Annotated in this window: 53 protein-coding genes and 4 pseudogenes (1 of these 57 running past the window's edge); 31 read left to right on the top strand and 26 right to left on the bottom strand. The window is 37.0% G+C overall.

Annotated features, from left to right (window positions below; all coding sequences use genetic code 11):
* Positions 1-205: the beginning of a TldD/PmbA family protein gene (locus Q0V26_RS03155; protein ID WP_297476785.1), read on the bottom strand. The gene continues 1,181 nt to the left of window position 1, outside the view; only the first 205 of its 1,386 coding nucleotides appear in the window; the start codon lies at positions 203-205; the stop codon falls past the left edge of the window.
* A 116-nt stretch (positions 206-321) separates the two neighbouring features.
* Positions 322-1,311 (bottom strand): GTP-binding protein, encoded by a 990-nt coding sequence (locus Q0V26_RS03150; RefSeq protein WP_297476783.1) that lies wholly within the window; start codon positions 1,309-1,311, stop codon positions 322-324.
* 202 nt (positions 1,312-1,513) lie between these two features.
* Here Q0V26_RS03150 and Q0V26_RS17860 point away from each other — a divergent pair, with 202 nt between their 5' ends.
* The 3 genes from Q0V26_RS17860 to Q0V26_RS03140 all read left to right on the top strand — a co-directional run bounded on the left by Q0V26_RS17860 (position 1,514) and on the right by Q0V26_RS03140 (position 3,409).
* Positions 1,514-1,726: a KTSC domain-containing protein gene (locus tag Q0V26_RS17860; protein ID WP_363316455.1), complete on the top strand. Its 213-nt coding sequence runs from the start codon at positions 1,514-1,516 to the stop codon at positions 1,724-1,726.
* Positions 1,727-1,888: 162 nt separating this feature from the next.
* Positions 1,889-2,872, top strand: a complete 984-nt coding sequence (locus Q0V26_RS03145; RefSeq protein ID WP_297476782.1) for a hypothetical protein — start codon at positions 1,889-1,891, stop codon at positions 2,870-2,872.
* A gap of 114 nt (positions 2,873-2,986) precedes the next feature.
* Positions 2,987-3,409: a PACE efflux transporter gene (locus Q0V26_RS03140; RefSeq protein WP_297476780.1), complete on the top strand. Its 423-nt coding sequence runs from the start codon at positions 2,987-2,989 to the stop codon at positions 3,407-3,409.
* A gap of 64 nt (positions 3,410-3,473) precedes the next feature.
* Here Q0V26_RS03140 and Q0V26_RS03135 read toward each other — a convergent pair whose 3' ends face one another.
* Positions 3,474-4,769, bottom strand: a complete 1,296-nt coding sequence (locus Q0V26_RS03135; RefSeq protein ID WP_297476777.1) for a diguanylate cyclase — start codon at positions 4,767-4,769, stop codon at positions 3,474-3,476.
* Positions 4,770-5,666: 897 nt separating this feature from the next.
* Between Q0V26_RS03135 and Q0V26_RS03130 the strand changes: the two genes are divergently transcribed.
* The 3 genes from Q0V26_RS03130 to Q0V26_RS03120 are packed head-to-tail and all read left to right on the top strand — an operon-like array spanning position 5,667 to position 9,213.
* A complete protein-coding gene (locus tag Q0V26_RS03130; protein WP_297476879.1) occupies positions 5,667-6,989 on the top strand; it encodes a paraquat-inducible protein A in 1,323 nt (440 codons plus the stop codon).
* 11 nt (positions 6,990-7,000) lie between these two features.
* Positions 7,001-8,641: an intermembrane transport protein PqiB gene (gene pqiB / locus Q0V26_RS03125; protein WP_297476775.1), complete on the top strand. Its 1,641-nt coding sequence runs from the start codon at positions 7,001-7,003 to the stop codon at positions 8,639-8,641.
* Positions 8,642-8,643: 2 nt separating this feature from the next.
* Complete coding sequence (locus Q0V26_RS03120; protein WP_297476773.1) at positions 8,644-9,213, top strand: ABC-type transport auxiliary lipoprotein family protein; 570 nt, start codon at positions 8,644-8,646, stop codon at positions 9,211-9,213.
* 113 nt (positions 9,214-9,326) lie between these two features.
* Here Q0V26_RS03120 and Q0V26_RS03115 read toward each other — a convergent pair whose 3' ends face one another.
* Entirely contained in the window at positions 9,327-9,980 is a 654-nt protein-coding gene (locus Q0V26_RS03115; RefSeq protein WP_297476771.1) for an HAD family phosphatase, read from the bottom strand.
* Positions 9,981-10,183: 203 nt separating this feature from the next.
* Between Q0V26_RS03115 and cqsA the strand changes: the two are divergent.
* Positions 10,184-11,351 (top strand): annotated as a pseudogene (cqsA, locus tag Q0V26_RS03110) (alpha-hydroxyketone-type quorum-sensing autoinducer synthase).
* A gap of 151 nt (positions 11,352-11,502) precedes the next feature.
* Here the strand turns inward: cqsA and Q0V26_RS03105 are convergent.
* The gene (locus tag Q0V26_RS03105) at positions 11,503-13,557 is read right to left on the bottom strand and encodes a hybrid sensor histidine kinase/response regulator (protein ID WP_297476769.1); all 2,055 of its coding nucleotides are present in this window, start codon (positions 13,555-13,557) and stop codon (positions 11,503-11,505) included.
* 175 nt (positions 13,558-13,732) lie between these two features.
* Between Q0V26_RS03105 and Q0V26_RS03100 the strand changes: the two genes are divergently transcribed.
* On the top strand, positions 13,733-14,362 hold the full coding sequence (locus Q0V26_RS03100) for a class I SAM-dependent methyltransferase (RefSeq protein WP_297476767.1): 630 nt from the start codon (positions 13,733-13,735) through the stop codon (positions 14,360-14,362).
* Between the two features lie 89 nt (positions 14,363-14,451).
* On the opposite strand, the gene Q0V26_RS03095 is transcribed toward Q0V26_RS03100, so the two are convergent.
* Entirely contained in the window at positions 14,452-15,858 is a 1,407-nt protein-coding gene (locus Q0V26_RS03095) for an amidohydrolase (RefSeq protein WP_297476765.1), read from the bottom strand.
* 448 nt (positions 15,859-16,306) lie between these two features.
* On the opposite strand from Q0V26_RS03095, the gene modA reads away from it, so the two are divergent.
* From modA to Q0V26_RS03050, 9 genes and pseudogenes are all read left to right on the top strand, one after another.
* Positions 16,307-17,080 (top strand): molybdate ABC transporter substrate-binding protein, encoded by a 774-nt coding sequence (modA, locus tag Q0V26_RS03090; protein WP_297476763.1) that lies wholly within the window; start codon positions 16,307-16,309, stop codon positions 17,078-17,080.
* A 198-nt stretch (positions 17,081-17,278) separates the two neighbouring features.
* Complete coding sequence (modB, locus tag Q0V26_RS03085) at positions 17,279-17,968, top strand: molybdate ABC transporter permease subunit (protein WP_080156182.1); 690 nt, start codon at positions 17,279-17,281, stop codon at positions 17,966-17,968.
* The gene (gene modC, locus Q0V26_RS03080) at positions 17,968-19,068 is read left to right on the top strand and encodes a molybdenum ABC transporter ATP-binding protein ModC (protein WP_297476737.1); all 1,101 of its coding nucleotides are present in this window, start codon (positions 17,968-17,970) and stop codon (positions 19,066-19,068) included. The genes modB and modC overlap by 1 nt, the downstream gene beginning before the upstream one ends.
* A 55-nt stretch (positions 19,069-19,123) precedes the next feature.
* Positions 19,124-19,318: pseudogene (locus tag Q0V26_RS03075) on the top strand (Bor family protein); the annotation flags it as partial.
* A 153-nt stretch (positions 19,319-19,471) separates the two neighbouring features.
* On the top strand, positions 19,472-19,828 hold the full coding sequence (locus tag Q0V26_RS03070) for a type II toxin-antitoxin system HigB family toxin (RefSeq protein WP_297476735.1): 357 nt from the start codon (positions 19,472-19,474) through the stop codon (positions 19,826-19,828).
* Between the two features lie 26 nt (positions 19,829-19,854).
* Positions 19,855-20,322, top strand: a complete 468-nt coding sequence (locus Q0V26_RS03065; protein ID WP_107180346.1) for an XRE family transcriptional regulator — start codon at positions 19,855-19,857, stop codon at positions 20,320-20,322.
* Between the two features lie 501 nt (positions 20,323-20,823).
* Positions 20,824-21,309 (top strand): TIR domain-containing protein, encoded by a 486-nt coding sequence (locus Q0V26_RS03060; RefSeq protein WP_297476729.1) that lies wholly within the window; start codon positions 20,824-20,826, stop codon positions 21,307-21,309.
* A gap of 114 nt (positions 21,310-21,423) precedes the next feature.
* Positions 21,424-22,866, top strand: coding sequence for an SIR2 family protein (locus Q0V26_RS03055; RefSeq protein WP_297476726.1), 1,443 nt, complete (start codon positions 21,424-21,426; stop codon positions 22,864-22,866).
* Positions 22,867-22,891: 25 nt separating this feature from the next.
* Positions 22,892-24,142, top strand: a complete 1,251-nt coding sequence (locus Q0V26_RS03050) for a toll/interleukin-1 receptor domain-containing protein (protein WP_297476724.1) — start codon at positions 22,892-22,894, stop codon at positions 24,140-24,142.
* 452 nt (positions 24,143-24,594) lie between these two features.
* Here Q0V26_RS03050 and Q0V26_RS03045 read toward each other — a convergent pair whose 3' ends face one another.
* Together Q0V26_RS03045 and Q0V26_RS03040 are read right to left on the bottom strand one after the other, a co-directional pair.
* On the bottom strand, positions 24,595-25,623 hold the full coding sequence (locus Q0V26_RS03045) for a DUF2955 domain-containing protein (protein ID WP_297476722.1): 1,029 nt from the start codon (positions 25,621-25,623) through the stop codon (positions 24,595-24,597).
* A gap of 52 nt (positions 25,624-25,675) precedes the next feature.
* Positions 25,676-26,743 (bottom strand): HlyD family secretion protein, encoded by a 1,068-nt coding sequence (locus Q0V26_RS03040; RefSeq protein WP_297476719.1) that lies wholly within the window; start codon positions 26,741-26,743, stop codon positions 25,676-25,678.
* Positions 26,744-26,858: 115 nt separating this feature from the next.
* Here Q0V26_RS03040 and Q0V26_RS03035 point away from each other — a divergent pair, with 115 nt between their 5' ends.
* Positions 26,859-27,725 (top strand): LysR family transcriptional regulator, encoded by an 867-nt coding sequence (locus Q0V26_RS03035; RefSeq protein ID WP_297476718.1) that lies wholly within the window; start codon positions 26,859-26,861, stop codon positions 27,723-27,725.
* Positions 27,726-27,764: 39 nt separating this feature from the next.
* On the opposite strand, the gene Q0V26_RS03030 is transcribed toward Q0V26_RS03035, so the two are convergent.
* From Q0V26_RS03030 to Q0V26_RS03015, 4 genes are all read right to left on the bottom strand, one after another.
* A complete protein-coding gene (locus tag Q0V26_RS03030) occupies positions 27,765-28,031 on the bottom strand; it encodes a hypothetical protein (RefSeq protein WP_297476716.1) in 267 nt (88 codons plus the stop codon).
* Positions 28,032-28,197: 166 nt separating this feature from the next.
* Positions 28,198-28,923: a DUF4336 domain-containing protein gene (locus Q0V26_RS03025; RefSeq protein ID WP_297476714.1), complete on the bottom strand. Its 726-nt coding sequence runs from the start codon at positions 28,921-28,923 to the stop codon at positions 28,198-28,200.
* Positions 28,924-29,094: 171 nt separating this feature from the next.
* Positions 29,095-30,423 carry a sodium:proton antiporter gene (locus Q0V26_RS03020; protein WP_297476712.1) on the bottom strand — a complete coding sequence of 443 codons (1,329 nt, stop codon included), beginning with the start codon at positions 30,421-30,423 and terminating at the stop codon, positions 29,095-29,097.
* A gap of 326 nt (positions 30,424-30,749) precedes the next feature.
* On the bottom strand, positions 30,750-31,472 hold the full coding sequence (locus Q0V26_RS03015) for a glycerophosphodiester phosphodiesterase family protein (RefSeq protein WP_297476877.1): 723 nt from the start codon (positions 31,470-31,472) through the stop codon (positions 30,750-30,752).
* A gap of 305 nt (positions 31,473-31,777) precedes the next feature.
* Between Q0V26_RS03015 and Q0V26_RS03010 the strand changes: the two genes are divergently transcribed.
* The 3 genes from Q0V26_RS03010 to Q0V26_RS03000 all read left to right on the top strand — a co-directional run bounded on the left by Q0V26_RS03010 (position 31,778) and on the right by Q0V26_RS03000 (position 34,742).
* Positions 31,778-32,356, top strand: a complete 579-nt coding sequence (locus Q0V26_RS03010) for a nucleoside triphosphate pyrophosphohydrolase family protein (protein ID WP_297476710.1) — start codon at positions 31,778-31,780, stop codon at positions 32,354-32,356.
* 126 nt (positions 32,357-32,482) lie between these two features.
* Positions 32,483-33,820, top strand: coding sequence for an MATE family efflux transporter (locus tag Q0V26_RS03005; RefSeq protein ID WP_297476876.1), 1,338 nt, complete (start codon positions 32,483-32,485; stop codon positions 33,818-33,820).
* Between the two features lie 103 nt (positions 33,821-33,923).
* Positions 33,924-34,742: an alpha/beta fold hydrolase gene (locus Q0V26_RS03000; RefSeq protein WP_297476709.1), complete on the top strand. Its 819-nt coding sequence runs from the start codon at positions 33,924-33,926 to the stop codon at positions 34,740-34,742.
* Between the two features lie 118 nt (positions 34,743-34,860).
* Here the strand turns inward: Q0V26_RS03000 and Q0V26_RS02995 are convergent, their stop codons facing one another.
* Both Q0V26_RS02995 and Q0V26_RS02990 read right to left on the bottom strand, forming a co-directional pair.
* Positions 34,861-35,955 (bottom strand): nucleotidyltransferase family protein, encoded by a 1,095-nt coding sequence (locus Q0V26_RS02995; protein ID WP_297476707.1) that lies wholly within the window; start codon positions 35,953-35,955, stop codon positions 34,861-34,863.
* Between the two features lie 90 nt (positions 35,956-36,045).
* Entirely contained in the window at positions 36,046-36,897 is an 852-nt protein-coding gene (locus Q0V26_RS02990; RefSeq protein ID WP_297476706.1) for a CPBP family intramembrane glutamic endopeptidase, read from the bottom strand.
* 176 nt (positions 36,898-37,073) lie between these two features.
* Between Q0V26_RS02990 and Q0V26_RS02985 the strand changes: the two genes are divergently transcribed.
* The gene (locus Q0V26_RS02985; RefSeq protein ID WP_297476704.1) at positions 37,074-38,564 is read left to right on the top strand and encodes a cobyric acid synthase; all 1,491 of its coding nucleotides are present in this window, start codon (positions 37,074-37,076) and stop codon (positions 38,562-38,564) included.
* Positions 38,565-38,665: 101 nt separating this feature from the next.
* Here the strand turns inward: Q0V26_RS02985 and Q0V26_RS02980 are convergent, their stop codons facing one another.
* The 3 genes from Q0V26_RS02980 to Q0V26_RS02970 form a co-directional block, all read right to left on the bottom strand.
* Positions 38,666-39,202, bottom strand: coding sequence for a protein disulfide oxidoreductase (locus Q0V26_RS02980; RefSeq protein ID WP_297476703.1), 537 nt, complete (start codon positions 39,200-39,202; stop codon positions 38,666-38,668).
* A gap of 2 nt (positions 39,203-39,204) precedes the next feature.
* Complete coding sequence (locus tag Q0V26_RS02975; protein WP_297476701.1) at positions 39,205-39,408, bottom strand: hypothetical protein; 204 nt, start codon at positions 39,406-39,408, stop codon at positions 39,205-39,207.
* 104 nt (positions 39,409-39,512) lie between these two features.
* On the bottom strand, positions 39,513-39,893 hold the full coding sequence (locus Q0V26_RS02970; protein WP_297476699.1) for a hypothetical protein: 381 nt from the start codon (positions 39,891-39,893) through the stop codon (positions 39,513-39,515).
* 225 nt (positions 39,894-40,118) lie between these two features.
* Between Q0V26_RS02970 and Q0V26_RS02965 the strand changes: the two genes are divergently transcribed.
* Positions 40,119-40,805 (top strand): pseudouridine synthase, encoded by a 687-nt coding sequence (locus tag Q0V26_RS02965; protein WP_297476697.1) that lies wholly within the window; start codon positions 40,119-40,121, stop codon positions 40,803-40,805.
* A gap of 72 nt (positions 40,806-40,877) precedes the next feature.
* On the opposite strand, the gene Q0V26_RS02960 is transcribed toward Q0V26_RS02965, so the two are convergent.
* From Q0V26_RS02960 to Q0V26_RS02950, 3 genes are all read right to left on the bottom strand, one after another.
* Complete coding sequence (locus Q0V26_RS02960; protein ID WP_297476695.1) at positions 40,878-41,570, bottom strand: DUF305 domain-containing protein; 693 nt, start codon at positions 41,568-41,570, stop codon at positions 40,878-40,880.
* Between the two features lie 87 nt (positions 41,571-41,657).
* Positions 41,658-42,695, bottom strand: coding sequence for a ribosome small subunit-dependent GTPase A (gene rsgA, locus Q0V26_RS02955; RefSeq protein ID WP_297476693.1), 1,038 nt, complete (start codon positions 42,693-42,695; stop codon positions 41,658-41,660).
* 5 nt (positions 42,696-42,700) lie between these two features.
* The gene (locus Q0V26_RS02950) at positions 42,701-43,879 is read right to left on the bottom strand and encodes a MerR family transcriptional regulator (RefSeq protein WP_297476691.1); all 1,179 of its coding nucleotides are present in this window, start codon (positions 43,877-43,879) and stop codon (positions 42,701-42,703) included.
* Between the two features lie 233 nt (positions 43,880-44,112).
* Between Q0V26_RS02950 and Q0V26_RS02945 the strand changes: the two genes are divergently transcribed.
* Positions 44,113-45,144 carry a cytosolic protein gene (locus tag Q0V26_RS02945; RefSeq protein WP_297476689.1) on the top strand — a complete coding sequence of 344 codons (1,032 nt, stop codon included), beginning with the start codon at positions 44,113-44,115 and terminating at the stop codon, positions 45,142-45,144.
* A gap of 91 nt (positions 45,145-45,235) precedes the next feature.
* Here the strand turns inward: Q0V26_RS02945 and Q0V26_RS02940 are convergent, their stop codons facing one another.
* A complete protein-coding gene (locus Q0V26_RS02940) occupies positions 45,236-45,850 on the bottom strand; it encodes a hypothetical protein (RefSeq protein ID WP_297476687.1) in 615 nt (204 codons plus the stop codon).
* Positions 45,851-46,685: 835 nt separating this feature from the next.
* Between Q0V26_RS02940 and Q0V26_RS02935 the strand changes: the two genes are divergently transcribed.
* The 5 genes from Q0V26_RS02935 (at position 46,686) to Q0V26_RS02915 (ending at position 50,695) form a co-directional block, all read left to right on the top strand.
* The gene (locus Q0V26_RS02935) at positions 46,686-47,567 is read left to right on the top strand and encodes a hypothetical protein (RefSeq protein WP_297476685.1); all 882 of its coding nucleotides are present in this window, start codon (positions 46,686-46,688) and stop codon (positions 47,565-47,567) included.
* A gap of 659 nt (positions 47,568-48,226) precedes the next feature.
* Entirely contained in the window at positions 48,227-48,721 is a 495-nt protein-coding gene (msrA, locus tag Q0V26_RS02930) for a peptide-methionine (S)-S-oxide reductase MsrA (protein WP_297476683.1), read from the top strand.
* A 508-nt stretch (positions 48,722-49,229) separates the two neighbouring features.
* Complete coding sequence (locus Q0V26_RS02925) at positions 49,230-49,478, top strand: DUF3297 family protein (protein WP_080156150.1); 249 nt, start codon at positions 49,230-49,232, stop codon at positions 49,476-49,478.
* Positions 49,479-49,855: 377 nt separating this feature from the next.
* Positions 49,856-50,326 carry a pyrimidine dimer DNA glycosylase/endonuclease V gene (locus tag Q0V26_RS02920; protein ID WP_297476680.1) on the top strand — a complete coding sequence of 157 codons (471 nt, stop codon included), beginning with the start codon at positions 49,856-49,858 and terminating at the stop codon, positions 50,324-50,326.
* 87 nt (positions 50,327-50,413) lie between these two features.
* The gene (locus Q0V26_RS02915; RefSeq protein ID WP_297476678.1) at positions 50,414-50,695 is read left to right on the top strand and encodes a hypothetical protein; all 282 of its coding nucleotides are present in this window, start codon (positions 50,414-50,416) and stop codon (positions 50,693-50,695) included.
* Positions 50,696-50,941: 246 nt separating this feature from the next.
* Here the strand turns inward: Q0V26_RS02915 and Q0V26_RS02910 are convergent, their stop codons facing one another.
* Together Q0V26_RS02910 and Q0V26_RS02905 are read right to left on the bottom strand one after the other, a co-directional pair.
* Complete coding sequence (locus Q0V26_RS02910; protein WP_297476677.1) at positions 50,942-51,295, bottom strand: hypothetical protein; 354 nt, start codon at positions 51,293-51,295, stop codon at positions 50,942-50,944.
* 122 nt (positions 51,296-51,417) lie between these two features.
* A pseudogene (locus Q0V26_RS02905) lies at positions 51,418-51,543 on the bottom strand (type VI secretion system tube protein Hcp); the annotation flags it as partial.
* Between the two features lie 363 nt (positions 51,544-51,906).
* Between Q0V26_RS02905 and Q0V26_RS02900 the strand changes: the two are divergent.
* Together Q0V26_RS02900 and Q0V26_RS02895 are read left to right on the top strand one after the other, a co-directional pair.
* On the top strand, positions 51,907-53,058 hold the full coding sequence (locus Q0V26_RS02900) for a type VI secretion system ImpA family N-terminal domain-containing protein (RefSeq protein WP_297476675.1): 1,152 nt from the start codon (positions 51,907-51,909) through the stop codon (positions 53,056-53,058).
* A 55-nt stretch (positions 53,059-53,113) separates the two neighbouring features.
* Positions 53,114-54,106, top strand: a complete 993-nt coding sequence (locus Q0V26_RS02895) for an SUMF1/EgtB/PvdO family nonheme iron enzyme (RefSeq protein WP_297476673.1) — start codon at positions 53,114-53,116, stop codon at positions 54,104-54,106.
* Between the two features lie 68 nt (positions 54,107-54,174).
* On the opposite strand, the gene Q0V26_RS02890 is transcribed toward Q0V26_RS02895, so the two are convergent.
* From Q0V26_RS02890 to Q0V26_RS02880, 3 genes and pseudogenes are all read right to left on the bottom strand, one after another.
* Positions 54,175-56,649: a LysM domain-containing protein gene (locus Q0V26_RS02890; protein ID WP_297476671.1), complete on the bottom strand. Its 2,475-nt coding sequence runs from the start codon at positions 56,647-56,649 to the stop codon at positions 54,175-54,177.
* 16 nt (positions 56,650-56,665) lie between these two features.
* A complete protein-coding gene (locus Q0V26_RS02885; RefSeq protein WP_297476669.1) occupies positions 56,666-57,250 on the bottom strand; it encodes a DUF4123 domain-containing protein in 585 nt (194 codons plus the stop codon).
* Positions 57,226-57,671, bottom strand: a pseudogene (locus tag Q0V26_RS02880) (type VI secretion system tip protein VgrG); the annotation flags it as partial. The pseudogene Q0V26_RS02880 and the gene Q0V26_RS02885, both read right to left, overlap by 25 nt.

Here is a 57,671-nt window from a genome sequence, read left to right as displayed (position 1 = left end):
TATTGGTATAACCATAGAGGACTTTATGGCCAAAGAATAGGCGGATGCCAATGCCAAAATCAATACCTGAGTTAACTTTATCAATTTCAGCCGAGATAAGTTGGACTGAACTTGATTGATGATGTTCAACAAATAATTCAGCAAAATCGGCACCAAGAAATAGCGCGTGATCAATGACTATTTTAGCAGTATTAGGGTTTAGCATTTGTGCTCCCTTCTTTTTATGAGCTCTATTTTATAACCTAGCAGTAAAGTGATAAAAATTCTCACTATTACTGCAATTGGTATGAGCTATGAATCGATAAGTACGGATCAATAGGGCTATTTAGCTACCGTATTTTCAGTGATTGAACATAAAATATTCTCTAGTTCATCCCACGGTAGAATCTCACTATCAATCACTTCAATACGTGATTCAAAGCCTTCTAGTGAGAGTTCATTAACCGATACCACTTGATTAACTACATTAAAGGAAAAGCAGCCATTTTCAGTATTCACTACTGCTTTAACACGATTAGCATTAAGGTTAGAAAATAAGCTAAATAGCTTTGAGAATTCAAATAGTTGATCTGCGGCAAAAAACCAACCGCAGCTGTGATAACCCTGACCATGGTTTTCTTTACGAATAAATTGCTGACCAGGAGCCAGTTCTAATTCTGGCAATGGTTCCATTTGATTATCGTGATGATGGTGGTGACTATGTTGCGCTTGACGTTCTATACGTTCAATGTCTAGCCACTCAAGCTCAAGACGACCATGTTCCACTTCTGCGATCAGGGCTTTTTTAGGATCTGCTTTTTCCATTGCAGTTTGGAACGTGTATAAATCAAAGTCGTCACACTGATCGATTTTGTTGGCAACAACAACATCAGCTAATGCAAGTTGATCTTGGAAATTGGTGTTATCAGTATAAATACTGTCAGCAAAATGGCGAGGATCAACCACAGTGATGGTTGCTCGAAGATCAACATAATTACGGTAGCTTTCAGAGGTTAACTTATTGATGACTTCTTTGGGATGACCGAGGCCTGTTGGTTCTAACAATAAGCGGTCAGGTTTTTGTGCGAGTAATGCGTTAATACCGACAGACATTGGTAAGCCTGCGACACAACACATACAGCCGCCAGGGACTTCTTTAATTATCGCCCCTTGCTGTTCTAAAATAGCGCCATCGACGCCAACATTACCAAATTCATTAATTAAAATGGCCCACTTTTCATGTTCAGGTTTGCGAGCGAGCAAAGAAAGAATAGAGGTCGTTTTCCCAGCACCTAAGAAGCCAGTAATTATATTTGTTGGAATACGTTTCATGTTTTATTCAATTCCTAAACGATTAAGTACCAAAATAATGAGGTCAGTTTACGTGAGCGGCATGAAAGTGACCAGTATAAGTGAGTGAAGCGTTAGTTAAGTGCGGGTTTTGGCTGCAAAAACAATGAAAAGCAAAAAAATGTAGGTATGTTATAACGTTTTTGGCATGATTAATTATTCTAAGAATAACAGGGGAATATGAATGATTAACTGGTTTATTGTAAGTTCTGATTTAATAAAAAAAATAGGGCATGATGCAAGTAATAATTGCTTGTATATCGATTTTTTCCTGCGTGGGGAGTATGAAGTTTATACTAATGTATCTTTATATGCTTTTTATCATTTTTCGTTAGCCACATCGATTGATGAGTATTACCAACAGGTCATTCGGCCAAGTTATTCACTGCAGTCTTAATATTATTAGTGGTAACTTTGTTATCATTTTAGGATTCGTATTAAGTTGAAAAATATATGTAAAAAGCATAATTTAACTCATTTATTAAAATAACAAACACAACAATAAGTAATTGTTCGTTCGTTTTTATCTGTAATGTTATTTATCAATAAGTGAGTCAACATGAGTATTGCTTCTTTGACAGAAGATGAGTTTCTGCACCAGAATCGAATTAGTCAGCAGCAGTGGCAAGCAAGCCAAATTTCATGGTTGACATTAAAAGCAATTGGTTTGTGTCATGAACAACGAACCGAGGTATTGAATGTTACCGCAGAATCATATGCACGCATTATTCAGCAATGTTCTCATGTTCATTCTGTTCGTTGGCGAGTGAAAAAACCACAGCATTTGATGGAGAAAATTGTTCGAAAAACACAGCCTCATAACGCAAAATATCTTGGTATTAATCAATATAATTATGATGCCATTGTCACTGATCTTATTGGTGTACGTGCGTTACACTTGTTTAAAGATGATGGGTTAGCTATTCACGATTATTTAATGACGAAGTGGCAGTATGAAGAGCCACCAGTTTATTATGTTAGAAATGGTGATGATGAAGTGTCGGCTGAATTACCCGCAGATATTACAGTAAAAATACATCCAGCAGGTTATCGATCATTACATTATGTGTTTGGTAGTGAACTACAACACCGACGTATTTTTACTGAAGTACAAGTGAGAACTATTTTTGAAGAAGCATGGACAGAAATAGATCATAAAATACGTTATCCCAATTTTTCTACTGATGCAGAAATTTGTTCTTTTTTATTAATATTTAATCGTCTTGTTGGATCTGCTGATGAAATGGGATCGTTTGTAAAACAGCTTGCTATTGAGGCTGAGCAACGACAACAAGCATTAAGCGTATCAAAAAATAGAATCGAAACAAGTGTACTTGACGTTGAAGACTTATTTCAGCAATTAGAAGGGAAAGCTGAAAAACAGCATAATTCTCAATTGGTTATTAATCAACTTCGCCAGCAAGTCATGCAATTACAGGCGGATAAAAAAGCGTTACAACAATCCATGAATTTAAATATGCTATCGTCGTCAACTGTGGTAACTCAGCGCAGCTATAAGGCTTCGGAATTGTTAGACAAATAGTTAATCTATCTCTTTTACGGATAGGTTCTAGCTTGTTAATAGCAAAAAAACATTTATAGTCCGTATACAGAAAAGCTATTGATTATAAAAATAAATGTACTGAGGGAATTTTTGATGAGAACGCGGTTGGATCGAATTCGCCATGCGATTTGTTTTGAAGTTATTGGTTTAATTTTAATGGTGGGTGTATTAAGCCAATTCGGGTTTGATGGTAGTCATGTTGGCGTAGTCGGGATTGCTTTTTCAATTTTAGCGACAGGTTGGAACTATATTTATAATATATGGTTTGATCGTATGCTTTATCGTCGTTATAAAATAACGGCAAAAACCACGATTATTCGTATTATTCATAGTATTGGATTTGAAGCTGGACTTCTTTTTGTTACGATTCCTATCTTAGCTTGGGCGCTAAAAGTGACGTTATGGGAAGCTTTTGTGCTTGATATTGGAATGGTACTCTTCTATCTCATTTATGCATATGTTTATAACATTGCTTATGACCGCTTATTTCCAGTGCCAGTAGTGCAACAAGATTAAAACCGAATAATGTAAAAAAGCCCCTAATATTAATAGTATTAGGGGCTTTTTGTTGGTTAAAACATTAATGGTTAACATAAAAACTGTAACAGTTTTTGCCCTTTTTCTTACTGTCATAAACCGCTTGATCTGCATTGTTGATCAATTGTTCGATATCACGTGTTTGGTTATCTGTCACTGCGACACCTATAGATGCGGAAAACGGAATTGCTATATCACCATTACTAACGGAACCACTAAGCTGATTAATAAGGGTTTCTAAGGTATTGATTAAATCTTTTTCATTAGTGAAATCACTGGTTAATACAATAAATTCATCACCACCAAAACGGCCAATTAAATCGATTGGATGATTAAAAAAGGACTTCACATGTTGGGCAAAGATGCTAATAACATCATCACCATAATAGTGACCTAAGGTGTCATTGATAGCTTTTAGATTATCAAGATCAATAAAAAGTAGTGCTAAATTTTGATTACGCTTTTGAATTGTAATATTTGCATGTTGAATGAAATACTTGCGGTTTAGTAAATTTGTTCGAGAGCAATAAACACCGTCTTTAGTTGTATTGATTATGTTTTTAAAATGATGATTTATATCGATATTATTGTTTTTTTGCTGTGATTGAATTGGAATGATAGAGGTACTTTCTTTAATAAATGCATCTATCGGAGATGTAATGATAGATACTTTTTTCATTAGGTAATAGCCAATAGCGATTGATGCAATGACAGAGATACAAATATTAATAATCATAAAAAGAACTCTATCTTTTAAATATTGATTATAGTTAAGTGTTGTAACTAAATACCATGGAGTATTTTTTAATGGGTGTAATGATAATATCTCAAGTTGACTCTTATTATTAATGATATGATAATCAAATGTTTTTTTATTCCTAATGTTATGTAATATTTGTTTGTTATTTAATGAAGAGTAAATATTAACATTCTCAAGTTCAGTTGTGTTTTTACAATGATTATTTCTATTCTCACAATTATTGAGAATGTTATTTTTAATGCTAGTGTTTTCTTGATAGGATAAGGCCTGATTAATATCAGCGTAAGAGACAGAAGCAAAGATAGTTCCTTCATTACTGGTGTTATTAAAAGGCTTACATATTATATAAACATAACTATCTGAAATGGGTGAGTAGATTAAGTTACTAATCGTTAATTTTTTTTCCTGTATTGCTTGTTGAAAATAACGACGGTAGTTTATATTTTCAGCATTATTTCGATAAGTTGTAGCTGCCTTGCCTTCAATATCACTAATACCTAATGTTTCTATATTAAATGCTCGTTGATAGGGACGAATAATCTCAATTCGTTGCGATAATTCTAATGTGGGATCTTGCATGATGTTATCATTAGATACTGCAGTCAATAAGTCAGTATGTTTACTAATGATAGTTAATATATTGTTCTCTGTGATGGTTCGATTTCGTATAAGCGATTTTTGAATATTAGTATATTGGTTATAGGACCAATACCCGATATTAAATATAACTAATAAGCTTAGGCATAGTAAAATGTAGTGGGTGATCTTCTTTCTAATACTATGGCTAATATTCATGCAGTGATATCTTTTATCAGGTAATGTATTGATACTTAATGAAATACCATATTACTGTTTTTAAAATACAGATGAATAGTCTTTATTTGTAACAATTTATCATGTTTAAAAGCAGGGATAAAAATGGAAAATTTTGTGATAAGCAGTGTTTTTAGGTGAAAAAGTAGCGTTATATTGGATAGTTATTCTTTATTGATCGGCGTGACATAATTGTGTTACCAAAAAAAGAGCATTAATAAAACTAATGGCAGATAAATGTAATGCCGCATAACGTTAGAATACTGTTATAATGTATACCGTTCAAAATAAAATTTTGCAGACAGATAATGATAAGTACTCACAAATAATCAAACAATATACAACAATTGATTGTATTAATTATCTGGTTCTTTTTTGTTAAGTTTTTGATGTTTAATACATTACTTGTAATTATTGGATTGCGTTTTAGAATGATGGGATAATTGGCATATTCGAGAGTAGTCATATGTAGCGATATGGATTTTCGGTGTGAAAATAATGTAGTTTGGGGTGATCAGCGAAAGACGGCTGACCATTTGTCTATTTTTTAAAATGATTTTTAGCATGTTAGTAAACTATACTATCAGATTTATTTGTCATAGGTGATGTACGTTGAGTAAACAAAGTAAACTCGCACGAAAGGCGGTTGACGTGCAACAATCGATGATGATTGCGTGTGAAGAGTGTGGGTTAGTCGTTGATATCCCTACTTTAAATGAAGGCGAAAAAGCGACATGTCCTCGTTGTGGTCATACATTAATCAAAGCCGTTAGTTTACCTTTTCAACGTCCAGTTGCTTACGGTATCGCGTGTTTGATCATGTTAGTATTAAGTCTCTCATTTCCATTTTTATCTTTTACTGTTAATGGTATGGGACATCAAATTACACTACTAAATGCAGCAGAGACATTACAGCATTTTGAAAATAGTGTCTTAGCTGTTTTATTAATGACAACGATTATTATTTTTCCAGCAGCCTATATAATGTTAGTTCTTTATCTTTATTATTGTGCTCACAAAGTACAGCATATAGGGCATGTGATTCATGCGGTTAGCTGGCTCAAATTTTTATGCCGAGTATTGTTTAAAATCCAGCCATGGTTAATGGTTGATGTGTTTTTAATTGGCGTATTAGTGAGTCTTGTTAAAATATCAGCATTAGCACACATTGGCTTAGGATATTCGTTTTGGGCATTTTGTCTTTATAGTGTATTGGTTATTAAATGTGTTTCATTGGTTGATAGAACGTGGTTGTGGGATCAGTTTTTTGCCATGGTACCCGTCGTAGGGGTTCATGATGGTGATACGCATATGGATCATAATCACATTGGGTGTCATGCCTGTAATCAAATAAACCCAATACCAGCAACTCATCATGCGCGTTGTTTACGCTGCGATAGCCGATTACATGTCTTTGATGCAAATCATTCATTGCAATATGCTTGGGCATATTTAATTGCATCCATTGTTTTTTATATTCCCGCCAACTTATATCCTATGATGTACACCGTGAGCTTAGGTCAAACTGAAGGATCTACTATTTTAGGCGGTGTTGTATTACTTTGGAAAATGGGGTCGTGGCCGATTGCATTAGTTATCTTCATTGCCAGTATTTTTATTCCTATGGCAAAAATGTTTGCCTTAGCATGGTTATATTTTAGTGCGGGTAAGCAAGCAGATAATTCTGCTCATGTCGCAATTAAACGCTTAAAATTATACCGTTTAACTGAGTTTATTGGCCGTTGGTCTATGGTTGATATTTTCGTTGTTGCTATTTTGGTGGCTTTAGTACAGTTACAAAATGTTATGGCAATTTCTCCTGGTCCTGCAGCGTTATGTTTCGCAACAGTGGTGATATTTACAATGTTATCAGCCATGAGATTTGATCCTCGAGTATTTTGGATGTCAAAAGGTAAGTCATATAAACAAGGTTCAGAGTTAGATGCTACTGAATCCCATTCGGTAGTGCCTAGTGTACATAAATGAGAAAGCAGATTATGAGTGATAACCAGCCAGTTGAGGCTAAAGTACAGCGTTTGAAACAAGTATCACCAATATGGATTGTTCCATTGGTTGCATTAGGTATTGGTATTTGGATGTTTATTCAATTTCTAAATAGCCAAGGACCTGTTATTACTATTCGGCTACCAAATGCATCAGGCATTGAAGTGGGTAAAACAGCTATTAAGTCGTTGAATGTTAAAGTTGGTGTTGTAACAAAAGTCCAATTGAGTGAAGACTATAGCTATATTACCATTACAGCTCAAATGGATAACGACACTAGCCGTATGCTTAAAAATGATACGTTATTTTGGGTGGTTAAACCGCGTATAGGTAAAGGTGGTGTGTCAGGTTTAGATACACTACTTTCTGGCTCATATATTGAAATGCAGCCAGGTGAAGGTAAAGAGGATAAACATCATTTTGTTGCGTTAGATGTTCCGCCTGTTGCACCTGCTGATGCAACAGGATTACGCGTTATTTTAACCAGTCGTCAGGCGGGTAAATTAGACGTTGGTGATCCCGTGCTTTATGATGGCTTTACTGTTGGTCGTGTTGAACAGGTCGGCTTTGACATCAATAGTAAACGTGCCAATTATCAATTGTTTATTTTTGAACCTTATGATCGTTTAGTGCGTACTAGCAGTAATTTCATCTTAGCTTCTGGTGTACAAGTGAAAGTTGGCGCTGAAGGTTTTGATGTTAAAATTGGTTCATTAGAATCATTAATTACAGGCGGGGTAACATTCTCTACGCCGATTGATGATCAAGGCACGCAACAGGTGAAGCAAAAATCATACTATCGTTTATACGATAATACGACTGAAGTTCGTGAAAAAATGTTTGAGCAGCACCTTGATTTTGTAATGTTCTTTAGTGAGTCTGTTCGTGGTTTAAAAGCGGGTGCTCCAATTGAATATCGAGGTATTCAAATCGGTACAGTACAAAAAGTACCATTACGTTTACCAACAAGCCAAGAAGGCTTCACCAGTAAGCAGATTCCAGTATTAGTGCGAATCGATCTTGGTCGAGTTTATAATCATAGCGATGAAGGTACACTAGTGTCGTTACGTACTAACTTTGAAAAAGAGTTTAAGTTAGGTTTACGAGCAACATTAAAAACCGGTAATTTGCTAACAGGTGCGTTATATATTGGCACTGATGTTTATAAAGGTGAAAAACCGATAAAAACATTGAAATATGATGGTTATGATATCTTCCCAACTAAAGCGGGTGATTTAGCTGAAGTTCAAAAGAAGCTAACCAATTTGTTGAATAAATTTAATAACTTACCTGTTGAAGATGTATTGTATTCAATGACAGCTACGCTAAAAGTATCTGAAAACACGATGGCAACGATGCAAGCGACGATCAATGATTTGGATCGGTTATTAAAGCAAAAAGATACACAAGCATTACCAGGTGATGTACGTACGAGTCTAAAACAGATTCAAAAAACACTTAATGGTTTTGGCCCTGATGCCGCACCATATCAGAATCTTGACGGTGCATTAACACGTTTTGAAGCTGTGATGACGGAATTACAACCTGTGTTACGACAAATAAATGAAAAGCCAAATTCACTTGTGTTTGGTGATGAGCAAACAAAAGATCCAGTACCTGTTGGAGGTCGTTAATAATGAAAAAGTGGTTAATCATCGCAATGGCGACTTTAGCTGTAACGGGTTGTAGTAGTACACCTGAAGCTGTGAATACCTTCTTGTTGCCTGCGGGTAAGACATCGATCGTATCACACGCCAATAATCAGCCATTATTGATTGTGCGCCCAGTTGAAGTTGCCGCACATTTATCAGGTACTGGTTTAGTTTATCAAACGTCAGCAACAGAAATAGTGGAAGCACAGCAAAACTTATGGGGTGAGGCATTAGCTAAACAGCTAACACGTCGTATTACTCATGATTTGCGCCAAAAACAACATCGTTTATGGGCAACCCAGTTAACACCAACCTTATCAACAGCGGGTGCACCGCGTTTACAGGTACGTATTAACCAATTTAATGGGGTGTATACAGGTGTGGCTAATGTTGCTGGTGAGTGGATGATCATTGGTGCCAATGGTGATTTGCAAACCGTGCATCCATTTGAGTTTAGTGTACCATTAGTAAAAGATGGTTATAGTGCTCAAGTCGAAGCGCTATCAATTGCTGTTAGTGAATTAACAACTCAAATAGCAAATGCAGTGAAGTAAGTCTATTCACTTAAAAGAAGCCCACAGGTTAATCGTCTGTGGGCTTTTTTGTTTTTAATGCGGTAATACCAAGTTATTGTAATTTCAGTTTTGATCTAAATTGTTATATTTTATTAATGTGACTGTAAAAACGTTAATGCATCATCCATGCTGTTAAAAATATGATGTCCTAAAGCGCGAGTGTCAGTGTCAGGTTTTACAAGGTCGATGATTTGTAATGTAGCCATATTGGCAGCAACTGCAGCTTTAACACCGTTATTTGAATCTTCAAAAGCAATACATTGATTGGGCTCGATATGCAGACGTTGTGCCGCAAGACGGTATATTTCAGGATGAGGCTTCCCCTGAGTCACTTCATCACCACAAGTTATGTGTGAGAAGTATGTTGATAACCCTGCGAGATGAAGTTTTTTCTGTGCGAGTGCTTTGTGAGTAGAGGTGGCGACAACCATAGGTATTTTTTTTGTTTGTAACCAATCTAATAATGCGATGACACCGTGTTTAATTGGAATGGCTTGATGTTCAACCACTGCATGGTAGTGCTGCATCCAGTGAGGATGAAAAATACTATAATCTAACATGTCACCGTAGCCTTGTTCGATGATAGGTTTAATACCTGCTTGGTTTCGTCCAATGATAGAAAGATAAACGTCTTGCTTAAAAGGAAGGTTCATCTCATTGCATGTTTGCTTAAAAGCGGTCATACATACTTGTTCAGTATCAAGCAATAATCCATCCATATCAAAAATTGCTGCATTATATTTCATCATGTTCTCTGTGTGGTTATTTTGTCAGATAGTCTCTCATAATATTAAAATTCAGAATAGGTTATCTATAGCAAATAAGAATAATTATATTATTAAATTAATTTTATAAGATGAGAAAATAATAGATTGTGTATTTTTTATTTGAGAATAATATACCTCTGTTATTTATAAATAATATTATTTTAATTAAAAAGGAATATGCTATGACAATCCATAATCTATCTAAGCCGTTACCCGACTTTATAAAAAAAAATAGAATTACATTTAGAAGAACTTATTTACCCTCGGAAAAATCAACAGCATTTAGTTTTGGGTAAAAAACCAACAAAAAATGGGGTGTTATTGCAGAGTAATGACTATCTTGCTATTTCTAATCATAACTATATTCGAAAAGCATATATAGATGCGTTAAGTAATAATAAAAAAGATGTTGTTATGTCTGCTATATTTTTACATAAAGAAGATAATCATTCATTTGAGCACCATCTGGCTAATTATACTGGCTTTGAGCATTGTATTTTATCGCAATCTGGCTGGGCGGCTAATGTAGGCTTAATTCAAACGATTCTGCCAATTAATACGCCAGTTTATATTGATTTCTTTGCTCATATGTCATTATGGGAAGGTGCACGAGTTGCAGAAGCTCAGATTCATAGTTTTTTGCACAATAATATTCATCATCTAGAAAAGTTAATAAAGCGTAATGGCCCTGGGCTTATTTTAGTTGATTCTGTTTATAGTACCTTAGGCACGATTGCGCCATTGATTGAAATTGTTGCTTTAGCTAAAGGTTATGGTTGTGCTATTTTAGTTGATGAATCACACTCATTAGGAACCCATGGCCCAAAAGGCGCCGGATTAGTGGCTCAATTAGGTTTAACGGATGATGTCGATTTTATAACAGTTAGTCTAGCGAAAGCATTTGCTTATCGCGCAGGGGCGATATTGTGTAGTAACAAGATCGGACAAGCATTACCGTTTGTTGCTCGTCCTGCTATCTTTAGTTCTGCGTTATTACCCCATGAAATTGTGGTATTAGAGGCAACATTGAATGTTATTAAGAATAGTGATGCTCGGCGTTCACGGTTGGTAGAGCAATCTGAAAAATTACGTCATGGCTTAATTAAACTTGGATTTAATATTCAAAGCCAATCACAAATTATTGCCCTTGAAACAGGTAATGAAGAAAATACTGAAATAATACGTGATCATTTAGAAAGCATGAATGTTTTTGGTTCTGTTTTTTGCTCACCCGCAACCCCAAAAAATAAAAATCTGATTCGTTTTTCTGTTAATAGTGAATTAACAGATCAAGAAATAGAGGTTATTTTACAAGCGTGTTTTTTGATGAAAATTGAATTAGCATCATAATGATTAATAACTGAATATATAGTATTAAGTCTACTAATAGTATTTAGTAGGCTTATTTATTAATTATACGGCATAGTGGCCGTATACTCATGTGATTTAGTGGTTGGCTAAAATGTAAGTATGAAATTATCCCTACTTTTTATTGGTTAATTTATGCATCTAGCCATTTGTGAACGATATCTAATAGCGTGGTTTTTGATGATGGTTTTAGCAAGAAGTCAGTGATCCCAATACTGATTAAATGTTCTCTATGTTCTTCATCTAAAGAGCCTGAATAAGAGATAATAGGAATGTCTTGATGTGCGGCATATTGAGTATTAGTTCTGATTTCTTTGGTCGCCTCTATACCTGACATTATTGGCATCTGTGAATCCATCAAAATAAGATCAACTGTAGACTCTTGTAAATAAGAGAGGGCAGTACGTCCATTATCTGCTTCGACAACCTCATAACCCGCATTTTTTAATAAAATACCAGAATACAAACGTAATGAAACATTATCATCAACAAGCATGATTTTCGCTTTGGCCATATTGACTCTTTTGAATGCGTCATTTACTGGTGTTTTATGTGTGAAAATTTGAGTGATTAATTTCTTTTGTAATTCATCAATATGATCATATTTAAATAAATAGGGCTGATAAATTTTTGATAACTCTATTTCTTTAGTCGCATTTGAATGATGAATTAGTATCATCTTTATTTCCATGTTCGTTATGTGACTATATAGTTTAGTCAATAATTCATTTTTAATTGAATGTATATCAACAACGATGCAATCATAATCATTCGTATTAATATCTGCAATATCGTAAGTCGCTGCTTGTTTATAAGACAACGTAAAGTTATAAAAAAATGCCAGATGACTAATATCCGTGAATAACTGATTATGATAACCTAAGAATAGTATTCTTTTATTACTCATTAGATCATATTTTATTTTTTCAACAATCGATGAAGTTATACTTGGTAATCGAATAATAAAGGTTGTTGATACATCTTCAGTTGAATAACATTCAATGTTCCCCGCAAAAGCTGTAATGACTTTTTTACAGAAAGATAATCCTAAACCTGAATTGTTCTTTTTTCCTGAAGTATAATATTCAGTAAAAATGTTTTTAATCGTAGTTGACGCTATACCTTTACCGTAATCTTTGACACTGATAATTGTTTCATTTTTTTTACTATAAACAGAAATGACAATTTTAAAGTTTGGTTTGTCTTTATAATAAAAAGAGTTTTTTAATAAATTAAATATGACGTAGCGTAATAAAATATCATTGCCAAAAAATAGACTATCTTTGTTAATTTGAAAACTGACTAACTGGCGATCATTTTTTTGTTGATAGCCATAGACATTAAGTGCGTCGGTAATCACATCATAAATTGAAAGGTATTGAAAAGAATGAGGAGATATTTTTTGACTATCAATAGAGTTAAGTAAAAGGTTGATAGTGTTATGACCATTATTTATTATTGAAATATTGTCTTGAATAATATTACGTAATTTATGTATTTCAGCATTAGAGATCAGACGGTGTTGTTGAGGATCATCTGTTAATGTTTCTGGAAGTAATTCTAATAATACTTCTTGAGATGCATGTAAGGCACCTAGGGGGTTGCGCATTTCATGGGCAATACCGTTACTAAATGATCGTGAGAATAATTGCTTACTCTCAATTTCAATACGATTACGATAATTAAAACAGATACCTGTTACATAAGAAAAGCTAAACACAACAAGGAATGATGAGTGGAAACCAATGCTAATATTACCCATCGACAGATAGCCCAATAAGGCAGCACTGCATGCCGCTATTGTGGTGCATATTAGAATGATCAGCCAGTCATAGATAATAATAATTGAGAGAAAAATGGCTGCTATAAAAGACATGATCCATTCAACGGACCATTCATTACGTATCATCATATAGCAAAAGAAAAAAGGTAAACAAAAACAGATAGTAAAAACAAAATGCTTTTCTTTATAACGAGAAAATAAGCCTGGCATGTAGCTTTTAATCGCAAATGGCAAAAATAACGCAGCACACACTAACCGTAATGGCAAATTTTCATAAGGCTGAGGAAAGATATAAGTCCAAATAAAATAATAAGCAGGGAAGCCGACACAACCAAATAGTCCTATGAAAAATAGATTTGGCTCGATATAGCGGTAAGCGCTGGTTATTCTTTGCTTAATACTCATTTTGTTTCACATGACTACGAATGGCTATTGTTAATGTTATCTGTGTGGTGAATCATTGGCAAGTTTTAACTCTTTTGTGGTTATATTTTATTGTTAACAATAAAGATTAGTTAAAAACGCTGTTTGTCACTTTTTAAAGTGCTAAGGTAGCTGCTTATTATTTTGGAGCGTTGTAATGTCTTTCTTTACTGCTTTATTTTACGACAATGTAATGAAATATACCGAAGAAGCTTGTTTGGTGGAATGGCGTCGAACGTTACTTAAAGATGTAGATGGTAATGTATTGGAAATAGGGGCAGGCACGGGAGCTAGTCTTGGTCTTTATCCTCAAAAATCGTCGTTAGCGCTTTATTTATCTGAACCCGATCCGCATATGCGAATGCAATTAGAACAAAAATTGTCTTCACAGTCGAATATTAAGGCGACAGTTTTATCTTGCTCGACTGAGAATATTGATAGCGATGATGACTTTTTCGATTATGTTTTTGTGTCATTAGTGTGTTGTTCGGTTAAAGATGTGGCTGCGTCATTACAAGAAATTAAACGGGTACTCAAACCGACAGGGCGATTTATTTTTTTAGAACATGTTGCGGCAGAGCCAAATTCTCGTTGTTATCATTGGCAGCAACGGTTGAATTTTATTTGGCGTCGAGTTGCAGATAATTGCCATCTTAACCGAAATACAGAGCAGTCAATCATTGATGCAGGCTTTGTGATTGAAGATATTCAATATGAAAAAATGCGCAAAATGATTGCCGTCGTGCAGCCAACCATTAGAGGTGTTGCACGTATAGCTTCTGAGTAATTAGCGCTATATTTCTTACATGCTAAGCCTTAAGAATAAAACAGAGAAAAGAGTGTTGTGCACTCTTCTCTCTACTAATGATTGCCGTATTATTGTACTATTTCGCCGCTCTCAACCACGGTTTTGCGTACAATATCAGCAAATTTCAATGCTTCATCATGCACTGTTTTTTCATTCACTGTCAGAATGTTACGATCTTCCATAAGTAACTTACCGTCAACCACCGAGTGCTTAACATTGGTAGCATACGCTGAATACACCAAGGCAGAATATGGGTTATAAACCGGGATCATGTTGGGTGCTTTGGTATCAATCACGATAATATCTGCCAGTTTTCCCACTTCTAAAGAACCAATTTTATCTTCCATGTGTAATGCACGTGCCGCGCCAATGGTTGCCATTTCAATCACATTGATTGGAGGCATTGCCGCGCGATCTTTATTGACTAATTTGTGTACTTTCGCCACTTGGTTAAATTCATCAATCGTACTTAATGTATTGCCGGACATTGGACCGTCTGTGCCTAAACCAATACGTAACCCATCGTTAAACATTTTCAATGCAGGTGCAACGCCTTTGGCTGACTTGATATTGGCACTCATGTTGTGTGCGACACCAACATCATGCTTTTTCAAAATAGCGATATCTTCATCATTAGCATCAATGACATGTGCGGCTAAGAAGTTTGAATTAAGTGCGCCAATCGATTCCATGTATTTAATCGGCGATAGGCCACCAGAGCGCTTAGCAATCACTTCTCGCTCACGATCAGATTCAGCAAGGTGCATCATTACGGGCACATCATGTTTTAACGATAGCTTGGCAATGGTTTGCAGAGTTTCAGTCGAGTTTGTATAAGGGCCATGTGGCGCAAATGCTGGTGTAATACGCGGGTGATCTTTATATTGTTCAATAAAGTTAAGCGTGTATTTAATACCATCTTCCGGAGTTTTAGCACTCGCCACCGGGAATTGAATAATGGTTTCACCCAAGATGGCACGCATACCTATCTGATCAACGGTTTTAGCCACTTCATCTTCAAAGTAATACATGTCAGCGTAAGTGGTCACGCCGCCTTTTAGCATTTCGATGTTACCCAGTTGGGCGCCAATACGCACCATATCTCGTGAAACTAATTTTTTCTCTAATGGGAAAATATAGCGGTGTAAACGATCGGGCACATCATCAGCCATTGAACGGAAAACGGTCATTGAGGCGTGAGTATGGGAGTTAATGAGGCCAGGCATAACAATGTCACCATCAGCATCAATAGTTTTAGTTGCTTGGTATTCTTTGATGTTTGTACCATCAGTAACAGCATAAATCTTATTGCCTTTTACTGCGACCAAACCATTATCAAAGACGGTTTTATCTTGATCCATGGTGAGGACTGTCGCATTTGTTATTAACAAGTCGACATTTTCGATGGCATAAGCAGATGGGCTAATAAGCGAAGTTGCAGCTAAAGAAACAGCAAGTAAAGTCTTCTTAAACATTATGTATTACCGTAACGATGGATTTTTGCTGATAATACAGAGCAATAAATGAATGAAAATAACTATTTTATGCATTACTTTTATTTGTGACAAAGATCGTATTGGGGCGATAAATTTAATCAATAAAAGGCATGAAAATGCTCAATTTTACAAATGGGAATCGATTGCTTTTAGCTATTATTGATCTAATCGAATTTAACATTACCTGTTTTATAGTGTGCTGTTAGATGCTAAGGCTTAAGATAACCAACTCCTTGCTGTTGGCGTAGTGCAATTTCGTAAGCACTAGCTGCAATAATTTGAAGTGCTTATGTTGTGAATTTTTAGACTGCTGTTTGTAGTAACACACTATCGTGGTAATGGTTACTATTTGTTTTAGGTCTTAAAGTTATGCTTGGTAAATATCGATGTGTAGCTTACTATATATCGAAATATTATGGAGGTTGTTATGTCACTTAAATCTGCGGTTATTACTGTTGCTGCCTTATCTCTTTTTGTACAACCCGTTTTAGCTGCTGATAATGTTACTGTCTTTGCTGCATCATCATTGACCAATGCATTAAATGCCATTGCAGTAAAATACCAACAGCAGACCGGAGTTGAAACCACATTATCCTTTGCATCATCATCGGCTTTAGCGCGTCAAGTTAGCCAAGGTGCGCCAGCCAATATTTATTTATCAGCGAATGAAAAATGGATGGATTATGCTGAGCAGCAGGGGGCTATAGCGGCTAATACCCGTAAAGATATCGTTAAAAATAGCTTAGTGATGGTTGCTCCTTTGGCATACCCACAAAATAAAGTGAATGTTAGCGCGAGCTGGAATTTAGCCAAGGCATTAGATGGCACCCGTTTAGCGGTTGGTGATCCTAACTATGTACCTGCTGGTATTTATGCAAAACAAGCATTAGAGTTTTTAGGTTTATGGAAACAAGCACAACCACTGTTAGCCAGTGCCAATAATGTGCGTTCAGCGCTTGTGTTAGTTGAACGTGGGGAAGCTCAATTGGGCATTGTCTATAAAACAGATGCTGAAATTTCTAAAAAAGTAAAAACAGTTTATCAATTCCCCGCCGAATCACATAAACCGATTGTATATCCAATGGCGCTAGTGAAAGGCAATGTGACACCAGCAGCAAAAGGTTTTTACCAGTATTTACAACAGCCTCAAGCCGCAGCAATTTTCAAATCTTATGGCTTTGATCAGGTTATAAAAAAATAGCGGGATTGATTAAACGCATACAGTAATAGGTTAACGATAAGGTACTGAGTGAAAGCTTCGTACCTTTTATGTTTTACCCTTGATTGTGTTTAAAAATACAGCGAATAAAGCACAGAAATCAAATCATTGCTGACTGACGGTAAATGATTACCTATGCTATTGCTATAACGAATAAAAGTTTTTACAGGATTGTTGTTAGTGCTGACTGAATATGAATTAGAAGCGTTATTTTTAAGTTTGAAAATTGCCAGTGTCGCGGTAATTTTCAGTTTACCATTAGGGATTGGCTGTGCCTGGTTATTGGCACGTCGCCAGTTTTGGGGTAAATCATTACTCGATGGACTGATTCATTTACCGTTAGTGCTGCCACCGGTGGTGATCGGCTACCTGTTATTGATCACTATGGGTCGCCAAGGCATGGTGGGCAAGTGGCTGTATGATTGGTTTGGATTTACGTTCAGTTTTAGTTGGCGCGGTGCTGCGTTAGCTGTTGCGGTGGTGTCGTTTCCTTTAATGGTACGCTCAATTCGATTAGCTTTAGAAGGTGTTGATAAGAAGTTAGAACAAGCGGCTCGCACGCTAGGTGCATCTTCTACTCGTGTGTTTATGACCATCACCTTACCATTAATGATCCCTGGTATTTTGACGGGTACAATTTTAGCTTTTGCGCGTGCTCTGGGTGAGTTTGGTGCAACGATCACTTTTGTGTCAAATATACCGGGTCAAACTCAAACAATTCCTTTGGCGATGTACTCCTTTATTGAAACCCCCGGCGCTGAAAGCGAAGCGGCACGCTTATGTATTGTCGCTATTGTGATTGCATTATTATCATTGTTTGCTTCTGAATGGTTAACCCGCGTGGCAAGAAAACGATTAGGGGCAGCGTAATGAGTACCAAAACAGCGCAAAAAAGATTAAAAATGTGCTTTACCCAACAATTAGGTGATCTTGCGTTAGCCATTGATCTTAATGTGCCGATGCAAGGGATCACGGCCATTTTTGGACGCTCAGGTGCAGGAAAAACATCTTTAGTAAATGTGCTGAGTGGATTAAGTCATCCAGATAATGGCTATATTCAGCTTGGTGATCGTGTCTTATTCAATAGCCAGCAAGGTATGGCGTTAAGTGCTGATAAACGTAATATTGGTTATGTATTTCAAGATGCGCGTTTGTTTCCACATTATACGGTAAAAGGTAATTTGAATTACGGCGTTAAACATACCGATCAACAACATTTTGATGATGTGGTTAATTTATTAGGTATTGCACCGTTATTATCACGTTATCCCGCTTCGTTATCTGGTGGTGAAAAGCAACGGGTAGCCATTGGGCGAGCATTATTGACTAAACCCGATATGTTATTAATGGATGAGCCTTTAGCCTCGTTAGACATGCCACGTAAACAAGAATTGATGCCTTATTTGGAGAAGTTAGCTAAAGAGGTCAATACACCGATAATTTATGTAACCCACAGTTTAGATGAGATTCTACGTTTAGCCGATTCAATGGTGATGTTAAACCAAGGCAAGGTACTGATTTCAGGGCATGTGAATTCTGTTTGGAGTTCTCCTGAAATGCGACCGTGGTTACCTGCAAAAGAGCAGAGTTCACTATTAAGTGCGCGAGTAAATATTAACCATCCTCGTTATGCCTTAACACAAGTAATGTTGAGTCACGATGCCTCATTATGGGTAACACAGTTGCCACATCAACGAGGGGAGTGGGTGCGGGTACGTATATTTTCTAATGATGTTTCAATTGCGCGTCACTACCCTCAAGCAAGCAGTATTCGTAATATTCTCGCGGCAAGGGTTGATAAGATTCATTACGCTAATGATGAACGTGTGGAAGTTAAATTACGTATTGGTGAAACCCATTTATGGGCCAATATTACCGCATGGGCAGCGGATGAATTAGCACTAAAAGTCGGTGATCAGGTGTTTGCTCAGATAAAAGGTGTCAGTGTTACTAAAGATGATTTAGCTTAACATATTATAAATAACAGTATGATTTATAGTATTACCAGCATCACAAACAAAAACAGCTGAATTAAATAAATCACAACCATTTTTCGTTTCAGGTATTGGTCAACATAAAACTGTTGATGCTGCGAAGCTATGTGGTGGTGCCGATAACGTGGCTAAAGTTGAAGTGCAACAAACGTTTGTTAACGGTCTATTGAGTGTCGTTACATTTGGTGTTTATACACCACGTCAAGCCCGCGTATTCTGTAAGTAATAGTCAGTATTAGCATCATATCAAGCCTTCCACAGTGGAGGCTTTTTTCTTTTCTGTTGCATCTCATTTCTGAAAACAAGCCATATCGCATATTGCTATATATCGCACTTTGCGATAATCTGGTCTAAAATTCACAGCAAAGGGTTAATATGCGTGCGGATCATCACTACAACTCGAATTAAACAGGCAATGTTGATGTACCCACAATGGCGGGTTGGGTTGACTCTCTGGCAACAGACATTCAATCGAGCAGGCTTAAAGTTTGAATCTTTTGCTCAAATTAAAGCGCTTTGGCGTACACAAAGTGGCTGGAATGTTGATCGTGTCCCTGCGTGTAAAGTAGGTGAAACGGCTTTTAACGGTGACAATTACGACCTTTACATTTTTGACGTTCATAAGAACGACTGTCGCATTTTGGCTCGTATTGATAGCACTCGCAGCAAGATTTTTATTCGTGAGATTTTATCTCATGCAGACTATGACAAATGGATTAAAAGTCATATTAAGTAATCACCTCCGTATATTTTGGAGCAGTTATGATTAAACACCATGAAAATGTTGGATTGAACACCGCAAATCTAAGCGGCATGTTTGAGGCAATGTCAGATGTCCTAAGTGACTACGCACAGAATGCCCTAATTTTATTTAACTATTCAACGAAACCAATTGAAACTGAAGCGGAAGTGCTAGAACGCGCTGAATTAATGGATGAGCTAATGGATATGGCGACCTCTGAAACTGATGTTTGTATGGTTTATGCCCATGCAATTTCAGACCGCATCGAAGAATTTGAAACGAACCATTTAATTATGCCTAAAGTTCCCGCTGTAGAAATGCTAAAGGGCTTGATGGATATTAAGGAGCTTAAACAATCTGATTTAAAACATATCGCGCCTCAAAGCGTGATCAGCGATATTTTAAATGGCAAAAGAGCTATTAATTTAGCTCAAGCAAAAGGCTTCAGTGAGTATTTCAATTTACCTTTTGAAACCTTCATTGATTAATAACCTCCGTTCTATCGCTAATAAAACCGCCGAGCATGGCGGTTTTGTTTTATCTGGCCTTTAATCACCGCGCTGATTCTCGCCACTATCTCAATATTCTCGGTTAGCTGTTGGCTGACAATATAGTTTGATCGATCACAATAAAAATGGTCCAGATACAAAAAAGTTTGATCAATTGTGGGATTTAAAGTCGCTTGGTAGTTAAGGTACGACAGAATCGCTTGGTGATCACAAGTGAGTTAGCTATTAAGCTAACTCATAATTGCCCCAAAGTGAGTTAGTTCAAATTATTGAGTTAACTTTTGTTCCCTGTTTTACCATACATAAACTAATAGCTGAGTATCAATGTGCTGTTACGCAAACCTATGCTTTTGCCGAATTTTCAATAAATTCAGGTTAATGGGTTGAATTTTAAGTAACAGTCCCAACATCTAAATAAGAGGTAAATTGCATATGAGAAACAGCAACTTTGACATCTATTGACTCAAAAAAGGTGGAATTATGGCCAGAAAACCAGTTTTTTTTAGTTTCCATTACGGAAATGATGTAATGCGTGTACAGCAAGTTCGTAACATAGGTGCACTTGAAGGGAATACTCCAGTTTCAGCAAACGACTGGGAAACAGTAAAGCGTGGTGGTGATGCATCAATCAAACGCTGGATCGATGACAATTTTAAGTACAAGCAATGCGTTATTGTTCTTGTAGGGCAAGAGACTCACACTCGGCCTTGGGTTAAATACGAAATCGAAAAAGCTTGGAGTGATGGAAAACCGATTTTTGGTATTCATATTCACAACTTAGTCTGTCCTCGCAATGGAAAAGGCCTAAAGGGTAAAAATCCATTTGAGCAGTTTGCATTTAATGATGGGACAAAGCTTTCATCCGTCGTGAGTTGCTACGACCCTAACCCAAACGATGCGTATAAGGACATAGCTGAAAATATGGAGTATTGGGTTAGTCAAGCCATAGCTCAAAGAAAAAAATAGCCCACAATATTTCAAACTAAAGAGCGTACTTTGCCATACAAAAGGATCAAAGTGCCGCTCTTATCATTACATCCACTGTAACGTCATACATACGAGTCAATAGAGATATTATTAATGAGAGACCGCATAAAACAGTCATTCCTACAAGATATAGGAAAAGAGCTTGCAGAAGAAAATGTAGCCGTTTTTGTAGGAGCTGGTATGTCAGCAGGATCTGGATTTGTAAACTGGGCAGAGTTACTCCGTCCCATAGCTGATGAACTAGGTCTTGATGTTGAAAGAGAAAGTGATCTAGTCGCTCTCGCTCAGTATCACTGCAATGATAATGATGCTAACCGTAGCCAGTTAAACCAAAGATTAATTGAAGAGTTTTCAAGAGAAGCCGAAGAAACTGAGAATCACAGAATACTGGCTAGACTTCCAATCCGCACTTATTGGACTACGAACTATGATAGAGTTATAGAATTGGCATTAGACAAGGCTGGGAAAATTGCCGATGTAAAGCATACTAAAGATCACTTGGCTACGACAAAACCAAAACGTGATGCTGTTGTTTACAAGATGCATGGTGATGTTGAACACCCAAGTCATGCCGTTTTAACTAAAGATGATTATGAAAAATATCATGTCAAAATGGAACAATATTTAGCTAACTTAAAAGGCGATCTAATTTCTAAAACATTCATTTTTATTGGTTTTAGTTTTACCGATCCAAACTTAGACTATATTCTTAGCAGAGTGCGTGTAGCTTATGAAAAGAACCAAAGACGACACTACTGTTTTATAAAAAATGTAGAAAAACAACAAGACGAAGAAGATGTAGATTTTGATTATCGTGTTAGAAAGCAAGAGTATTTTATAAAAGACCTCGCACGATTTAATATCAAAACAGTATTGGTTGATGATTTTCAAGATATTACCGATTTATTAAAAAGGCTTGAGAAAAAATTTAAATCTAAAACCGTATTTATTTCGGGTGCCGCTCATGAGTACGGAAATATAGGTGAGCATCAAGCTTTAAAGTTTGTCTATGATTTAAGTAAGAAATTAGTTTCTAAAAATATGAGAATTGTCTCAGGTTTCGGTTTAGGCGTTGGAAGTTCCGTCATTTCTGGCGCACTAGAACAAACATTTAAAAGTCCGAAAGCAAAACTAGAAGACAAACTTATATTACGACCATTCCCACAATCAACCTCTGGCGAAATTCCGTTATCTGGACTTTGGACGAAATATAGAGAAGATATGATAAATTATGCAGGAATAGCATTATTTCTGTTTGGGAATAAGTTAGATGGAGAAAGAATTATACCTTCCAATGGTATGAGGGAAGAGTTTGAAATTGCAAAACAAAATAATCTATTCCTGCTGCCTATTGGTACGACAGGGTATATGTCAAAAGAGTTATGGTTAGAGATAAATACACAAATACAAGATAACCCTAATATTTCAAATAAAATGAAGGAACTTTATCTGAAGTTAGGTGATTTAGATGTTGAGTTTGAAAATTTGATTGACACCATAATAGATATACTTGAGTTAAACGAGAAAAGCCAATAATGAAATCATAAGCCATGGAATTTCCATGGCTTTAAAAATAACAAGAGTGATCATGTCGGGGATTGTAAAGAGAAAGTATAATAAAGAAACTGGATTATATATGAAGTCATTCACATACCCACTTAATTCGATATCAAAGGTTCTCCCTTACGAATATAATAGGGTTACAATGCTAAATATATTTAAAGAGTTTTATCCAAGACAATGGAAAGAACTTGTTAGTCGGTACCAATACTATACCGATAAAGATAAAAATCTTAAAAAGAATGGAAAGAGGACTCGATTTCATCACAAAAAACCAGAAGATTTCTTATTTGGCTTAGCTAAGACCGAACAAATTATGTCTCATAGATTTATAGAAGAGCATAAAAAACGCTTCAATGAATTCGTCAGAGAACATGAGTATAATAAATTCAAAGAAGACAGGAAAATAAAAAATGACATTTACCATAAAAACATTGCAGAAAATAACAAGTTAGCACAAAACTTGGAGCCACTATATATAGATTTATTTATATCTCAATATCATCGAAAAGGTGTTACTATTCAAGAAAAATTAGAGATTGTAAATGAAGTTAAAAAGTTTAATTGTAATAAGTCAATAAGATTCTTACAGAAATTAAATGACAGTGAAAGAAACAATCAAGTAAGAAGAGAGGCGTTTAATCATCTTCAGAAATCAGGAGTATATGTAAAGCTTCGTAAAAATTTCAAAGGAAAGCAGAAAGAGTATCACATAGAACGTGACCAATTTATAGTAACACCTAGTGATCTAATAAAAAGGCTAAATTCCAATTCAATACAAAGAAAAAAATCATTCGATGTTTTTATTTCACATAGCTACCATGATAACGATAAGGCATTAATATTAAAGAACTCTTTGAATAATCACAAATTATCAGTGTATTTGGACTGGACAAGTGATAATGATTTCTTAAGGCGTGAAGTAGCCAGTAACTATACTAAACTTGTTCTAATGGAAAGAATAAAACAGTCAAAGGTTGTGATTTTTTTAAGATCAGAAAAATCTATAAATACAAACCTTGAAATCAGTTCACCTTGGATTGAAATGGAGCTATCTTTTGCCAAGAAAATAAATAAAAGAATACTATGTATTAACTTACTAGGCGGAGATAGTCCGTTTGAAGAAGTTTCATTTACATTAAATAATGATAACTTCCGTATACATAAAGAAAGCATTGAAGATATTTATTCTCATATAAATAAATCATTTCAATCTAAACATACTCATTACAATGAGTGCAAATTACTCTAACTCTGTGAATCAAACAAGCTTTGTCAACAGACGGTCGATTTTGAGGGGGAGTATAGCTAAAGCGTTCGCTACTTGTAATGTAAATGATTGAGCTGTCGCTATCCCATTTTTTAACGTTTACATGAAAAATAATCTTTTTGCCTCATTTTAACCAGAATGGGGCTTTTTACTCCTTCCCATACCTGTAGTTATTCATGGATTGCTAATGAGAAACTTTCCGAAACTGATTTCTGTCCAAAATTGAGCTGGCTCGAATGGCTAGCTCAAATTTGTCCACTTTTTAGTTAGTCAGAACGGCTAACTAAAAAATGCCCCAAAGTGAGAAGCTGATTTACCCCTCACAATTTGAATTAGTTGCCTTTATAGCCAGAACGTTAACGTTGTGATCCAATTTATAATCCACTTTAGATATAAAAAGAAGCAATATCACTTTATGGTTGTATCAACAAATCTTAACTGTGACTAAAATGTTCATTGGGTGATTTGATCACCCGTACTAGAAAATGATGAATAATCCAAATAGCCATCGAGGTTAAAATAACGGCAACCAAAATAGAACTAAAGCGATAAAAAATAGCAAATACGGCATCTTTTTGATCGGGAATTAAAGATGTTGTTAATGGTACCGTTAATGCCGACATTGCCGAAAACGCAATGCTAGATTTGATGGTGCCAAGGGCGAGCCAAGAGCAAAAGAATCCCGCAGCAATCGCATAAGCCATAATAAATAACACTCCATTATCTGACCAAGAATAGAGTCCGATTTGAATCATTAATCCAGCCAAACAGCCAAGAAAAGTACCAATAATACGTATTTTTGCAGCTGCCAGTGAACCAATTAATGTCATTGGCGAAAGCACGATCAATATGGATGCTTGGGCTGATAATGAATCATTCAGATCTCCAAATTGGAATACCAAAAAGGCAAGCATCGTGATAATCCAGCCCAATGCTGTTTGTCTTATCATGCCGATATGATCGTAACGTTGGACATTATTTGTGGTATCACTGACTGTATTGGCGGTTGATTCAGTAGTTGGTTCAGGAAAGAAATAATAAGCCAGCGCACAGATAGGCACAGTTACAATCGCACTACACCATAGTGTCATTGAAAAGTCTTCCAAATCAAAACTACTATAGCTGGCAAAATTAAGCGAAATTGAGCCGACGAGTAAACCGATAAAACCGAATAAATAGGTCTTCTTATTACTCATAGCAATACATTTTTCGAGAAACAATATACCTACAATCGCAGTTAACAGTATTGGTGATGATTGGAAAAAGCCATCAATAAAACTAACTTCGAGAGTAACCCAAATAACACCCGCTACCACCTGTAAATAGTTATTCCAGTGCCAATGATCTGAAATCATCATGATATTAATCGGTAATAAAGCAATAAAAAAACCGTATGACCATCCAAAGATCATACTCACAGCTAAGCCTATTACGCAGCCAAACCAAAGTCGCATTGTTTTCATAGATAATGACTCCGAAAATTAATTACTCATCGCATTAGTAATTGATATTGGGTTAGTAAATAAAATGCAGCACACTGGCTAAGTGAATTTCTATTTTAGCTAACAATTGCCATACCGGATTATTTTGAGGATAGACAACAACAGTTGCGCGTGAACCAACAAATAACTGTGGTGGTAATGAGTGTTGACTGGTTAAATTCACACGTACTCGTTGTGCATCTCGTACCCAACGATTGCTGGTTTCCATTACAGCCAGGCGACCATTTGCTATTTGTTGTGCTGCGGCAACACCAAAATCACGGCTATTTATCGTTAATGGAAACACTTGGCCTGGAAGTGCATCATAGGCAACATAGGCGGTTGAATGAGGTGTGAATTTAGCGGTTGATTTTTCTCTAAAATCAGCCGCTACCCACATTGAATCAGTAGGTATAAAAGTTAACATAGGTTGATTAGCATTTGCCATTGTGCCGACATCAACTTGAAGGTTAGTGATCACACCATCGCTTGGAGCAATGACTTTAGTATGGGTTAGATTTAGTTTAGCTTGCGCTAATGCATTCTCAGCAGCAAGCACTACAGTACTTTTACCTTTTTTAGATCCTAACTGTGTTTTTATGACAATTGCTTGTTGCTTCGCTGCGGCTAAATTAGCTTGTGTGGCTTGTTTTTTAGTATACGCACCATCACGCATTGATGCAGAAACTAGTCTCTTTTTTGCTAATTGGTCAATTCGCTTAAAGTCATTATGGGCGTTATTATAATTAGCTTGGTTGGTAGCAATATTTGCTTGAGCAGCATTGACTTGAGCATACAGTGATTGCTCTTGCTGATGAGCTTTTTCTAAAGCGACCTGTGCTTGAACTACCGCTAAACGGTATTTTTGATCATCAATCTGAAACAGTAACTGGCCTTTAATAACTGTTTGATTATTTTTAATGTTGACTTGTGTAATTCTACCTGAAATTTCGGGTGCAATTTGTACCACATAACCTTGAACACGACCTTCAGTCGTTAAGGGGACATACCTATCGGCAATAACAATGTAGGCCATGATTAAAATAAAAATAATAATTAAACAACGCATCCAGCGTTGAAAAGTAGTATGAGAATTTGGCATGAAATATTCCAGTGTTCACAATCAAGCTGATCAGTATAAGAAAAATTAACTTGCTAGAATACTGCGACAAATGTCACACTTGTGAGCTAAATATAGGACAATGTGAGGACGCATAATGAAAGCATCAATGGATGACTTGTATTTATTCATGTTAACAGTACGCCATGGTGGGATAAGTGCTGCAGCAACTGCTCATGGGTTACAACGTTCAAAAATAAGCCGACGTTTACAAGAATTAGAAAAAGCACTGCATTGCCAGTTATTAATTCGTACTACACGTCATATCGAATTGACAGAAAATGGACGATTATTGTATCAACATATCAATCAGCCATTAACGGAAGTGAATCACGCGGTTAATTTACTTGAAAGTCAGCAAAATAGTTTACAAGGTGTTTTGCGCTTAGCTGCAACAGCGTCTTTTATTTCGTCGCCAATGTTTGCAGAAGTATTAGATGCTTATGCAAGCCAGTTTCCATTGGTGCGGTTAGAATTGCTTTATTTGCAGGAAAGTGTTGATTTAGAAAGGGAAAATATTGATTTGCAGTTATTGCCAAATATGGCTGAAATTATTAATTTAGATTATATACAACAAGCTATTTTAACATCAAGTAATGGTTTATTTGCGTCACCAGAATATTTAGAACGGCACTCTGAACCTAAATCAATGGCGGAATTGCAGCAGCATTGGCTATTAGCGAGTCGTTATAATTCGACCTTATTACAAGAGGGGATTCGTTTACGATTGATGTCTGAAGATATTAATATGATTCAGCAGATGGCTATTTTAGGGCAGGGGATTGCGTTATTACCTAACATTTTAATGCAAGAGTCTTTGTTGCAGGGTAAGTTAGTGCAAGTGCTAACGGATGTTAATTATTCTGATATTATGATGACAGTAGTGTACCCATCGCGGCGTTTTTTACCTGAAAAAACGCGTGCAATGGTGACGTTATTACGTGAGAAATTTGCAGATAAATGAGTGATGATAGCAACTAAGTGCCTTAAATAAGATCTGCAATTATTGTATTTCTCGTGCAAATTTGATTTTATCTACCTCTGCAACCCAAGCTGGGCGATTGATATAATGACCGATGATCAGTGCGGGAATAATAAAGATAATGTGCGATAACGCTAAATCTACATTTGATGCAGCTAATGCCGTATTACCACTGGCATAATTGAAGCATGCAATCAGGCTAAAAATAACACCGAGAATACTTAATATAAAAAATCCAACGACACCAAGACCAAGAATATCTCGAGAGTAAAGTTTAAAAAGGTTCATTAATTAACTCCTAACCTCGACGGTTTGTTATTGTTAAAAGAGTAAATAAAGGCGTGTTTTTGCCGTGATTTTATTACTATGCGCTTTCAAAATAAGAGCAATATTGATCTTGCACATAAATTAATGCTTATATATCTAAATAGCCGATAAATGTACGTATTTTTATTTATTGAATCGTTGTGATTTTCAATTTATGCGGCATTACCCACTGAAATGCGGCGGAAAAATACGCTTTTGCATTGTTATCAATGACTCTTCCATGAGACAAAATAATACGTTCAAAAGGCCATGTTAGGATTTCTTGGATTGATTGACGTAATTGAGTGTGATTGCGAAAGGTGATACGCCAATACAAAGGCATTGCAGGTTTAAAATAACAGCCGTTAATAACAGAAAGTGCAAAGGTAAGCGGATGATGACTGTCTACCATCCATGCTAATGCATCACCAACAATAAGCGTTTTTGATTGTGGATCACAAAACGCAATTTCTTCCATGCTGTCACTTCCTCTAATTACCGTTTGTAGTAATTGTCCTTGCCAGTGGGAGGGGGTGTGATTGCCCAGCGCACCATCAAAAGTGAGATCACTTCGCTTATGGATGAGCCCTGGAGGAGCATAGAAATACGCTTGAGGATAGGCTAACCACCAATCAGAGAGATAAATATTATGACTTTTGTTAGGAGTAACCACATAAGCTATCTCACCCAGTTGGCTAAGTTGCTGTTGTAAGGTGGCTGTTATTTCAATGGGGGAATGGATGAAGAGTTTGTTGTTATCTAATCGAATAATTGTCATTCGGTGACCCATCGGCGCACCTGCTACTCGGTATGGCATATCACAATACCAAATACGATTTGTAGCCCATTTAACGAGAGTGCAATCCTTGCTCATAAGCGTTATAACTAACTATCAATAGGTAATGATCATCATATGACTAATTTAGCAATGGTCAATATTTTTGTTACATATTTGTTGAATATAAATCACGGTATAATAAAAATAGCCACCGTGATAAGCGGTGGCTATTGAATTGTTAGCTTAGATTAGCGTTTGTGTGGTCGTTTAACTATTGGTTGTATTCGTTTCTGCTGTAGAATTTGTGGTCACTTGATCCATTTTTTCTTGCTCTGCTTTAGCTTCATGAATCATTGGTGTGATTGTTGAACCCTGCACAATAATAGAGAAAATAACTACGGCATAAGTCATTAACACCACGATCTCTTTCACATCAATGTCAGGGCTAAAACCAATTGGAATACCACTTGGAATCGCCATTGCCATCGCAAGTGCTAGACCGCCACGTAATCCTCCCCACGTTAATATTTTAATCGACAATGGGTTATAGCTGCGGTAACGGTTAAAGATTTTATAAGAATATTTTACGCTGAGGTAACGGCTCAGTAGTACTAATGGAATTGCTATCACTACCGCTACGATATCAATCGCATGGAAAGTGAAAGTGATCATCATCAAACCAATTAATAAGAATAAAACCGCATTTAAAATTTCATCAGCGAGTTCCCATAAATGTGATATCTGATGAGCGGCTTCTTCTGAAATGGTATTACGAGTCCAGTTACCAATAATAATACCGGCAACAACCATGGCAAGTGGTGCAGATACTTCGATATGTTCACTAACGACATAACCAAATGTTGGAATTAAGATCGTTAAAATTAAGCGGAACATATTGTCATGTGAACTTTTAATTAAGAAGTGGAACACCACTCCAATAATCGCACCACATGCAATACCACCTAACGCTTCACGAATAAATAATAGCGCAGTGCTTGAGACTGTCGGTGCTGTTTTACTGAATGCAATTTCAAATAAAGTAACGAAAATAACCAAGCCAACACCATCATTAAACAGTGATTCACCTTCTATTTGGGTTGAAATTCGTTGTGGCGCATTGAGCTTTTTGACGATGGCCAATACTGCAATCGGATCGGTTGGTGAAATTAATGCACCAAATAGACAGCAGTAAATAAAATCAATATCAATAGTGCAAAGCTTAAACAATGCCCATAACACAATTCCAATAAAGAAGGTTGAAAATAAGGTGCCAATAAGTGCTAAAAACGTGATTTCAAATTTTTGATCTTTAAGATGAGGCAATTGAATGTTCAATGCGCCAGCGAAAAGGAGAAAGCCTAATACGCCTTTGAGTAAGAAGTCATCAAAGTTGACTGCTTGTATCATCTGAATAACTTCATGCTCCTCATCGTGAGGAATATAGCCTAATTTACTGAGTATTAAGAGGGTCAGTGATATTGCAATTGACCAGCCAGTGATGGCGATGGTTGGTTGAAATTTACCGATACGGTGGTTAATCATTGAGATAAAGACTGCAATGGCTGCCATTATACATACTGTGTCATAAGCTGACATGAATACGGTGCTCCACTAGGTATCAAATAAGTTGTCGTTAGACTATTGTTAGCATAATTATCTGATATTGTGTGTAATAAAAGAGAGTTATAAATAAATAAGGTTTAATTTATATTCTATATAAATATATTTTAATATTTTAATGATATCAAACATAAATTGTTCATATTGTTTTGGAATATAACGTTTCATTTTTAGCGATTATAAATACAGCAATCAATGTAAGAAAAGAAGAGCAGAAGTTATGTAAGGGAGTAAAAGTGAGCATTTACGAGTCAATATACGTAACTAATCGACTCGTAAATACAGCAGTTAAATAATGAGTATTATTTAACTGCTGCTGAGATTAATAAACCAGGGTTGTCACTAATAATAGTGCTAACACCCCAGCGGGTAAATTTATCTACTTGTTGAGGATCATTCATGGTCCATATTTGTAGTACTTTCCCGGCATCGGTAATTTCTTTTGCTAACTTTTCATTGAGTAAGTGGTGATCTAAGTGGATGCTGTATAGATTAAGTTTGGCATCTAAACGAGCGATATCTGGCACCCAGTCTTCAATGATTAAGCCTCGGCGAACTTCAGGCCATAGTTTTAAGCAGTGTTTTACCGCGTTATAAGAGAAACTAGATAGAATAAGACGATCAGTGTCGAAACCATAATCTTTAATTGTTTCAATTGTTTTGCGAACTTGAAGCTCAACTTCTTCTTCATAATGGACTTTGATTTCAAGGTTGATATTTAAGCCATAATCATCACAAGCTTGCAGTAATTCTGTCAATGTTGGAATGGTAGTATCGGCAAATTCAGCACCAAACCAGCTTCCTGCATCTAATTGCTTTAGTTCACTGAGTGGCTTATGACGCACACTTCCTGAACCATTGGTACAACGACGGACACTTTTATCATGAATAATAACGGGAATGAGATCCTCGCAAAGTTGGGTATCCGTTTCAATCCATGTAGCGCCAGCATTTGCGGCGGCTTTCATGGATATTAATGTGTTTTCTGGGGCAACTGCGCGCGCGCCACGGTGACCTGCAATCATCACTTCTCCAACATACATATTATTATCTCAATATAGAGAGTTACGGTTGAAATTTTATTGGCTTTACTTGAATTCGCAAGTGATTAAATACGAATAATGATATCTCAATTGTTACGTTTTAGAAGCTTGCGATAATGGTTAAGTCTATTTTGTCATCAAGCTGACAGATTTTAGGTAATTGGTTTTGTATCTGGTACAGGATTGGATTAGTATCTTTGCCCATCGCGTTATTTTATTAAGTATAAGTTTACGCTATAAGTAATAAAATAATGTCTCCTCTTTAAATCTGAAACAAGGATATTCGAATGAAGCTTTCTGCGCTAGACCAACCCCTTTTCGATCACCTTTACAGCGATATTCGAGAGTTTCGTTCCACCTTTGACTTAGATATTGAAACCCCTGCGAGCCTAGATGCTCAAGCTGATGCATTACATACCTCGTTAGCTGTTGAAGAAATGACAGAGCTTGCTGAAGCGGATTCATTGGTTGAGCAAGCCGACGCGATTGTTGATTCGGTATATGTATTAATGGGACGTTTAGTACATTTAGGTGATAAAAAAATCACTGATAATATTGGTATCAGTTACTTGATTGATATTTTATTGCAGATGTCTGAGCGTTTAGGATTTACATTCATTGATTGTTGGAATGAAGTCCACTCAAGCAACATGAGCAAAGTATGTCGTAGCCAGCAGCAGTATGACGAGACTGAAGCTTTTTATGCTAAGCAAGGTGTGGCACTGATGGCAAGTACCAAAGGTGATTATATCATTGCTAAATGTGCACAAGATGTTGAAGTCAATGGTAAGCTGATCCGCACTGGTAAAGTTTTGAAATCTGTTTATTACCGTCCTGCTGATCTTGTTAAATTAGTTATTCGTTAATTCACACCTAAAGTTATTTTTGATCCTCGCTATGGCGGGGATTTTTTATTGGTAATCAGTACCAAGTCGATGCGTTGTACTCGTTACTAACGTTTTATTTAAGTTGTTATTATGAATGAAAAAACAATGACACTTCCAGCATCCCGCAGTTTAGCTCATCAATTGTTTACCATGACATGGCCAATGCTCTTTGGCGTATTATCACTGATGAGTTTTCAGTTAGTCGATAGTGCGTTTATCGGTCAGCTTGGTATTTTACCGTTAGCTGCGCAAGGTTTTACTTTACCGATGCAAATGTTAGTCATTGGCTTACAAGTGGGATTGGGAATTGCAACCACCGCCTTAATTTCACGGGTTTTGGGTAATAAGGATCATCATCGTGCGCGTCAATTAGGCGGGGTAGTGGTGATCCTTGGCGATATTGGAATCATGGCGCTGTGTGCGGCAATCTGGTTTGGCCGACATCAGTTGTTATGGTTACTTGGTGCGCCTGATAATGTTTTTGGTGTTATTGATAGCTATTGGCCCGTATGGCTAACAAGTGCGTGGTGCGGTTCGATGGTATATTTTGCCTATAGCATTTGTCGTGCTAATGGTAATACTTTGTTACCCGGCATTATGATGGTGATCACCAGTGTGCTAAATATTGGGTTAGATCCACTGTTTATGTTTACCTTTAATATGGGTATTAATGGTGCGGCATGGGCGACCATTGTGTCGTTTAGCATCGGTATGCTGGTGGTGTTTCCATTATTATTTAAACGCCAATGGTTGAGTTTTGACTGGCGTGGATTGGCCGTTTATAAAGCCATCAAAGAATTAGTTCATATCATGGCTCCAGCAATGCTAAGCCAATTGTTACCCCCTGTTTCTGCTATTTTAGCAACAAAATTAGTGGCTAGTTTTGGTGCGGCAACCGTTGCTGCTTGGGCATTAGGATCACGATTAGAGTTCTTTTCATTGGTTATCGTTTTGGCATTAACCATGTCGATGCCACCGATGGTGGGACGTTTACTTGGCCGTAAAGACATCGCCAGTATTGAAAAATTGATCATGATAGCTGTACGGTTTGTATTGATATGGCAAGTGGTTATCGCGATCGTGCTCTTTTTAAGTGCGCAGTCGTTAACCCAGCTATTAACCAGTGATAGTTCGGTACAACACATTTTGATGATCCATTTAACGCGGGTGCCTATTAGCCTTGGCGCATTAGGGATTTGCATGCTGATGGTTTCTGTTTGTAATGCCATGGGATTACCGATGCGAGCTTTATTGATTTCTGCATTACGATTATTTGTGTGTTATTTACCCGTATTATGGTTGGGTGCGCATTTCGCAGGTTTGTCAGGGCTGTTCACTGGCGCAATGTTGGGTAATATTGCCGCAGGACTCTGCGCGTGGGTGTTCTATCGCCAAGGATTAGCTCACATTAGAAATAAGTATCGAGTTACATCAATGGCGTAACGGTTATGATAATGTGCGTGATAATTCAGATGGATAATCTTAGCTTAATAATAAAATAACGAATTAATATTCACGATATGTGAATCAAGAAAGGATACCTGCAATGCAAACATTCGCTATTGATGGTCAGCAAATGACTTACCGTGATCAAGGAACAGGTCCTGTGCTTGTCTTTGGTCATAGCTACTTATGGGATAGTGCAATGTGGGCACCGCAGATCGCGGTATTAAGCCAACATTATCGTTGTATTGTGCCAGATTTTTGGGCGCATGGTGGATCGGATGCTGCACCTTCGGCAACATGTACTTTACGTGATTATGCTGATAACGTGTTGGCATTATTGAATCACTTAGAGATTGAAAAATTTGCTGTTATTGGTTTGTCCGTAGGGGGGATGTGGGGCGCAGAATTAGCCCTTAAAGTACCCGCGCGAGTGACAGCATTAGTGCTAATGGATACCTTCTTAGGCTATGAACCTGAAGTGTTGCATACGAGATATTTTGCAATGTTAGATACTTTACGCGATCAGCAACATGTCCCAGCGCCATTGATCGATATGATTGCACCGTTATTTTTCCGTCGTGATGGTCATCTTCATAATCCGCAGTTAGTCAGTGAATTCCGTGATTCTCTTGCACAGTTACAAGGGGAGCGCGCTGTGGCAGTGTCTGAGATGGGACGCATGGTGTTTGGGCGTCGTGATACGTTTGATGATATCGAGCAACTTACGGTTCCGACATTAATTATGTCAGGCTTAGAAGATAATCCGCGTCCGCCACTTGAAGCACAATTAATGCATGACGCGATTGATGGCAGTGAATATGTGCTGATTCCTGAGGCAGGGCACATTAGCAACCTTGAGCAGCCACAATTTGTTACCGCTCAATTGCAGCGTTTCTTAAGTAAAGTATTACCTGCGTAACCGTAATATATTTGAGCCCAGTGAGTGTGCAATACCTCACTGCGGTTTACTTTATTCGTGTGCTAGTCGTGCCTTCTTTATTAGGTCTCAAATAATGATAATCGGAAGTCAGTCGTATTTAGTTGATTACTTCTTCATCGTCATGCGGAATACTATTAACAATTAATCGTTTAATAATATGCGGCACAATAGAGTAGATCGGCATTTGTTTTAAACGGCCGCGAAAGCGAAGAGATTTTACTCCATCACGATATCCAATGTTGCGGTGTAAAGGAAACCGATAACGAAAAACATCAATAAAATGTTGTTGATAGAACCAATAGGATAATCGGTTTAACTTATGTTGCTTAAAATATGCCCATACATTATCAGGCACAGATAAATCAAATAAGCGATGACATAAACTCACAGCAAGGTAAAGGCTATTATCATTACCAACTTGCTGGTGAAGTTGAATTAAATTATGCCAAAAATTGGCTTCTTTACTAAAAAAGACCAATTGTAGATATAAGTTGTAAATATCCCGTAAGCCATAATGATAATCCATTTGGTGAAATAACATAATTGCTTGGTGAAGCACCATCGCATCTGGCGATAATAATGTTGCAGGCTCGCATAATGGCGGTGATAAATGGTGGTGCAACAAAGGGGCTGAGTCGAGTTTGTTGATCAATGTTTTAGGTAATAATTGAAAGTGAATCGCCAGCTCGGTACGGCGTTGTTTATGGATCAATGGCGTGGTTTGCTGTGCCCAACGACGATAAAACGTTTCTTCATAATCAGCGATGTTTTTATAACGCCAACCATTGTTTAACAGTACTTTTTCTACATTGGTGACATGTTGCTGCGGAACATAAATATCAATATTATGCTTAATTCTGCCAGCAAACATTTCATTATCAAGTAATTGCAATGCGCTACCGCGTAAGTAGCGCCATGAACGAATCACCCCTTGTAAGTGCTCTGTAAGATGCTGATGTTCAATCAACAATTGTTGTTGTTGTTTTTGGTAGCTGTGAAACCCAGACTGTAATTGTTGCTGAGTGTGGAGGGGAAGATCGCGTTCAATATTCGCCCGATCACAGCACGCCTTTAATTGCCCTAATAATGAGAGGTGGCGGGCTTCGGTCATGATCTGATAACTGCATTTATGATCAGCATTCAATAATAGTGCTGGATTATTGAGAACATCTATAAGCAATAATTGTGACATTCCATCCTATTCCTTATCCCTGTTTATGCTTTTGAAGCACACGGTGCTGTGTTCAAAGAAGGGATAAGACTTCTTTTTTATTTTGCATTATTACAAGGGCAGTGGGTAAGTAAAAAAGACTAAATGAAGTAAGTTAAATGCAAAATGAACCACGATAGCGACCGTTATCTTCTTAGTCCAATAATAGCTTAAACCATAAAGTATGCCAGCCAGTGTCGCAATTACGATAAACAATGGACCACCAGCAAAGTGTGCAAATCCAAATAAAACACTCGCAATAATAATCGCTATAGGTGGAGCTAATTTCTTACATAGCAGTCCCTGAATATAACCACGGAAAAGTACTTCTTCAGCGACACAAGTAAAAATGAGATTATTAATAGCAAAGATCCACCACCATGACGGTAAAGTGAATTCAGGCTGTACCAGTTGTAATGCCCATGCTAATAACGGTAATGTGATTAATCCGCCACCAATAATACTTTTTTGCATGCGTGAGAGCGAAAGATGATGCCAGTTATATTCGTTATTGCTTACTATATTGGGCACGAGTAGTAGCAGTGCAAAAATAAGCATGGGTTTATCGATATTAAAGTAAAGCGTAAATGATCGACTAAGTGGGCCACTATTGACGTGATCAAGCACCAACAAATTATTGATACCAGGGTATAAATGTAGAATTAGCCCGATGACCCACAAAATCACAATGGTATGACCCGCGTAGATCAAGGGCTTAGATTGTTGCCGAGCAGTAAAACTGGCAATAGCAATACCACTGATCATAATGGCTGCACCGATAACTGTTAAAACGTTAAACGTTACGGCTGTGATCAGTGACAATAGTAGTGGTATACGCCAAGAAGTTGTTTTTGTTAACGCACAACCGATGCTAATTGCCAGCAATAGCCATACCAACATGGTCGGTAAAATAAGATAATTCATAAAAAAGAAGTGATAAAAAATGATAATCGTTATCATATACACCAGATTGATGATTATTCAAACTTGTTTTTTATGATTTATTACCAAATATGAGCAGTAGCTAAGATGGTTAATTCGATATAGATAACGATGATCTGCGAATACTCACTTTTATTATATGAATATGGAATTAGGAAATGACGGATACATTACAATCGACAACACGTGCATTAATGGTACAAGGTACGACTTCAGATGCAGGTAAAAGTGTGCTGGTAGCTGGATTATGTCGCGTGTTGGCACGCCAAGGTATTCGTGTGGCACCGTTTAAATCACAAAATATGGCATTAAACAGCGCTGTGACCAAAGATGGTGGTGAGATTGGGCGAGCACAAGCCGTTCAAGCTCAAGCCTGTGGTATTGAGCCTAGTGTACATATGAATCCTGTATTGCTTAAACCCAATACCGATGTTGGCGCACAAGTGATCGTACAAGGTCACGCTTTAGCTGATATGGATGCTGTGGGTTTTCATAACTACAAGAAAGTGGTAATGACGCCGATCATGGAATCATTCGCATTGCTGCAACAACAATACCAAACCATTGTTATTGAAGGTGCGGGTAGTCCTGCTGAAATCAACTTACGTGAAAATGACGTGGCAAACATGGGCTTTGCTGAAAAAGCCGATGTGCCGGTGATCATTATTGCAGATATTGATCGCGGTGGGGTGTTCGCTCATATCTATGGCACGTTAGCGTTATTGTCTGAATCAGAACAAGCGCGCGTCAAAGGTTTTGTTATCAACCGTTTCCGTGGTGATATTAAGCTACTTGAATCGGGTTTAGAGTGGCTAGAACAAAAAACAGGTAAGCCAGTATTAGGCGTGTTACCGTATTTACATGGCTTAATGTTAGAAGCTGAAGATGCGATTAACTGCCAACAAGTTGATGCCGCTGATCATCAATTAAAGGTGGTAGTGCCTGTTTTAACCCGCGTCAGTAACCATACTGATTTTGATCCCCTGCGCATGCATCCGCAAGTTAACTTGCAGTTTGTCGGCAAAGGTCAGCCTTTTCCTGGCGCCGATTTGATCATTATTCCAGGAACCAAAAGCGTTCGCAGTGATTTAGCGTTCTTACGTGAACAAGGTTGGGATAAACAGATCCAACGTCATTTGCGTTTAGGCGGCAAAGTGATGGGTATTTGTGGTGGTTATCAGATGCTAGGTGAAACCATTGCTGATCCGCATGCGATTGAAGGTGAAGCGGGGGTTAGCCAAGGTTTAGGGTATTTATCTATTGCTACCACCATTGAGAAAAACAAATGCTTGCAACAAACAGAGGGCACACTAACCATGCCTAATCAAATGCCTGTTACCGTTAAAGGTTATGAAATTCATGCGGGTGTTACTCAAGGTGTGAGTGTCAATGCGCCAGTGCAACTAACAGATGGTCCTGATGGTCAATTAGGCTGTGATGATCAAGTGTTTGGCACCTATTTGCATGGTATTTTCGAACAACAAGGTGCATGTGATGCTATTTTACGTTGGGCTGGTTTAGAAGCGACCCAAACTCCTGATTTTGATGAAATTCGAGAACAAGGCATTGATCGTATTGCTGATACTATCGAAGAATACATGGATCTTGCGGTTATATGGCCTCAATGGGCCGATAAATTTAAGCGTTAATGAGGCTGTTTTTTTACGGTTAATTTTACAACAATAGTTATTGCATAGGTTACTACCAACACCTATCGTTGGTAGTAACAATGAACTGATTTATAGCGTGGTTAAGCAAAAACCAGCCGTAACCATAAGCCTATCGGGGTTGTTGCTCCGGTTGTTATTGATGAAATCTGACCATTTTTAATTATTATGATTGAAGGTGTCGCAGTAACACCCCATTCTCGCCCAATTTTTCCTGTTGGATCATTGATGACCGGAAAATTGTATTCTTTATACTTCATAAATTGGGCAACCCGTTGGTTCTTGCCAGATGTAACCGCAACTGATACCACTTGATGATTATCCGCAAGCCAATCAACACTAGGGCTAACCAATTTACACACTGAGCACCATGTCGCCCAAAAATAGAGTAATACGGGTTTTTCATCACTCATCTTTTTAATATCAACCCATTGCTGATCCAGTGTATTTGCCGCTAATGTAGGGATCACGTCTGATGGCATATCTTTACTGCGCCAAGCATCTATAGCGATAAAAAAGAGTGATAAAATAAGCACCAGTTTTATGATTTCTTTTGCTTTTAGCCATAGCTTAGTTGCTACATTGGTCGCTTTTTTAGATTGGTTTTTTTTAGTTGTCATTATTATTTTCCCCTTCCAAATTCTAGTATTTGTATCGCCGTATCATGGTTGAGTAATTCCGTTAGCATTAAACAGAGTTGTGCTGGTGGATGGGTTAACATGCCTGTTTTTAGCGATTGAGCAGCGACAGGGATCGTCGCTAGAAAGAGTACTGAGACTAACGATACCGTAAATAAAATAGTACTAATAATTTGATTTTTAAACACAATGTTGCTCCGTGAATAATTATATAAAAAGATATAAGTATTAGGAGGGGCTGTTATCACACACTATGATGCAATAATGCTCGATCTTCAGACCCTGATTGTGTTTATTCTTGAAAGGTACAAAAGGCTAAATGTCGCCGCACACCATAGGAGGTTGTTGGCTCGGGGGGGAGATAGTTCACACCTGATTGCTTTAGTATCGCCGCAATAATAACCAGCGCGAGGATAAACATTGGAATCGCAAAATCAATGTTAATCGTGTTGGCATTAACAAGATGCTCACTATTACTGCATTGCGTTTCTAGATCTGAGTGCGTTTGTGGATGAGATTGAAGCTGTTCAGTTGCGTCAGTTGTCGGCGTTAAAGAACATAATGTAGAAAGGCCTAAATTTTGAGAAAGACACACCAATAGCACAATACTCACTAAAATTAGTGACCATGAAGCGAGAGTTTGGCGCTTATATTGTAAAAGTGAGAATTTCAAAAAATTAACTCTGTGGTGAAATATTTAACAGAATAATATCATATTTAGCCCATGATAATTAATCAATATTTAAAGTGTTATTAAACGTAAATAACATCAAGCAGACCTGAACATTAATTTTTTAAATATAGCTGTTCTATTTTTGTTGTTATATGTAAAGATGTTCATCAATTAAAAAGTATATTTTTTAAATAATTTTTTACGTTCTGTGGATATCGTTATGTTATGAAATCGTCTACCACTCGGCTCGATCGTTTTATTAGTCAAAATAGTATTTATTCCATGTCAGACACTCGTCTTTTGGTTGCTCAGAAAAGGATCATCGTGGATGGCGAAGCCGCACATTCAACGCATCAAAAAGTGACTCAATTTATGCATGTTGAATTAGATGGTCACAGCCTTCAAGATAATAAACCGATTTATATTATGTTGAATAAGCCGCAAGGTATTGTCAGTGCGACCAAAGATTCTAAGCATACAACTGTATTAGATTTAATTGATCATCCTCAAAAAGATGAATTACATATTGTTGGGCGGTTAGATTTTAATACGACAGGATTAGTGTTGTTAACTAACGATGGCGCATGGTCGCGTCAAATAAGTTTACCTGAAACCAAACTCGCAAAAGTATATGAAGTGACTTTATCAAAACCTGTTACTGAAGAATATATTTCCGTGTTCAAAGAGGGTATTTATTTTGGGTATGAGAATATCACCACTAAGTCCGCGCAATTAGAAATAGTGTCGAAGTATCAAGCACGGCTTTCATTGATTGAAGGGAAGTACCACCAAGTGAAACGTATGTTTGGTTTTTTTCAAAATGAAGTATTAGCACTGCATCGTGTGTCGGTAGGGAATTTATCGGTAGATGGGCTTGAGAGTGGTCAATATAAAGAATTTGCTATTGAATAAATAGCTTGAATAAATAGCTTGAATAAATCCGACGTAATAAAGACGTCGGATTTATATAACTGGAAAATACAATTAATGGTGAGCGTGACTTGATGTGACTGCTTTTGTTGGCATGGCTGTTGGCGCATTATCTTTTAACCACGTTTTCATGAACGCAATTTCTTTGAGTTGTGCTTTGATAATGTTTTGAGCAAAAGTCTTTGTTGATTGATCTTTTAGGTAAGGCATGATGACTTCGGCCATTTCAACTGCCGCTTCATGGTGAGGCAGCATACCCGCAACGAAATCAATATTTGGATGACCCGTTAATTTAACTTCCATCATGTTGTGCATGATTTTCATTGATTTGGTCATCATTTCTTGTGAGTTAGCAATATCACGTTGCGCGAGTGGTAGTTCTTTATGTGTTGCTAACCACTGCTTCATATAAACCACTTCTTCTTTTTGTGATTTAATAATATTAAGCGCTAATTTATGCACCGCAGGGTTAGTTAGTGTTGGTAGAATTGATTCACTCATCACAATCGCACCTTCATGATGAGGCAGCATACCCGCTACAAAATCTAAATCAGGATCACCGGTTAATTTTAACGTATGCATACCTGACATTGCCGCCATAGAGTCTTTCATCATTGTCTGTGATGCTTGTAGACTAACGACTGATTTAGTTGGCATTGCATGACTGTGATCGACCACATTTTCACTGGCAAATGCAGTGGTAGAAAGTAGTGCTGACAAAACAATAGTTAAAGATAATTTTTTCATGATGAGCTCGATATGTATTTGTTATTAGAATGACAGCATAAAGCTTCCATTACAGGGAAGGTCAAGATGATTATGCTGTTTTTTCTTTTATTTGAATTTTTTTATCGATCTCGCTTGATCTTGAATGGCGGTGACCATTTTAGTAAAGGTGCGATCTTTTGCTCTTTTTTGTGCCAATGTCGCACTATTGTATGCGTCTTCGCGTAATAGTTTTTGAAAGTTATTCAATCTTCTTGTCGATAATTCGTCGTTTGCGATTGCTTTTACTACCGCACAGCCGGGTTCATTTTGATGCTGACAATCTTTAAAACGACATGCAGTAGCGAGAGATTCAATATCAGTAAATGTGAGTTTTATCCCTTCTTTTACATCACTAAGTTGTAGTTCTCGCATTCCAGGGGTGTCCATCAACAGCCCGCCTTCAGGTAGCCATTTTATAGTACGGTACGTTGTTGTGTGACGTCCTTTGCTGTCTTGTTCTCGAATCGCATTGGTTTCCATTTCATTATGGTTAAGTAGATTATTGACCAGTGTCGATTTACCCACGCCAGATGAACCTAAAAAGGCGACGGTCTTACCACGCCGACAATAACTTTTTAATGCGGAGAGGCTATTGTGGGTAAGCCCATTAACGCAGTGAACACTTAACAGTGCGTCTAACTGTTGAACTTGTTGGCGAATATCTTCTACGTCATCACATAAATCAGCTTTGGTTAAGATCATAACAGGCTCGGCATGGGTTTCTTTTACCAGCGCTAAATAACGTTCGATTCGATTTAAATTAAAATCGTCGTTAAGTGAGCTAACGATAAATACCACATCGAGGTTTGCTGCAATAAGTTGACGATCTCGGCCACTGCCTGCGGCTTTTCGCTGAAAAAGGGATTGCCTTTCTAGAACGCGAACCAATCTTTTTTGATTGAAAACCACCCAGTCGCCAACACATATTGCCTCAAAATTTGGTGGTAGCTTATACCTTAGTGCATCATCGCCATCTAAGATAACGACTTCCGATTTATGTTGTTCAATAACTCGCCCAAGAAAACAGTTTGCGACTTCTTCTAACGATAATTGTTGTTGGAAAAAGGGACGTAAACCTAAATCAACTAATGATGGTGTGCTCATAAGCTTTATTTACTCGGTTTTACGATAAAGTAATGATAGGTGAAATCTTTGGCAACACTGGTTTCATAAATACCAATTTCTTGTTCTACATCCAGTAATGCTTGAGAGGTTGGCATGGTTGGCTGTAATGCTTCAACTCTTGCTTTAAGTGGTAACCAGTAATTTTGCCAAGCTTCAATTCCCAGAGAAAAGTGTGCTATTACGTCATAGCCTTGGGCGTGAAATAGCTTGAGCCTTGTAGGTATCGTTTGAATATCGGGATAATTGGATAGCCAAAATTGTTTAACGTTTTCATCAGGCATATCAGTAAGCCAAACCAAATCACTGACGACCAGAATACCATCATCTTTTAATAACGGTTTCCATTGTTGAAGCGCATTTTCCATTCCCATAATATAAACACAACTTTCAGCCCAAATAGCATCAAAACTCTTGGCTTCAAAGGGTAGAGCTGTCATTGATGCGCAAACAGGTGATATACGATCGACCAATTGTGAGTCTTTGATCTTTTGATTAAGTTGTTCAATTGCAATGGGCTCATTATCTACCGCGGTAATATGTGCATCGGTGTTGTTAGCCAGTAATACTGTCGATCCGCCTTTGCCTGAGCCAATTTCTAAAATACGGCGCATTTGCTGATTAGGCATCAGCGATATTGCATGTAAAGTATCTTGTTTGCTCCCCGGAGCCCATTGCTCTAATGGTGTAAATATTGTCATAAAATCGTTCATGTACGCATTGTGTTCATTCATGTCTTTTGATAACCACTTTAGTCTGAGAGCTTCTTTTTCATCATAGCCTTGCGTGTTGAGCCAGTTAAGGTGAACATTGGGTGCACTTTTACTTAAAGAACTATGTAATTCTCGCTGTGATCGTTCCCCAAGTAACCCTAATAACAACTCACGCGCTTGGGTCTTTTTTTGAATGTCTTCTGTCAGTTGAGTTAACCGTTCTGACAAGATACTTTTATCCAACTTTGCTTCTAAGCAGCTTTGACATTCTTTCAGCGTTAAGCCTGCACTTTGAAGTTGTTTAATTAAAAATAACCGTTGTAGATCGCTTTCACTGTAATGACGATATCCGTTATCCAATCGATGTCCTTTAATCAGCCCTTGCTTCTCATAATAAAGTAGCGTGGTACGTGATATTCCTGCTTTAGTCGCTAATTCTGAAATCAAATACATGACGGATCCGATGTGTATATGTGTATTGCTAATATTTGTCTAGTATGAAGTGTAAAGCTATAGACAGGTCAATATTATTTGGTTTATTTTTCATTAAAAAGTAAAAAACAGTATGGAATATTTTTATCTTTAAAATCGAGTGAGTTAAATTAAATAATTAGTGTTCTAACTAAAATTTTCGTTTGATGTCTATCTTTGCTACAATCCCGCGGTTGTTTTTAAAGGTGGGTAAAATGAAATTATTGTATTGGTTAGATGAGTGGCTAACACTCTCTCGTTCACAGCAGCAAGCGCAACTTCCAATGTCAGGAGGGGACTTACTTGATGATGTGTTTGTTAAGTATGAGTTTGTTGATGTAAATAAGCCGCTACTGTTTACATTTTCGCCTGCGGGAACCAACGTACAACAACACGATATTGATGAGGATTTTTCGCCTTGGGGATTCCACCTCGCTAAAAAACAGAACGTGAATGTTATCTCTTTTCAACATTTAGGAAAGAGTAATTGGTTTCGTAGTCGTAACTTAATTTTCTTTCTTGAACAGTTAACTACGTTGCTTGAACCGTTTAACTATCGTTTAGGCTATGGTCTAAGTCGTGGTGGTTTTGCGGTGGGTGCTTTTGCCAATTTATTGCAACTTGATCAAGTTTTATTATTTCATCCAGTGAGTACTAAGAATAAAACCATCGCCCCGTGGGATGATCGCTCTAGTACTGAACTGGCGCAGCAATTTGATTGGGAAGGGGATTATCATGATCTTAATTTAGGTAAAGCTAAAGGCTATATTATTTATGATCCCACCAATAATATTGATCGCTTACACGCCAAACGTTATCCAGAATTGACCCATTTACGTGTGTTTGGAATGGGACACGGCACGCATGCCACTTACCTCAATAAATTTGGTTTTTATAAACAGGTCGCCGTTGATTTTATTCGTCATCAGCAACTTGATATTGCTCAGTTTCGTCAACAAACAAAAACATTACGCTTTAAAGAAGATTATTATCAAAGCCTAAGTAAGGCCAATGCATATTCAGAGCACCGATTAGGGTTATTGAGTAAAGCGCATAATATTTTGATTGATGAAAAAGAAGCACATGTACAAGAGCATCAAGCTCAAATTGATGTACAACCTTTGATTGATATAGCCTTGAAACATCAAGATGATCACCCACAAGATGCGATTCAATTGCTAGAGATGGCGCAGCAACTGGTTCCTAACGATCCATTAGTTGAACATAAACTAAAACAGCTACTGTAAGATAATCCCGTTAATACTATTATTAATTATTATCACCACATCATTCATTAATATACAAAATCAGGAATGATGTGGAGATTGATATCTGTGATTATTTACTGTTAATGATTGAGTTTGTCGTTGTCGCGATGGTCTTAATATATAACATGAATAAGAAACAGATATTCTGCTGAATAAGATTTGTTATATTTTCTGAATCATCTACTGCATATCTGTGAATACAAGGTGGGGTGTTGCGGTATAAATAGTTAATATTATCGGTAATTAACAAATGTCGCAGTTGGTGTTTTAAATCATCGGTATTTAGCAATTCAGTTACCAGATAATCGTAAATATGATGAATGTTGATAGGATTAAAAGAAAGCTTTTTATCTGTAATATTAATAAAGCCCTTCGTCATCACCATTACGTCTTCTGACCAGCGTGTAGGATCGTATTGGCGAGCGAGATAATGCGCAAAAGCAAAATAGCCATAGTCACTATTCAGGTTTGTCAAAGTAGTCTTATCGCGGTTCACCATATCAACCCAACCATCAATAGACGGTGCTAATTTGGCATGAAAATAAGCAAAAAATTGTGAATATGAGCCTTTTATTTTGACTAAATCAAGAGGATGTAACGTAAGTTCTGCGTTTACTTGAGTAATAAGCAAATCTGTTGTTAATGCTATTGTAGCTTGTGATGGTGCTATCGTTATATTGTTCATATCTATCTTCGTTAGCTGTACAATCGTATGATTATTAAAATAATTTTATAGGGTGAGATTAGACAACGATTAGTAGTGGTGTTTTGTAGCCTAGCTCGCAAAAAATTAAAATAATGAGGCTGTTTAGTTGCACTTTTGACTGAATGGTTAAGTTGTAATCTATGCGAAGTAAAGTCGGGCGTATATTTATTGAAACTCAAATTTATATCAACCCTAATAATTAGCTGACCATTTTTTAAATCATTAGATTTCCTATCACTATTGTTATCACGCTCTGTTGAAAAATAACCCGGTTTATTATTCGTCATCTCGGAAGTAAGGTACGAGCTATCCGTGATCTAATCATTGCACGCTTGAGCCTTAAAGACGCCAATAAGAACCTGTTAAAATAACAATAATAACGTTATGACATGTTGATAATAGATTCTTGATCTTGTTCTGTAGGGAATGATGAAAGCGGGGATCGATCTTGCTCTATTTCGGGGTATGTGATTGCCGAGGGAAGTTGATTCATAATTGCCCCTTTATTCGTTAGACCTTTTACTCATTCATATTGTATTAACGTAATTTTGGATTAGTTTTATTTACTGTTTATTTGAATAGTTATAACAAGGCATGGTTAATTTATATCTGGTTTTCGTTTTTAATAAGATTGATTAAATACATTTCTTACTGTCTACACTCTCAATAAATACTTTTAAACAAATTAATGCGATCAAATTCATGATATTTATGAGTTAAATAGAATATGATCTACGAGATATATAAATGTATTTTTACGTAAAAAGTAAGAATGCATTATTAATAAACTGTTATGCACCAAGGAGATCGGAAATTGTTTCGCTCTAATACGAAATTAAAGAAAGCATCAGACTCAATTTTCCAAGAGGCAGAAGCTCCTAAGGATCGTTCAAGACCACTTGAATGGCGCAGAAGCTTCAATGGATTGTCATTGCCACTTAAGAATATAGAGATAATCACACGAGTTAATACTCACGATAAAGACTGGGATATAAAAGGTGATTTCAAAGATAATCCAGTAAAGCTCATTAAGCCTGATATTAAAACTAGCTTTGCTATCAAGGCGATCGTTGATGAAGATCAGATGAGAGACACCATATATTGTGCTGAGCAAGATGGTGATGACGATGATATTTTCACACTTGAGCGCCCAAGGGGTGAAATACAGGTAATATTAAAGTCCGGTGAGCCGATTAAGGAGAGCGAGAAATTTCCTGATGGTGTTTTCTTTGGTAATTGCTTTCGTATGAACAACGATCTGGGTGAAGATGGCATCATATTTGAATTGACGATTCCTGAGGAACAACTGAATACTATAGCTAGCAATCTACAATCAGACCCTTCATCAACCATCGACCTATACGTTGAATTACTATCTTTTAGCTTTGAGGTCGACGATACGCTACTCGATCATTATCACCCTCGCGATATATTCATTCATGACCACTCAGATGCTTTCGTTTTTAGTATAGGTCTAGCATCCAAAGTTGGTACGCACACCGTTAAAAAGAGCGAAGAAGATGAGGAAGAAGAGTGTCAATATGATGATATTGATGAGCCGAAAGAACTATCACCGGAACAACAGTCACATCGTGAATTAGTTCAGGTGCTGTTACACATGAAAAAGCCATTAAATTGTATTGTGTTCGCAATATGGGTTCTCGTATTTATATTGGGAGTCTCAATATTTTTTTAAATCGAGCATTGCATAACAAGGCGCTGCTGTCGGACAAATTTTAACTAAGTCACCAGTGCGCATAAAAAGAATTACTGCTAAATGACCGCCTATCGTGGCGGTCTTTTAGTATATTACAAGGTACTTTATTTAGGAGTTATCCATACTTTTTCTAATATTTACCAGTTTTGATAGAGTAAAGCACCTAATGAAAAAAGGACACCCATAACTTTTCTTTTAGAGAACAAATAATTATTACACTATATCAAAGTAAAACTGGACACCCATAATTTTTTATCTGCCTACTGTCATTTCTAATCGAGAATTATTGAGCGGAGATAGAGAATTTGCTCACAGCGTATTAAATTTATAGAGTAAAGATATGGCTGTCCTTTATTCTTTTAGTAGATCACGAATATTGGGCAGAGTGAATGCTAAACTCAACGCTCACTATTCGTTACTAAAGAGGGATTATTGGCTTGATACCAAAGAAACGTAATTAATCGAGCTTACTTTTTCCAACAATGAGTTAGTCGTCTAGCTAACTCATTAATGATATTCGCTCACACAACCATCATTAATTTGTGAGTAGTATTTTCAAGTTCTAATTGCGATAAATATCAACTTATGGTTGTATGAAAAGTCATAAATTCACGCAATGTGGCAATAGGAGTGGTGATATGAGTCTCGAAAAAGCAATACTGGCTGGTGGGTGTTTTTGGGGTATGCAAGATCTTATTCGTCGTCAGCAGGGCGTGATCGCAACGCAGGTCGGTTATACGGGCGGTGATGTTGATAATGCTACCTACCGCAATCATGGAACTCATGCCGAAGCGATTGAGATTATCTTTGATAGCACGCAGACCAGTTTTACTAAAATCCTTGCTTATTTCTTTCAAATACATGATCCATCTACTGTAAATCGTCAAGGTAATGATCTTGGTACATCTTATCGCTCAGCTATTTTTTATACTTCTAATGAGCAAAAAATCATTGCCGAAGATCTGATTAAACGGATGGATGCTTCTGGTGTATGGCCTGCACCAATCGTGACGGAAATTGTGCCTGCCAGTGATTTTTGGCATGCCGAGTCTGAACATCAAGATTATTTGTTGCATCAACCTAATGGCTATACCTGCCATTTTCCTCGTCCAGATTGGGTGTTGCCTGAGTAATCGTAGTATAAATAAGTGCCATTCTGTGATTGAAATAATGACGCTTATTTAGAGTGATTTTTCATGATTGAGTAATGGCACACATATTAAAATAGAGAAATAAACTTTAATGGGGGCTTTATTTTACTCTGGAAAGTCACCATAAACGGAAAAGACAAAATGTTAGCCGGCCCTGCTTATAACGCGGGTGATGAACAACTCTTTGCTGAACAAATGCATGGCTTTAATAGGGCGGGAATGTCAGCATTGACGATAATTGCGTGATAGGGGCGGGCAAGTGTGGTAACGCGTGATATTGCTATTAATAGTGTCGCTGCCGGGCATCCTTGTTGTGTGGCGAAAACAGTTGAAACCAAAGTCAGCACTATATCGATGTATTCGTCTAGCGTTATCAATGATATTACAGTCATTTAATGCTTAGTAGTTTTTACTTCTATTAATACAACTCTTGAGCGTTAGTCCGAGATTGTCTACAATAGCGCACTTTTTATTTTCAACAGGCACCATCATGACAGATACTACATCACGACCAACTTTACCTGATCACCTTTCTGGTAATCCTCGTAGCCCACATTTCCTAGAAGCTGCTTTTGAATTCGAAATTGGTATTCTACTTAACGGCAAAGAGCGTTTTGATGTTGAAGAATACTGCATCAGTGAAGGTTGGGTAAAAGTACCGTCACCTAAAGCATTAGATCGTCGCGGTAACCCAATGCTTATTACTCTAAAAGGCACTGTTGAAGCTTTTTATAAGTAAGCAGTGTCACTGAGTTACAACTGCATTACTATCATTGCTTGCCGTGTAGGCAGCAATCGATATGATGATCTTAGGGTCTAATAATGATTAGGCCCTATTTGATCAATAAACAAGCTACTGTATGCCTATCTTATGTTAGATCCCCTTATTATTAAAAAATTCTTTGTTATTAAAAAATATTGCAGCTGATTTATCGCGATTAGTTTGATGTTTATTATTCATCTTTACCAATACTGCAACATTAGAGATTGTGATTGCTGGAATACAACAACTGTTAGCGCATTATTAACGTCAGTACACTGAAATAGAGATATAAATCCACGGGCAGCATTTTATATTGAGCTAAGCTATTAGTATGTTCAATAAGGGATGATGGGATGAATGTTTTTATTTTAGATCATGATATTAACAAATGTGCTCAATATCATTGTGATCAACATGTGGTTAAAATGATTTTAGAAAGTGTCCAGCTTTTATGTACTGCGCTTAATAAAAAAGGCTTTGCGACACCGTATAAATCAACTCATATGAATCATCCTTGCGTGCTCTGGGTTGAGAAATCGTACGATAATTTTCTCTGGTTAAAAGCATTAACGTTAGCATTAAATAAAGAATATAAATATAGATATAACAAAACCACAGATCATAAATCAATAGCTGTGCTCGCAGAGATTGAGCGTTATTCTTATGATGCGATCGGGTTGACGCCGTTTGCTCAGGCAATGCCAAATGATTATAAGGTGGAAGCGGATGCAATTGAGGCTTATCGTAATTTTTATCGTGGCGACAAGGCGGCTTTTGCTAAATGGACAAAACGTCCTCCTCCAGAGTGGTTTTACACTGTTTAATACATTATTTAAGTATTATCGTCGCTATAATCAACGTATTATGATTTTCTATCTTTTTGATGTTATAAAAATTAGCAAGGGTTAATGATGAACGTAGATAAAGCGAAAAAGCGGATAGCAAAGCAAGTTAAAAAAGGCTTTAAAGGCTACCCTCAGCTTTCTTTAACCTATTGTGGTAAAACGGCTGATATTGCAACGGAAGTGGTTGTTACCTTTATGCTTGCAGAAGGGGCAGAACCTCAAGAACAAAAGTTTGCGAGTGAAAATGATGTTCGAGAAGATGAAACGATTCAATCTGTTCTTGTCAAAATTATCGACCGTGCAGGTGCAAACAGTGTACTTGAGGCGGAAGGTGTAACCATAATTTGATTTTTTATTGGGATCTCAATAAGAAAGTTATTTTTATTATTGAGTTCCAATTTTCATAAAAGTAATTGAGATTTATATCTCAAGTATAACGTTATAGGCCGTATTTTATTTACTAGTATAAATACAAACTGTACGTTATTGTATTCTATTTATAAATCAACATATTACCCTTCCGTAATCGATTGTTTTTATTTGACATAATATAATAATAGTCGATGTCAATTAGGTACATTCGTTACTGAATTGCTATTTTAGTAATTTACCTTTTACGCTATTAAACATTGATAATAATCGCTGATGGGCGATAAGGTGTTGCTGGATAAATTGTCGGCATACTATAGCTTGTTTAGTGTAATCCTTTGGTAGAGAGAGGTTTAATTCATGTGCAATAGTTTGGGCGTGCTTAATTTCTTGTGCTGATGGTGGTGCTAACGCTTCAGGAATAGCTTTTAAAATAGAAGCATCTAATGCCTCAGAAAATCCTTGCCATGTAGTTAGATCAATAGTGACTTCATCTGTTAATGATAACAACGCTTCTTGTTGTTTCGTAACGGTAAAGTGATAAGTAATATTTCCAAGCTTAAATTCAATGATATTCATATTAATAATATAGTTACTTACCGTAAATATGTGTTAAATGATGTAGGGATATACATAGCTGATTTTTACTTAACTTGTATAAAAGCGATCAATCAATAGATGCTTTAGTTAAGACATTAATTCTGCACAAGTATCTGGTCTTTGTGGCCTCTAACATAAATATTACCGACAGAATCAGCAGTAAATGCACCCGCAGTGATGTTGCCCTGAGTTTGACATTGGGTAGAACTATAACATGGAGTAGGCATTGTAATGTCTTTTATACTTAAAAAGTTTAGGGTACGCGCGTACTTAGCATGATTTATGCCACAATTAAGCATAATCATAACTACTTGTTTGTTAATCATTATTTTTTATGTTGTTTGAATCAAAACAGACGGATGGGCAAGTTATTGCTTATGTTGGGCAATAACTTGCTCAGCGGGCAATTTATTGCTCACCGTGAGCAAGATGTTGCCCAGAAAACAATTTCTTGAAAAGACTTCTTTATTATCAATGGATTAAGTTGTCATGTTTTGGCTTGATAATTGCATGTATATTGTAGGCGGTAACGAAATAAAATGTGTTCTTTGTTACAGCATCTGATCTATTTTTACGAGGAGTAATTACTATTGAGTGCAATAGGGTTTTATAAGAGTCGACAGTTTAAGTTTATTGATGATGAAAATAAACTTAGAAACTCTATTAAATATCAATCAATTAGAGATGAGATAAATCGTCTTAATAATCCATCTTATGGGAAAATTGATTGGGATAAAATCCAGATGTTATGTGAGGATCTTGCTCAAACTGACGGATTGAATTTTTTGACGACGCTTTACTATACAGCGGCGTTGGTAAAAAAAGACGGGATAGTTGGGCTCGCAAATGGACTTGAGCTTCAACTTGCTGCGCTGATGCACCTTTATAATAAAGATGCCAATCTTATAAAATGTGCAGATCTCTATCGTTGGATGATTGCCAGAATTGGTGATGATTTGCGTCGATTAGAGCCTAAGCAATCACAATTAAAAGATCTTTATCGTTGTGAACGTTGCTGTAAAGAAATTTATGAACTATTTCTTGATATCCATCCTCAGCATGTTCCTGATTTAGAAGCCATTAGCTATGTGATTTTTGAGCATGTTGATTATATTGAAGGTCAGTTAAAGCCGATAGAGATAGTTAAAGACAATCACATCGATGAGTTGGATAATATCCCGCCTGAATTACCGCCTGAATTACCGCCTGAATTACCACCGCATACGAATAAACACAGCATACGCCCGTATTGGATGTTTTGCTTAGGGGTATTATTTGGAGTGTCAGCTTTTGTGATTAAAGGGTATTTAGAACCCACAACTCCTAAGGTGGATCATCAAGATTCGTCACCTGCGTCTACCGTGAATAAATCACCGAGTATTCCTTTATCTTTACGCCCTGTGAATGATATACAAATAGAGCAAAATCAACCACATATTGCCGACATTCAAGAGCGGTTTGAGACACAATATCGACGTTTTAAGCTTACTAGAACTAATATTGCAAATTTACAACAAGCAATGAGTCAAAGTCGAAATAGTAAGATGGCTTCATTATCAGAGGATCTTAACGACTACGCGATTGGTTTATCCCCCGTTTATGGAAGAATCAGTTACATTGAACAACAAATACTTAATAAAAATCAGTTAGAAGTACAAAAAGAGCTTCAACAACTTGATAGTGAAATAAAAGGCTTAGCATTAAAATTTTCACAATTAGAAAGTCTAAGTAAAAATATTTAAAAACTATGAGCGTTGTTTAATGAATGGATACGAATAAGGAAAGTTGGGTTAAGTGATGTATAGAAAATATCTGAGTATATTAATAGGCGCATGTGTATTAACAGCATGTAATGGAGAGACAACGGCTTCAGTAACCAGTAAAACGGTACCAGCTGAAAAAATCAATCAAATAGAAGCGAAAGTAAAAAAGCTTTACCCTGATGCAGATACCAAACTTCAACATCAAATCGTGGCTGTTGCTGTTGAATCACTAGAAAGCATGGTGTTTATTAAGGGAGGGACCTTTATGATGGGCGCATTTAAAGCACCTTGTAGTCCCATTTCTACGGATAGAATGGATTGGTCGCCAGATGCTAAGTGTAATACGACTATTTCCAATTTTAAAACGGGCTCTAACTTTATACATAAAGTGACCTTAAGTAACTATTCATTAGCAAATCATGAAACGACTTATCACGGTTTTGATGCTTTTAAAAGGGCGCATAATCTGCCAGTTGTCCATGCTGAAGATAGGGAGAAGTATGACTTTACTGATAAAAAGTTTAAAAATAGAGCAACACCGACTAAAACTTGGCAAGAGGCAAAAGATTACTGTTTATGGCTGGGTGAATTAACAGGTTCTCCGATTGACTTACCCACAGAAGCACAATGGGAATATGCAGCAAGAAATCGTGGAAAGCATCTATACTATGCTACCAACAACGGTTATCTCCAACCCAAAAATGGTAGGCATCTAGTTGATGGTAGGTATGTCGATTACACAAAAGATGAATGGAATATCGGGGACATAAGCGATAGGTATAAGGTCAAATTGTATCCACCAAATCCACTTGGTTTGTATGACATGTCTGGAAATACACAAGAATGGGTCAATGATTGGTATAGCAAAGATTATTATCAACAATCCTCAGAACTCGATCCTCAAGGCCCATCAACAGGATCTAAAAAGGTCATGAGAGGTTGGGACTTAACTACTTACAGAACAGGTGAAGATATAGTTCAAGATGAATATTACTCATCAATTGGTTTCCGTTGCGCGTTGCAGTAAACGATACCAGTAAAGTAGTATTCAGTTAGTGCCGACAATAACACTTGGCTATTGTCGGCAGCTCCAAATTAAATTTTTAATTCTCTTTTCTTTTGTTTTCTATGTTGGAAATCATAAATGGTGAATGGAGTTGAAGGGATCATACCCATATTATCTAAATAATTTACACTCGCTAATTGAGCAATCCATTGATTAAATTCTTTTTGTTGGTCGCCATCTAAGATATAATTTATTCGCTGTAGGTTTTTCACAAGCGCATCATCTGAACTATGTTTTTTACCTTCGACATTCATGTGGGCTAACACTTCAACAAACTTGCGCCAAGAACGAATAGTTCCGCTTAATAACACATAAATTGCTGCTTCTTGCTCCTCCTCAAGATTAAGCCAATATGTATGTACTAGGGTATTGAGCATCATTCCCACCGTTTCAGGAGGAAGAACTTTTAAACTGACACCACTCAACACTTTACGCTCTCTATCTAAAATCCGTTTTGTTAAACGTTTGGCTTCATCTGAAATGAATAAATTTTCGTTGATATGATCTATGCGGTCCAACCACCAAGTATCAATTTTTCTAGTGCCAATTTCTATTGCATCTTCTATTGGCTTGAAATCTTTTTCTGTAAATGCACTAAAAGCGGCTCGAAATAAATAAGTGTAAGCCTCTTCATTTATATTACCCATAATACGGTAGCCAATAGTATCAATCGCTTCCCAAATAATTTTTGCCAATTCAAATAACTGTGAAAAGTCAATCGAGGTGCCAAAACCGCCGGACGCTCCTGGGCCCCATACTAAGCGCGCACTACAATGGATTTCTAAGCTACCTCTATCTAATCGAATCTGAAAATCAACCCCAACACCAAGCCCAAACGCCACATTGCCTTCCGCTTTGATTTCAACTAAAGCGGAAAAATCAGTCGTCCCCGTCTTTTGAGGGGTTAACCACTCGACCTTTCCACTTAACTGCCCGCCAGCTTGAGCGCCAGCAAACCCTTCTGCACTGACACCTATTTGCCCTGATGGTTTTACTGCCATCGTAGGTTGAGGAGAGAAAATAACCCCAGTTCCCGCACTTTTCTCAGCCTGATTACTGATCATAGCTTTTCCATTAACCATAGCGGTCACTAAACAACTTAATGTTAATGTTGCGCTACATCTAAAGTGACCTAGAGGGTATAAAGCAGGTTTTCTGTCAGCATCAGTATAAGTAATAAGTGCGGAGTAACCTTTTTCATGTGGGAAGTAACTATTAAATGTAACCGCACCTTCTGCTAATGAAGCGGAAGACTCAGCTGCAAAGCCGAGATCAAATTTAGCTTGTTTAAGATTAAAATCACCTTTCACACTGGCTTGTGCTGCAAATCTTAGTAATTGCGCTTCCGCACTGACGGCATAAACTGTTGCGCCATTGGCATCTTTAAATTCTTTATTTGCTTTCCATTCTTTGAGCTTATAACCAGGGACTTGCCAGCCTATTATTTTACCTTCGAATTGGCCGTCAATAGTGTTCTTAATACCATCTGTCATGCCATTTGTAATATCTGATGATATTGCCTTACCCATTTCTTTCCAATTGCCGCTAGAGACAGCTTGATTCAAATGGGTATGGTTTGTTGAATGACGCCAAAAAGGTTGTTCTCGTGCCATAAAATCTTGGCGTATGTAAACCAATTTATTTTGTGAAACGATAAAGATCTCAATAATCCCTTGTTTTTTATTCGTTAGTACTACATCTTTTGATGTGAAGTTTTTTTGATTAATACCTTGTTTTACAGAGGATTCATCAGTACTAGCCACTGCTTTTATATAGTATTCTTGCCGCTTCAGTTCTGTATTGATCTCTGAGATTAAAGCATCAACGAGTGTTATCTCTGTCGGTTCAAAAGTAATAACCGTCTTTATGATTTTTTTTCTTTCTTCTAGTTCATTTATTTTTGCTTGTGCCGTGTTCTTATTAATATCACTGCGCTTGATGCCTATTGTATTTACAAAAGGATCGTCTTCAGACGTTGGTTGTGCTTCAGTTTGCGTCTTAACGGGCAGAGCACCTGAAGATATAGCCATGTCATACCATTTTTGTCGCATGGCTTTATGCTCAGCAACAGCGGCAGAATCTTGATTTGCATTGTTTTCAGGCGCTTTTTGCAATATTTGCTCATATCCATCAATCAGTTGTTGAGTATATGAAATCTCTTCTTCCAGTAATTTTTGGGCATGCTTATCCAACAAAAAGTAATCTTTAGTTTTATCTCCTGTCTTGAATATAACATCACACACTTCTATCCCTTTACAGGTAGGTCTTGCAATAGCACATCCACCTTCTGTTGGTCGATTCATATCTACAGGTTCAACAGGCTTTAGTTCTATTGAGCTTGGTTTTTCCCGATTTGGTAAGGTAATACTATCGTTGATGTTTATCAGATCTGGATTAGGTTGATATTGAGGGTTTATCTCCAAAAGCTCAACAAGGCTAATATTGTTTTTGATAGCAATACCTAACAGAGTGTCATTTGGCTTAATGGTGTATATGTTTGTCATAAGAAAATAATACCTGTTAGGATGTTAGAAATTTATTAATACTATCAATCTGTTGGTCGCTGATAACCCACTGAAATTGAGATTGTAACTTCCCTTCATGATGCTGAGGAGGTGAGAAGTGTTTCCAGCCTTTATCCCACCAAATTAAGTTATCTATACCGGAAAAAATGTTTCTTTTTTCTTCTTCGTTTAATACCGTAATTAATGCATTAAGAACACGAGGTTCGTAGAAACGAAATAAAGATTCGCCATAAGAAGTATTCGCGGTTAGACGACCTCTAATTTGTTGAAGCAATTTATTCATAGTTAACGATGATGTTAAAAAACAACCGATGGGTGAGTGCATTGATTTGTCATATATCAATTGATAAAAATCAGGATTTATATCGTTTAACTGAAGAAGGATTGGCCCATCAGCAATAGATTGAAATGGTGATTCTTCAAAAATTTTGTTAAATATAGGATTATCTATTGCGTAGGTATAGCACCACTTAAAGATGTCAGGGCATAGTTGCGGTTCAATAATTGCGTATTGATAATGATTCAGTTCTATTGGTGTGAATGAATTTAGCTCCATTACTTTGGAGAATGAATCGGACATATACCACCTCCACATGTACATAACTCTACAAATAAAGCTCCACTTTGAAGTACTGCTGAGTAGTTAATTAAAGAGGCGGGTGCTAATGCCACAGCCGCTTCAACCGCGCCGGGTAATAACGGCGAAACACCCGCATAGCCTGAACCACTGCCTGCACTACCACCTGAATTGAGGTTAATTGCAGCCCCCGATATTGACACGCCAGATGCATCAATTTTGACAAAGCTACCGCCTGCTTTAAGGGTTAACTCCGCACCGGCTTCAATGACAATCTTACTGCCTGCTTTTAAGTGCACTTCATTACCCGCATCGAGTAATAAAGCTTTACCTTGTTTCATGTGTTGGTTGCCATCAACGGTGAGGGTAGAGTCACCTTTAACATGGTGGCGACTTTCACCATCAACCGTTACATGATCATTCA

It is taken from the genome of uncultured Photobacterium sp. (assembly GCF_947039875.1).
Lineage (GTDB): Bacteria > Pseudomonadota > Gammaproteobacteria > Enterobacterales > Vibrionaceae > Photobacterium.
Note: the sequence above shows the minus strand (reverse complement) of the source record. Positions and strands in the feature narration are given on the sequence as shown.

What these genes read in the sequence shown, in the direction of transcription:
- Q0V26_RS03150 (WP_297476783.1), bottom strand. Translation starts at nt 1,311, where the DNA reads ATGAAACGTATTCCAACAAATATAATTACTGGCTTCTTAGGTGCTGGG.
- Q0V26_RS17860 (WP_363316455.1), top strand. Translation starts at nt 1,514, where the DNA reads ATGATTAACTGGTTTATTGTAAGTTCTGATTTAATAAAAAAAATAGGG.
- Q0V26_RS03145 (WP_297476782.1), top strand. Translation starts at nt 1,889, where the DNA reads ATGAGTATTGCTTCTTTGACAGAAGATGAGTTTCTGCACCAGAATCGA.
- Q0V26_RS03140 (WP_297476780.1), top strand. Translation starts at nt 2,987, where the DNA reads ATGAGAACGCGGTTGGATCGAATTCGCCATGCGATTTGTTTTGAAGTT.
- Q0V26_RS03135 (WP_297476777.1), bottom strand. Translation starts at nt 4,769, where the DNA reads ATGCAAGATCCCACATTAGAATTATCGCAACGAATTGAGATTATTCGT.
- Q0V26_RS03130 (WP_297476879.1), top strand. Translation starts at nt 5,667, where the DNA reads ATGATGATTGCGTGTGAAGAGTGTGGGTTAGTCGTTGATATCCCTACT.
- pqiB (WP_297476775.1), top strand. Translation starts at nt 7,001, where the DNA reads ATGAGTGATAACCAGCCAGTTGAGGCTAAAGTACAGCGTTTGAAACAA.
- Q0V26_RS03120 (WP_297476773.1), top strand. Translation starts at nt 8,644, where the DNA reads ATGAAAAAGTGGTTAATCATCGCAATGGCGACTTTAGCTGTAACGGGT.
- Q0V26_RS03115 (WP_297476771.1), bottom strand. Translation starts at nt 9,980, where the DNA reads ATGAAATATAATGCAGCAATTTTTGATATGGATGGATTATTGCTTGAT.
- Q0V26_RS03105 (WP_297476769.1), bottom strand. Translation starts at nt 13,557, where the DNA reads ATGAGTATTAAGCAAAGAATAACCAGCGCTTACCGCTATATCGAGCCA.
- Q0V26_RS03100 (WP_297476767.1), top strand. Translation starts at nt 13,733, where the DNA reads ATGTCTTTCTTTACTGCTTTATTTTACGACAATGTAATGAAATATACC.
- Q0V26_RS03095 (WP_297476765.1), bottom strand. Translation starts at nt 15,858, where the DNA reads ATGTTTAAGAAGACTTTACTTGCTGTTTCTTTAGCTGCAACTTCGCTT.
- modA (WP_297476763.1), top strand. Translation starts at nt 16,307, where the DNA reads ATGTCACTTAAATCTGCGGTTATTACTGTTGCTGCCTTATCTCTTTTT.
- modC (WP_297476737.1), top strand. Translation starts at nt 17,968, where the DNA reads ATGAGTACCAAAACAGCGCAAAAAAGATTAAAAATGTGCTTTACCCAA.
- Q0V26_RS03065 (WP_107180346.1), top strand. Translation starts at nt 19,855, where the DNA reads ATGATTAAACACCATGAAAATGTTGGATTGAACACCGCAAATCTAAGC.
- Q0V26_RS03060 (WP_297476729.1), top strand. Translation starts at nt 20,824, where the DNA reads ATGGCCAGAAAACCAGTTTTTTTTAGTTTCCATTACGGAAATGATGTA.
- Q0V26_RS03055 (WP_297476726.1), top strand. Translation starts at nt 21,424, where the DNA reads ATGAGAGACCGCATAAAACAGTCATTCCTACAAGATATAGGAAAAGAG.
- Q0V26_RS03050 (WP_297476724.1), top strand. Translation starts at nt 22,892, where the DNA reads ATGGCTTTAAAAATAACAAGAGTGATCATGTCGGGGATTGTAAAGAGA.
- Q0V26_RS03045 (WP_297476722.1), bottom strand. Translation starts at nt 25,623, where the DNA reads ATGAAAACAATGCGACTTTGGTTTGGCTGCGTAATAGGCTTAGCTGTG.
- Q0V26_RS03040 (WP_297476719.1), bottom strand. Translation starts at nt 26,743, where the DNA reads ATGCCAAATTCTCATACTACTTTTCAACGCTGGATGCGTTGTTTAATT.
- Q0V26_RS03035 (WP_297476718.1), top strand. Translation starts at nt 26,859, where the DNA reads ATGAAAGCATCAATGGATGACTTGTATTTATTCATGTTAACAGTACGC.
- Q0V26_RS03030 (WP_297476716.1), bottom strand. Translation starts at nt 28,031, where the DNA reads ATGAACCTTTTTAAACTTTACTCTCGAGATATTCTTGGTCTTGGTGTC.
- Q0V26_RS03025 (WP_297476714.1), bottom strand. Translation starts at nt 28,923, where the DNA reads ATGAGCAAGGATTGCACTCTCGTTAAATGGGCTACAAATCGTATTTGG.
- Q0V26_RS03020 (WP_297476712.1), bottom strand. Translation starts at nt 30,423, where the DNA reads ATGTCAGCTTATGACACAGTATGTATAATGGCAGCCATTGCAGTCTTT.
- Q0V26_RS03015 (WP_297476877.1), bottom strand. Translation starts at nt 31,472, where the DNA reads ATGATTGCAGGTCACCGTGGCGCGCGCGCAGTTGCCCCAGAAAACACA.
- Q0V26_RS03010 (WP_297476710.1), top strand. Translation starts at nt 31,778, where the DNA reads ATGAAGCTTTCTGCGCTAGACCAACCCCTTTTCGATCACCTTTACAGC.
- Q0V26_RS03005 (WP_297476876.1), top strand. Translation starts at nt 32,483, where the DNA reads ATGACACTTCCAGCATCCCGCAGTTTAGCTCATCAATTGTTTACCATG.
- Q0V26_RS03000 (WP_297476709.1), top strand. Translation starts at nt 33,924, where the DNA reads ATGCAAACATTCGCTATTGATGGTCAGCAAATGACTTACCGTGATCAA.
- Q0V26_RS02995 (WP_297476707.1), bottom strand. Translation starts at nt 35,955, where the DNA reads ATGTCACAATTATTGCTTATAGATGTTCTCAATAATCCAGCACTATTA.
- Q0V26_RS02990 (WP_297476706.1), bottom strand. Translation starts at nt 36,897, where the DNA reads ATGAATTATCTTATTTTACCGACCATGTTGGTATGGCTATTGCTGGCA.
- Q0V26_RS02985 (WP_297476704.1), top strand. Translation starts at nt 37,074, where the DNA reads ATGACGGATACATTACAATCGACAACACGTGCATTAATGGTACAAGGT.
- Q0V26_RS02980 (WP_297476703.1), bottom strand. Translation starts at nt 39,202, where the DNA reads ATGACAACTAAAAAAAACCAATCTAAAAAAGCGACCAATGTAGCAACT.
- Q0V26_RS02965 (WP_297476697.1), top strand. Translation starts at nt 40,119, where the DNA reads ATGAAATCGTCTACCACTCGGCTCGATCGTTTTATTAGTCAAAATAGT.
- Q0V26_RS02960 (WP_297476695.1), bottom strand. Translation starts at nt 41,570, where the DNA reads ATGAAAAAATTATCTTTAACTATTGTTTTGTCAGCACTACTTTCTACC.
- rsgA (WP_297476693.1), bottom strand. Translation starts at nt 42,695, where the DNA reads ATGAGCACACCATCATTAGTTGATTTAGGTTTACGTCCCTTTTTCCAA.
- Q0V26_RS02950 (WP_297476691.1), bottom strand. Translation starts at nt 43,879, where the DNA reads ATGTATTTGATTTCAGAATTAGCGACTAAAGCAGGAATATCACGTACC.
- Q0V26_RS02945 (WP_297476689.1), top strand. Translation starts at nt 44,113, where the DNA reads ATGAAATTATTGTATTGGTTAGATGAGTGGCTAACACTCTCTCGTTCA.
- Q0V26_RS02940 (WP_297476687.1), bottom strand. Translation starts at nt 45,850, where the DNA reads ATGAACAATATAACGATAGCACCATCACAAGCTACAATAGCATTAACA.
- msrA (WP_297476683.1), top strand. Translation starts at nt 48,227, where the DNA reads ATGAGTCTCGAAAAAGCAATACTGGCTGGTGGGTGTTTTTGGGGTATG.
- Q0V26_RS02925 (WP_080156150.1), top strand. Translation starts at nt 49,230, where the DNA reads ATGACAGATACTACATCACGACCAACTTTACCTGATCACCTTTCTGGT.
- Q0V26_RS02920 (WP_297476680.1), top strand. Translation starts at nt 49,856, where the DNA reads ATGAATGTTTTTATTTTAGATCATGATATTAACAAATGTGCTCAATAT.
- Q0V26_RS02915 (WP_297476678.1), top strand. Translation starts at nt 50,414, where the DNA reads ATGAACGTAGATAAAGCGAAAAAGCGGATAGCAAAGCAAGTTAAAAAA.
- Q0V26_RS02910 (WP_297476677.1), bottom strand. Translation starts at nt 51,295, where the DNA reads ATGAATATCATTGAATTTAAGCTTGGAAATATTACTTATCACTTTACC.
- Q0V26_RS02895 (WP_297476673.1), top strand. Translation starts at nt 53,114, where the DNA reads ATGTATAGAAAATATCTGAGTATATTAATAGGCGCATGTGTATTAACA.
- Q0V26_RS02890 (WP_297476671.1), bottom strand. Translation starts at nt 56,649, where the DNA reads ATGACAAACATATACACCATTAAGCCAAATGACACTCTGTTAGGTATT.
- Q0V26_RS02885 (WP_297476669.1), bottom strand. Translation starts at nt 57,250, where the DNA reads ATGTCCGATTCATTCTCCAAAGTAATGGAGCTAAATTCATTCACACCA.